Raw genomic sequence first — 57,671 nt, 5'->3', positions numbered from 1 at the left:
ATTATTATTTAGTAACGGTATCAAGTTTCTTCTCCTTTTTGATGTCTTTATTGATCATACCTATCAACATGTTATTCTTAACTCGATTATTTTATCAGTTTATGGAAAATGAAGGAGAAAATGAAGATACATTATCTAAAGTAAGGTTCACTCGAACAGCCATTTATGAGCGTTTACTATTTCGCTTTTTTCGAAATCATAGGTGGTTTGTTATTTTTATTATCTTTATCTATTTAACAGGAATGTTCTTCATATCCCATAATGTAAATGAGAATTTGACCTATTTAAAGTGGAACGTCGAGGTTGCAGCTCATCGAGGTGATAAGATGCATACTCCGGAAAATTCGATGAGCAGTATAAGAAGTGCTGTTGAGAAAAATGCTGACGTGGTCGAGATTGATGCACAAATAACCCAAGATGATATCGTGGTTTTGAATCATGATTTGAATTTACAGAGAGTGGCCGGAGTCCCTTATCATGTTAAAGACTTAACGTATGAAGAACTTCAACAATATGAAATAGGAAGTTCTTTTTCGGAGGAATTTAAAGGAGAAAAGATTCCGACATTAGAGGAAGTCTTAATTGAAATTGAAGAGGCTGGAATTAAGGCGATGATTGAATTGAAGCCTGATGGTACAGAAGAAGAACTGGCAGAACAAGTTGTTTCTTTAGTCGAAGAATATGAAATGGTTGATCAAGTATATGTGACTTCTTTTAATTATAAAGCAATACAAGAGATCCGAAAGCATAATGAAGACATAAAAATAGGCCAAATATTATTCAGATCTGCAGGAAACCTATCTCGATTAGATGTTGATTTTTATGTTGTTCACCAAACCTTATTGACGGAAAGATTTATTAAGGAAGCTCGGGGACATCAGAGAAATGTCTGGGTTTGGTCTGTCAATTTAGAACGAACGATCGATGAAGTATTGAAATATGATATTGATGGCATCATAGCAGCGGACCCAGCCTTAGTATTAAATAGATTTGGTTTTAGTGAAGAAGCATTGGATGAAGAAGAAACAGATTAATTATGAACGAGGTCAATGAAAGGGTAATACCTTAGAGGGCGATCAATTAATTGGTCGTCTTTTTTATTAAACAAATATTATGTTAAAGAATAATTATTTATTGATAAACAATAAATAATACTGTACAATAAAGCTAATATTCGAACTTTTAAGATAGCGGAGGGGCAGTATGTTATTAAAAAATGTTTCAAGTTTATATAATTTATGTTTGTCACTAAGTGCTTTTTATTTAGGTAGTTTGATGATACTAGGAGAGGGCGTTTTTGCGACATTTCCACCAGAGTGGATAGGTAAGATGCCATTTGATAGTTGGTTGAACTTATCTTTATTTGGAATGATAATTTTTGGAATTGGAAATGCCATAGCTGCGATCTATGGTTTTATAAAGAGGGATAAGAGAATCTTTATAATAATGTTAGCATTGGGAATTTTGCTTTTCTTATCTAGTCTTTCACCAGTTTTTTTATTAGGAGAAATGTACTTACCTGCAGCCATGATTTGGTTATCAAGCTTAATTCAATTGTTGCTAGCAATATCGGGTTTAATTGATGAGAAGTCAAAGAGCGCATAAGTGAGCTAAAAAGGTAGCATAAATCTGTCGAAAGTTTCTATTCGACATAATTCGAGGCGCATAAACTGAAAAACCTAGCGCATAAATTCGAAAATGCAGCGCATAAATCCCCGTACTCTAATGAAATTGAAAGAATGTCCTTTTTAAATAGACATCATACATACAAATAACACAATTTATGGTAGACTTAATGGCAGAAATGGCTTGAGGAGGAGTTGAAATGAAGAAATCATATGGAGTAATTGGTTTAGGACGTTTCGGGGGTAGCATTTGTAAAGAGCTATCAAAAGAAGGGATGGAAGTCCTAGCTTTAGATTCTGACGAAGATAAAGTTAATGAGTATAAAGAAATTGCTTCTGATGCTGTAATCGCGAATTCAACAGATGAATTAGCGTTAAAGGAGTTAGGATTCAGAAATATAGATCATGTCATTGTCGCAATCGGTGACAATATTCATGCAAGTATTTTAACGACTCTTCTATTAAGAGAGCTTGGTGTAAAACGTATTACGGTTAAAGCACAGAATGACTATCATCAAAAGATTTTAGAAAAAATTGGTGCGGACGAAATTGTTCACCCAGAACGTGATATGGGTAGAAGAATAGCTCACAGCATTATTTCCAGTAATGTCTTAGACTACTTAGAGTTATCCGATGAATACAGTGTCGTCGAGATAAAAGCTGGAGAGAAAATGAAAGGGAAGACGTTAGCGGATTTGGATATTCGTGCTCGGTTTGGATGTAACGTTGTTGCCATTAAACATGGTAAAGATATTAATGTATCACCAATGGCTGATGAAACGATTTCTTATGAGGATGTATTGATTATTATTGGTGCTGATAAAGATATTTCTAGATTTGAAAAAGAATTAGTTGTAGATGATGATTAAAAAAACCTCGCTGAGCTCAGCGAGGTTTTTGCTATTTTGGATAGGTAGTATTGATTAAACTTCCATTATAATTGGTAAAATCATCGGACGACGTTTTGTCTTTTCATATAAGAATGGCTGAATCGTGTCAGTGATTTCATTTTTGATCTCAGACCATTGAGAAGTTCTGCGTTCCATGACTTTGTCTAAATGCTTGGAAACGAGAACTTGTGCTTCTTTAATTAAATCCTCAGATTCTCTCATGTAAACGAATCCTCTAGAAATAATATCAGGTCCTGATTCGATCTTGAATTCTTTCATGTTAATACTAACAACGACAACCACTAGACCTTCTTCAGACAATATACGACGGTCGCGTAAAACGATGTTACCAATATCGCCAATACCACTACCATCGACATATACAGAGCCTGAAGGTATTTTACCAGCTACTCCGACATGTTTGTTACCGATGGCTAGAACGTCTCCGTTATCCATTACGAAAGAGTTCTTAGTTGGCACGCCACAATCCTCAGCTAATTTAACATGCACTGCTAACATACGGTATTCACCGTGAATTGGCATGAAATATTCTGGCTTTAATAAACGCAACATCAGTTTTTGTTCTTCTTGACCACCGTGGCCTGAAGTATGGATATCATTTAAAGATCCGTGAATGACATTAGCTCCAGCGCGGTATAATTTGTTGATACTGCGACTAACGCTAATGGTATTGCCTGGAATAGGTGATGATGAAAATACAACTGTATCATCAGGTTGTATTTGAATGTGACGGTGTGTTCCATTAGCAATCCTTGAAAGAGCTGCTAATGGTTCGCCTTGAGAACCTGTACATAAAATACAGACTTCATCACTTGGCAATTTATTAATTTCATTTGGTTCAATAAATGTATCTTTTGGAGCATGAATGTAACCCAATTCTTGTCCAATTCTAATGCTGTTTTCCATGCTACGTCCGAATACACAAATTTTTCGGCCATTATCTACTGCTGCTTTAACCATTTGTTGTAATCGGTAAATATTTGATGCAAATGTTGCAAAAATAACTCGTCCTTCAACTTTACTAACAATATCCTTAATACTTTCTCCAACAACACTCTCAGATAGAGTGAAGCCTGGAACCTCACTATTCGTACTATCTGAAAGTAAGCAAAGGACACCTTCAGAACCGATTTCAGCCATTTTGGATAAATTAGCTGGTTCACCAACAGGTGTGAAATCAAATTTGAAATCACCTGTATGAACGATGTTCCCAGGTGGTGTTTTTACAACTATTCCAAACGAATCAGGAATACTGTGTGTAGTACGGAAAAATGTAACGGAAGTTTTACGGAATTTAATGACATCATCCTCTTGGATGGTGTTTAATTTTGCATGACGTAATAAACCATGTTCATCAAGTTTATTACGAATTAATCCTATTGCTAGCTTACCTGCGTAAATAGGTATGTTTAATTCTCTTAGTAAATACGGAATCCCACCGATGTGGTCTTCATGTCCATGTGTGATAAACAATCCTTTAATTTTGTCTTGGTTTTGTATTAAATACGTATAGTCAGGAATAACATAATCGATCCCTAATAATTCATCCTCGGGGAATTTAATTCCGGCATCGATTAAAATTATCTCATCTTGGAACTGGATACCATACGTATTTTTACCAATCTCACCAAGACCTCCGAGTGCGAATATGGCTACTTGATCATTTTTTACAAATTTCATATTAGATTGTAACCCCTATATTTTCTCCACTTGGAAATCTTCGGATTGTTGTTCATATGCTAAATGAGATTCGCTTAATTCCTGGACATATTCGATATTATAATTTCGATCTGCTAGCTTTGATCTTACTTCTCTTACATTTTCCGCATCAACGTAAAGTGTTTTAGTTTCTTCTCTAACTGGTGCTTCTTCAGCGTGTTCTTGATAGAGTACTTTAAAAATCATCTTATCTCTCCTTACTGTAAATGTTTCTCCGTTCACTACCTATCCGTATAGCTATATCTAAATGCAAATGAGCATTAAAGACCCAATTAAATAAACCATTAAGTATTTGCTGTGTTTTTTGAACGTAATAATTTTTTTAGACGTTTTTTAATCTTATCACGCAAACGTTTTAACATGTGATCATACAACCTTTCTTTAAAGGACATATGAAGCAATTAAAGTTTGACGCATATCATAATTTAGTATTCCAAAAAACAAAGGTATATATTAGCAGAATGATCTTCTTTTATTATTATATACCGCAATGGCTGTAAATTAAAATGATTTATATAAAAAAAGTGCTGATTAAATGAAATCAGCACTACATTTCTTCAGCTGGTGTTGAATTTTCTGGCGGTTCAAAAGGGTTTTTATCATTGATATGATCATAAAACATAATGCCATCTATATGATCGATTTCATGTTGCACCACAATAGCTGCATATCCTTTTAAGCGCAATTTGACTTCTTCGCCATTTAGGTTCGTTGCCTTAACCGTTATTCTAGCATATCTTGGTACAATTCCAGGGACATCCCTATCAACGCTTAAACATCCTTCGCCGTTTTGTAAGTAAGTTAACTCAACGGAGTGGCTTACTATTCTAGGGTTAAATAGTCCCATGCTGTAATCTCTATCATGAAAGTCTGTAAAATGAACAGCCAGCATGCGCTTGGAAATGCCTATCTGTGGAGCGGCAAGACCGATTCCAGGTCTAAGATTGTATTTTTGAGCGATTTCGTCATCTTGACTATTTTTAATAAATTGAAGCATTTCTTCTAATGTATTTTGATCTTCATCAGAAGGTGGTAGTACGACTTCTTCTGCTTTTTGACGTAAAACAGGATCTCCTTCGCGGACGATATGATCCATCGTTATCATGTGTTTCATCCTTTCAACATTCCAGATTACCTACACTATTTTATCATAAGTATTTAAGAGATATTAATAAAATACTATTATTTTTTATGCACTCGATATGTTATACTTTTTATGAGATAAACAGACGTAGAAAGAGGGAAAGCTATGAAACGACTCATTTTTTCATTACTATTATTATTGGTAATCTTTTTAGGAGCTTGCACGGATGAACATAATGTTGCAGAAGATATGTATGATCATCTTGAGAAATCGGTAGAATTAGAAGGTGCTTATCAGTCTGCACAATCTGATTTAGTTGAATTAGAACAACAAGAAAACGAGCTATATAATGAAATGATGGAAATTAACTTAAATGAATTAGATGAAATACAAGAACTTGTAGATGAAGCGTTAGCATCTGTTGAAAACAGACGAGAGTTAATGGAACAAGAAAAAGAAAGTATTGACTCTGCAAAAGAAGAGTTCGATCAAGTCGAAGAATATGTAGAAGAATTGGATGAAGAACCCCAACAAAAAGCTAATGATATGATAGAAAAAATGAATGAGCGTTACGAAGCTTTTAATAATTTATATGAAGCTTATCAAACATCATTAGATTTAGACGCTGAACTTTACGAGATGCTTCAAAATGAAGATCTGCAAAAAGAAGACTTAGATGATCAAGTCAAACAAGTTAATGAAAGCTATCAAGAAGTACAAGAGGCACAAGAACAGTTTAATAATTTAACCCGTGAATTTAATGATTTGAAGCGTGATTTTTATGAATCATCTGGTTTAAATATTGATTTTGGAGAAGAATAAAATTGTCATAGGACAGAACACACTATCTCATAATAGGTAGTGTGTTTTTTTACGTTACAAAGGGCAACTTGTTATAACACAGAATGACTATTTCATTGAAACAGTTTTCGTTATCGGATTGAAGGGAAATGGAGGTGAAAAGCAATAATTTAAAGTGTTTGACGATTATATGTTCTATGATATAAACTACGATTAGATGATGTTTGTATTAGTCATTTCCCGTTTTTTTATTGTAACAGGTGCGATGGTTAAAATTACTTTAAAAAGGGTACATAATTGAAAGAAATGGATTAGTACTCGGCAGTTTAGGTAAACTATGATGAGGAAATTATTTGAAAGGAAGAGGTGACGAAAGTGAGCTTTAAAAGTCCACTTGAAGGAATCGATGAGAAATTTGAAATGATTCAAATTTTGAATGAGGATGGAGAAATTGTAAACGAAGATGCAATGCCTGATTTATCAGACGAAGATCTAGTCGAAATAATGCGTCGTATGGTTTATACCCGTGTATTAGACCAACGTTCGATTGCTTTAAACCGTCAAGGTCGTTTAGGATTCTATGCACCAACAGCAGGTCAGGAAGCATCTCAGATAGGAAGTCATTTTGCTTTAGAAAAGGAAGACTTCTTATTGCCGGCATACCGTGATGTTCCACAGTTAATCTGGCACGGTTTACCACTTTATCAAGCCTTCTTATTCTCAAGAGGTCATTTTCACGGTAACCAAATGCCTGAAGATGTGAATGCCGTTAGTCCGCAGATTATTATCGGTGCACAAATCACTCAAGCAGCAGGCGTAGCATTAGGGTTAAAACGTCGAGGTAAACCAAATGTAGCTATTACTTATACTGGTGATGGTGGTGCTTCTCAAGGTGATTTCTATGAGGGTATAAACTTTGCCGGTGCATATCAAGCACCTGCTATTTTTGTTGTACAGAATAACCAATTTGCCATTTCAGTCCCTGTTGAAAAGCAATCAGCAGCTAACACAATTGCTCAAAAGGCGGCTGCAGTTGGCGTGCCTGGCTTTTTAGTAGATGGTATGGATGTATTTGCTGTTTACCAGGTTGTTAAAGAAGCGCGCGAAAGAGCTGTTAATGGTGATGGCCCTACATTAATTGAAACAATGACTTATCGTTATGGTCCACATACAATGGCTGGTGACGACCCGACACGTTATCGTTCTGAAGATATGAACGATAAGTGGGAAAAGCGTGACCCATTAGTTCGTTTCCGTAAATTCTTAGAGGGTAAAGACTTATGGAGCGAAGAAAAAGAAAATGAAGTCATTGAAACGGCTAAAGAAGAGATTAAAGCAGCGATTAAGAAAGCTGATGGTCATGATAAACAAAAAGTAACAGACCTAATTTCAATTATGTATGAGGAACTTCCATCTAACTTGAAAGAGCAAATGGAAGAATATAAAGAAAAGGAGTCGAAATAAGCAATGGCACAAATGACAATGATTCAAGCAATCACTGATGCGTTAAGTACGGAACTAAAAAATGATGAAGATGTGCTCGTATTTGGCGAAGACGTAGGCCAAAACGGAGGCGTGTTCCGTGCGACTGAAGGTTTACAAGAAGAATTCGGAGAAGAACGTGTATTTGATACGCCGTTAGCTGAATCTGGCATTATTGGTATGTCCGTTGGCCTTTCGACTCAAGGATTCCGCCCAGTTCCAGAAATTCAATTCTTCGGCTTTGTTTATGAAGCAATGGATGCTGTTAGTGGCCAAGCCGCTCGTATGCGCTATCGTTCAGGTGGTAGATGGCATGCCCCAATTACGATTCGCTCGCCATTTGGTGGTGGTGTACACACACCAGAATTACATGCTGACAGTTTAGAAGGTTTAATGGCACAACAACCAGGTTTAAAAGTTGTTATACCATCTAACCCTTATGATGCAAAAGGATTATTAATTTCATCCATTCGAGAAAATGATCCGGTTATTTTCTTAGAGCATATGAAACTATACCGTTCATTCCGTGAAGAAGTGCCTGAAGAAGAGTTCACGGTTGATCTAGGTAAAGCCAACGTGAAACGTGAGGGTAAAGATATTACATTAATAGCTTATGGTGCGATGGTTCATTCGTCGTTAAAGGCTGCAGAAGAACTTGAAAAAGAAAATATTGATGCAGAAGTAATTGACTTACGCACAGTTCAACCAATTGATGTTGACACAATTATAGAATCAGTTATGAAAACAAACCGTGCTGTCGTTGTACAGGAAGCTCAACGTCAAGCTGGTATTGCAGCAAGTATCGTTTCTGAAATTCAGGAGCGTGCCATCTTACACTTAGAGGCACCTGTTCTACGTGTAACAGCTCCAGATACAGTTTATCCGTTCTCTCAAGCTGAAGAAGTTTGGTTGCCTAACTATGAGGATATTATAGAGAAAGCGAAACAATCGATTAACTTTTAATGATTAGGAGGGAAAACATTGGCCTACGAATTTAAATTACCTGATATCGGTGAAGGTATTCACGAAGGTGAAATCGCCAAATGGTTTATCAAAAAAGGCGAAGAAATTAAAGAAGACGATGTGCTATGTGAAGTACAAAACGATAAAGCAGTTGTTGAGATCCCATCACCAGTAGAAGGAACGGTTCTTGATGTTTTAGTGGATGAAGGTGAAACAGCAACTGTTGGTGATGTGATTGTCAAGATCGATGCTGAAGGTTACGAAGGTTCTGATGATGACTCTGATGAAGAGGAATCAAGTGACGAAACAGAAGACAATGAACAAGAGGATCATCAAGAAGAATCTAAAGAAAGCCCACAAACAGATGAGTCTGAATCATCATCTGATGAAGCAGATGATAAACGCGTCATTGCGATGCCGTCTGTTAGAAAATATGCTCGTGATAACGACGTTGACATTCGTAAGGTAGAAGGGTCAGGTAAAAACGGGCGTGTTCTTAAAGAAGATGTTGATCAATACTTAGATGGTGGTCAGCCAGCATCTGTAGAATCAGCTGATGCTAAAGATGATGAAAAACTAGAAGAATCAGCAAAACAAACAGTTCCAGCGGGTGAATATCCTGAAACTCGCGAGAAAGTAAGTGGCATCCGCAAGACGATTGCGAAAGCGATGGTTAAGTCCAAACAAACAGCTCCTCACGTAACGTTAATGGATGAAGTCGATGCTACTGAACTAGTTAATCATCGTAAGAAATTCAAAGAAGTGGCAGCTGAACAAGACATTAAGCTGACTTATTTACCATATGTCGTTAAGACATTAGTCTCAACACTTAAGAAGTATCCAATTTTCAATACGTCATATGACGATGATACGGAAGAAATCATTCACAAGCATTACTACAATATCGGTATTGCAGCTGATACTGATAAAGGTTTACTTGTACCAGTCGTGAAAGACGCAGATCGCAAGTCGATTTTTGACATTTCAAGCGAGGTCAACGAGTTGGCAACTAAAGCTCGTGATGGTAAACTACAATCAGAAGAAATGAAAGGTGCTTCTTGTTCAATCACAAATATTGGGTCTGCCGGCGGACAATGGTTTACACCTGTTATTAACCATCCAGAAGTCGCCATCTTAGGAATTGGTCGTATTAGTGAAAAACCAGTTGTTCGTGATGGTGAAGTGGTTGTCGCACCTGTATTAGCTATATCCTTGAGCTTTGACCATCGTATGATTGATGGCGCAACTGCACAACATGCGATGAACCATGTCAAACGCTTATTAAATGACCCACAATTAATCATGATGGAGGCGTAGATAATGGTAGTAGGAGATTTTCCAGAAGAAGTAGATACTCTTGTAGTTGGAGCTGGTCCTGGTGGTTATGTTGCGGCGATTCGTGCTGCACAAATGGGACAAAAAGTTACGATCGTAGATAAAGGTAACTTAGGTGGCGTATGCTTGAACGTTGGTTGTATTCCATCTAAAGCATTAATTTCAGCAGGTCACCGTTATGAGCACGCAAAAGGCTCTGAAGACATGGGAATTGTTGCTGAAAACGTTTCGGTTAATTTTGACAAAGTTCAAGAATGGAAAGGCCAGATTGTAAACAAATTAACTGGCGGTGTTGAGAGCCTACTAAAAGCTAACAAAGTAGACATCGTAAAAGGTGAAGCATACTTTGTTGATAAAAATACAGTTAAGATCATGGATGAGAAAAACTCTCAAACGTATAAGTTTAACAACTGTATTATTGCAACAGGTTCTCGCACGATTGAATTAAAACCATTCCCATATTCAGATCGCGTTTTAGATTCAACTGGCGCGTTAAACTTAAAAGAAATTCCTGAGAAGCTTGTTGTCATCGGTGGCGGTTACATCGGTACTGAACTAGGTGGCGCGTATGCAAGCTTTGGAAGTGAAGTAACTATTCTTGAAGGTACTAAAGATATCTTAGGTGGCTTTGAGAAAGGCATGACGCAATTAGTTAAAAAACGTCTTAAGAATAAAGGCGTAGATATCGTCACAGAAGCAATGGCTCAAGGCGTTGAAGAAACTGATAATGGCGTAAAAGTTACTTATGAAGTTAAAGGTGAGGAAAAAACGATCGATGCTGATTACCTACTCGTAACAGTTGGTCGTCGTCCAAATACTGATGAAATGGGATTAGAAGACATCGGTTTAGAAATGAACGATAAAGGTATTATCCAAACGGATAAGCAATGCCGTACAAACCTAGATAATATTTATGCTATTGGGGATATCGTTGATGGACCGCAATTAGCTCACAAAGCTTCTTATGAAGGTAAAATTGCAGCTGAAGCTATCAGTGGTGAGAAATCAGAAATTGATTATTTAGGAATTCCAGCTGTTGTATTCTCTGATCCAGAGCTTGCTAGCGTTGGTTACAGTGAAGACGGAGCTAAAGAAGCAGGCTACGAAGTGGTTGCTAAGAAATTCCCATTCGCAGCAAATGGTCGCGCTCTTTCTCTAAATGATTCAGATGGTTTTGTAAAACTTGTTACACGTAAATCTGATGGCCTTGTGATTGGTGCACAAGTTGCAGGACCAAATGCAAGTGATCTAATCGCTGAATTAGGCCTAGCAGTCGAAGCAGGTATGACTGCTGAAGACCTTGCACTTACCATTCATGCTCACCCAACATTAGGTGAAGCCGTAATGGAAGCAGCTGAAGTTGTACTTGGCATGCCAATCCACACAGCATAACATTATATTAAAAACGCTCAGATTAAGTTCTGAGCGTTTTTTAATAATTAATTACTATAAAAGTCTTATTAGTGCTTAATAGGATTGAAAAAGTGCTTAATAGTCTGAATTAGTGTTTAAAAGGTCTAAATTAGTGCTTAATAACTCTTATTTAGTGCTTAATATCATCACAAATAGAAGCCATCAGTGGCTTCTATCTTCTGGACGTTTTCGTTTTAAAGGATAATTTCTGGCTTCTTCTTTAAATTCTTTTACGACTGCAAATATAACCATAATTAATATGAACGCGAATGGGAAAGCAGCTATTATGGATGCCGTCTGTAAAGCACCTAAACCTCCTTGCCATAACAGAACAGCGGCTGTTGCTGATTGAACAATCCCCCAAGCAATTTTGACTCTTAGGGCGGGATCTAAGTCTCCACCAGTGGTTTGCATTCCTAATACAAAAGTTGCTGAGTCTGCAGACGTAATAAAGAATGTACTAATTAATAAAATGGTTAAAATCGATGATAATGTGGCGATTGGGTAATTATCTAACACTGTAAACAGTGCTGCTTCTTGTCCTGTATCGCTTATGATTGTGAATAAATCCATACCATCGTTGTACTCAAGTGCAATGGCTGAACCTCCAAAAACTGCGAACCATAATGCACCAAATATTGTAGGAACTAATAATACACCGACTACGAATTCTCGAACAGTTCGGCCACGAGAAACACGAGCTATGAACATAGCAACAAACGGCGCCCACGCAATCCACCAAGCCCAATAGAATATGGTCCAACTTTGCAACCATCCGGTATTTTCTTCATTAAAAGGTGCCATCCTGAAACTCATCGCTGGGAGTTTTTGAATATAAGAACCTAAAGTTGTTGTAAAAAAGTTCATAATAAAGTTTGTAGGTCCAGCAAACAGCATGAAAAACATTAGTATGAAAGCTAAGATAATATTCGTCGTACTTAAATACTTAATGCCTCGGTCGAGACCGGTGATAGCTGATAACATAAATAATATGGTAACCGCGATAATGATGATAAATTGAAGGGTAAAATTATTCGTTAATCCTTCAAACAGAAAACCTAGTCCACTACTGATTTGTTGAGCTCCTAACCCTAGTGATGTTGCAACACCAAAAATCGTTGCAAAAACAGCGATGACATCTACTAAAGTACCCCATCCACCATTCATTTTATCTCCGAACAGAGGTTTCAAAGTACTACTGACCAAACCAGGAGCATCTTTTCTAAACTGGAAGTATGCTAATGCTAACGCTAGGATTGAATAAATAGCCCAAGGGTGTAAACCCCAATGGAAAAAACTATAACGCATGGCCACTTTTGCAGCTTCACTTTCACTATCAACTTCAAACGGAGGGGTATTGAAATGGTAAATAGGTTCAGTTGCTCCCCAGAATACTAAACCAATTCCCATACCTGCACTAAAAAGCATTCCAAACCAAGTAATATAATTATACTCGGGTTTGTCCCCGTCTTTGCCTAAGACTATATTTCCATATTTAGAAGCAATTAAGAAAATCGCAAACACTAAAAATGAAGTTGCAGACAGTAAATAAAACCAACCAAATTTTTCTACTAAAAATCCTTGTATGTTCCCGGTCACATTTCCTAAATTCCAAGTTGGTAAAGTATCTTCAGAAATGACACCCCAGACAATGAATAATACTGCTATAATTAATGAAATATAAAAAACTTTCGTTACTTTATGTCCCACAAACATCCAGTCCTTTCTTGTGCTTCTATTAATGGTGCAGACCTTAGAAAATCTATATCTTTCTTTTGCCCTAAATTATAATTTCCCATTCAAAAACTATAGGTAAAGAGGTGGTAATCGTTTATAATTTATTTATACATAAATTAAGGGGGAACAGCGATGAGAAACATACTAATCATAATAGGGGTTGCTGTATTTATGCTTTTAATGGTAGCTTGTAATGATTCACAAGCAGAAGGGGACTCACTTCCTGAAGAGGACAATGTAGAGGAACCAACTGATGAAGAAAATAATGACAACGAAGAACCTGATAAAACAGAAGAAAATAATGATGATAAATCTGAATCAAATGAAGAAAACAAAGAAGATGAGGAACAAAAAGAGTCTCAGGAATCACAAGAAGAAGAGAATCAGAAACCTCAATATTATATGAACGAAAATGGTTTTTTTAAGCCCATTGACGATGCGGACTCAAAAGTTGTTCTGCTAACGATTGATGACGCTCCAGATGGTCATACTTTAGAAATGGCGGAAACGTTAAAGGAATATGACGCCCCGGCAATATTTTTTGTGAATGGTCATTTTATGGATACAGAAGAAGAAAAGGAAATCGTCAGAAAAATCCATGATATGGGTTTTTATATAGGAAATCACACTTATAGTCATGTGAACTTACGAGAGGTTTCTAAAGAGGAACAAAAAGAAGAAATTCTAAAACTTAATGGAATAATTGAAGAAGTAATAGGTGCAAAACCTACATATTTTAGACCGCCATTTGGAGCAAATACAGATTACGCTAGAGATTTTGTGAAAGATCAAGGCATGTACTGGATGAATTGGTCATTTGGCTATGATTACTTTAACGATTATATGGAAGCCGATGCGTTAGAAGAGATCATGTTAACCACTAATTTATTAGTTGACGGCGCGAATATTTTAATGCATGACCGTGAGTGGACCAATGAGGCACTTCCCAACATTTTAGAAGGATACCAAGAACAAGGGTTTGACTTTTTAGATCCTGCTTTAATTATAACTGATGAGTAATGAATATTAAGCATTAGATGGTGATAAACGCTATCTAATGCTTTTTTAACTTCAAGTAAAGCATGATAATCCACTAATTCTCCGTCAACTTATCATAATAATTGAAGAATTTTCATAAAATTATAAAACAATATATAATAACCTATTGCAACAATTAGTATGACATAATATACTGTTAGTAACATAATTAATACATCCTAATTAAAGGAGTTGTTGATTTTGGGTACCATTATTTGTGCGAAGTGTTTTAAGGTCATTGACTATTTTGATCATATTAAAGTGACGAAAATCTACAGTAATCAGTGCGACTGTTGCCGTAAAAACTCAAACGCTTAAGGCGTTTGAGTTTTTTTATACAATTAGTGAAAAAACATGATACCATTTAAGTAGATGCTAGAAAGGGAGTGGTTAAATGAAGACTAGGGTTACTGATTTGTTGAATATTGAGCTTCCCATTATTCAAGGAGGACTAGCTCATTTGGCTTACGCTGAGCTAGCGGCAGCCGTCTCAAACGCTGGTGGGCTTGGTCAGATTACAGCTATGAGTTTGAAGGACCCAGAATCTTTACGAAAAGAAATACATATAGTAAGAGAAATGACGGATCAACCTTTTGGTGTCAATTTTGCGATTGGGCAGCATGGCAGACCGTTTGAAGATATGGTGAAAGTAGCGGTGGATGAAGAAGTTCCAGCGATTTCTGTAACAGGAGGAAATCCTAAGCCTGTCTTAGATATGTTTCAGAATACAAATACTAAGAAGTTAGTTTTGGTGGCAGCTAAACGACAAGCGGTTAAAGCAGAAGAACTAGGTGCAGATGCCGTAATGGTCGTTGGTTACGAAGGGGGAGGCCATTTAGGACGTGATGATATTGGTACGTTTGTGTTAACCCCTGAAGTCGTTGATTCTGTAAATATTCCGGTTATCGCATCTGGCGGAATTAGCGACGGGCGTGGATTGATGGCAGCCTTAGCATTAGGAGCTGAGGGAATTGAGATGGGGACAAGATTTATTGCAACGAAAGAATGCATTCATGCTCATGAATCTTATAAGCAGTCTTTAATAGAGGCTAATGAACACGCAACAGTACTTATTAAAAAATCCATTGGCGCACCTGCAAGAGCCTTAAAAAATAACTGGACTGATGAAATTTTAGAATTAGAAGCAAAAGAAGCAGGTTATGAAGGGTTAAAAGATTATATTAGCGGTGAAGCTAATAAACGTTATATCCATGAAGGTAAGCAAGAAGAAGGTTTTGCTTGGGCGGGGCAAGTTGCCCTTAGAATCAACGAAGTTCCAACCGTTCAAGAATTGTTTGAATCTATAAAAAACGATATCCGCCAAATTCAATCAAAATGGACAAATCTATAAAAAGGTGTGAACATAATGGAATATCATTATCCCATTGATCCAGACTGGTCAACTGAGGAAGTCATTAATGTGGTGGAGTTTTTTCAGCTTGTCGAGCAAGCCTATGAAAAGGATGTTAGAGCTGATCAAGTGTTAGATCAATATAAACTGTTGAAACAAGTCGTTCCTTCAAAAGCAGAAGAAAAGACGCTTTTTAAAGACTTTGAGAAACAATCAGGTTACGTACCTTATAAAGTCGTTCAAGCTGCCAAGCAGGCAGACGGTTCAGAAAAAATTTATTTGAGATAAGCAATTCATTTGTGAGCACTTCCTCCTTTTTTGTTTGATTATGGTAAACTTAACGATAAAGGGAGAGCCTGCTTTTTTATGTTTGTTGTACATTGGGGGGAGTTATGAATAGAAAAAAAGCCATTTTTGGAACATTAGTCGTTTTAATCGTCGTTTTGGTTATGATTATAATCTGGGGATTTAACAAGATGAATTATGTGACGGAACAAGTTGTCACAGATATCAGACAAGACTTTATACAATTGGAAGATCGAATCTCTAGCCAACGTGAAGATCAATGGTCAGAACCGGGCTTAGTAACAACTAAAGTAGAAGAGTTAATGAATGGAATCGGTCTTGCTTGGAATATTGGTTCTTCATTAAATACTTTCTCGCAGAGTGAAGAGGAATTCTTTTATCACTTAAATGGTAGTTTACAACAATTTGATTATAGAACAGAATCAGAACCATTAGGTGTTTATAGCGATTTATCATCAGAAGATCAAAAGAATTATGAAGAATTAGGTGAAATTCTGCGTGAAGTTGGGTTTGAGAAATCTAATTTAGGCGAAAATGCAACCAAGGATACCGTTATGAGACAATTAGAAGAATTAGTGGAGCAATTAAATAATCGCACAGAATGAATTAAAAATAGGCTTCCTATAAAAGAAAGCCTATTTTTTAATTAATTATGTTGAACATTTTTTGTTAGATTATATAGTTCTGATAAGGTTTGAATTGCTTCCTCACAAAGCTTAATGAACGCTTGTCCATCTTTTAATCGCTTATCGTCACGATCAAAAGTGATGCCGCATAGTAATTCTGCTTTTTTTACATTTTCAAGGCGGTCTACTAATTGATCAAATTGGCCGTCTTTCATGTCTTGATGGCTGATTGTATCAGGTTGTGTGTGATCTTTAGACCAAACGAAATGATCAGGAATGTGTGTTAAGATGTCTTCTTTTTTTTCTTTTAATTGTCTTGCAAAGTCACCTTTGATTGGACTTTCATAAATGACTGCAAACCAGACAAATACATGTGATTCCCAAAGACCTACTTGGAAGTGAGGGAGTTTTTTATAGCCTCGTTTGCCACTCGCTAATGCTGCCCATGTATCGTTAGGTGGATTCTTCGTACGTCTTGCATGTTTGGCAACGTGAACGAACATCTCATCGCCTGTTGCGCTTGTGGCAGTTGGTTCTAAGTCATGTGCAATTGTTTCAAGCTTTGGTGATAAGCGGCCGCGTAGTTCTTCCATACGCTCGTCTAGACCATCAATTTTAAATACATCAAAATCTTGTTCCGTAAATCCTGTAAAATTCGCCACAATTCATCGCTCCTTTCTTGCTTACTGTAAATTATTTTAGCATAAGTTCAAAGTAGTTTATAATAATATACAAGGCAATTGGCGTGAGATTATGAATTAAAGAGGATGATCAAATCACATGAATAACAGAGACTACATATTAAATGAGGCAAAACAATGGGTAATAGAAGCAGGGAAGCTCATAAAAAGTGAAATGCAGAAACCTTATAAAATTGATACGAAACGCGATCGAAAAGATTTAGTTACGGAAATTGACAAGAACACAGAACAATTCTTTGTGGATCATATTACGAAGAGATACCCAGATCATAAAATCCTTGGTGAGGAAGGAATGGGGGAAGAGGTCCATTCTTTAGATGGGACAGTATGGATTATTGACCCAATTGATGGCACCATGAATTTTGTTCATCAACAGCGCTTTTTTGCGATATCGGTTGGCATTTATCATGACGGTGTGGGAGAGATTGGTTTAATTTATGATGTGATGAATGACACGATGTATGAGGGAATTAAGGGTGAAGGTGCGTATAAAGATGGAGAAAAACTAGCTCCAATTGATCCAAATAAGACTTTATCAGACGCCCTAGTCGGATTAAATAACTTTTGGGCAATTCCAAATCGCCGACTAGATGAGAGAAAAATCCACGATTTAGTTCGAAAAGTAAAAGGCACACGTTCCTATGGGTCTGCTGCGCTGGAATTTGCTTATATTGCTGAAGGGATTATTGATGCTTATATCACCATGCGTTTACAGCCTTGGGATATTGCTGCAGGTAAAATTATTGTTGATGAAGTTGGCGGAGTTACAACTAGAGTAGATGGAAGCTCAATTGATATGTTGACTGGAAATACGGTTATTTGTTCAAATAAAGCCATTCACGAATCGCTTATGTCTTTTATTCAACAAAAATAAATATGCTCCTGACTGGAGCATATTTATTGTCTGTTTTGTTCGTCTCGCTTTAATTTAAATCCTAATCCCATTAGGCTAAAGCCTAATAGAAGTGATAAGCCCATTAACCAGTAATTACGGTAACTAATGATAATTGCTGCTGCTACGAAACAAAGTACGACGAGCACGGCTAGTATAAACATTTTTTGGTTGTGACTCATTTTTATTCACCTCATCTTTTTAAAGTATAAATGATGTGACAAAATTTGAAAACATTAGAATGTGATATAGATTTCACCGTTCATGTCCTGTATGATGAGATAGGATGAATAGAGGAGGTTTAATTATGGATGAACAGTCAAATGAACAGGTGTTACCTGGTGACCATTTTCGCTTTAGTCCAATTGAAGAATATTTTTTAATTGATATAGGTAGCTTTTGGCTATTGTTCCTTTCAATTGTTGTATTTGCAATTATTACATATAAATTAGGATTTGCTAAAAGTTTGCCGTTGTTGAAATCGTTAGTTGTATATTTACTGTTAATTCTAGGTTGTTTTATCTTAATTCCATTTGCCTATTTTGGACTACCAATTATAGAAGTTCTCATCGTTACATCCATTGTGTTGGCGATTTATCGATATCGTCTTCATAAGGAACGTCAGTCAGAGACCTAAATACGTTGTCTTTTACACCTTAAATAATTCAGCTTTAAAGTCAAAAAGCAGTCAATAGAGACTGCTTTTTTATTATGTATTCGTAATAAACGAGTGAATCAGTTTAATATAAGCAGGAGAATAACACTTAATTATTGAATTAATTGAAGAGCTTTGTTGATTAAACGTAACTAATAATGAGGTGGCTATGATGAAGAAATTATTAATGATTTTAGCATTTTTAATTATTATTACTGGATGTGATGAAAAAGCAAATTCTCCTGATTCAAACGAAGTTAAACAGTTAGAAACAGAAGTACAAGATCTTAAAGATAAAGTCCAAGAAGCAGAAAAAGAGTTAGAAAAATTGCGTGATATTGAGAGGCTTTATGAGTATCAAGTACAAGATACATCTTATATTAACATGTATAGTTCACAATTTCTTTATAATTTACAAAGTGAGGGGATCGACAATTTGAATGAACGGTCCCATGAAGAACTTCATTTCAAAGAAAAAAATGATGAAATATATGCTATAACGCCAAGTTATGAAAAGAAAATTACTTACAACAATGATAATCAGACTTTAGAAAGATGGTTTATCGAAAGCGTTTCATTCGAACAAAGTGGTAATGCAGCTGAAGCAACTATACGTCCTCTTTACTTTGATGAAAATAATGTATCTGTTAAAGAAGATCGATACTTTACATTCTATTTTGTAAAGATAAAGGATGATTGGCTCCTACAAGATATATCCTTTTAATAATCTTATTGTCATTTATCAACAATAATAAAAGGCATACGTATTCATATGCCTTTTGCTTTGCCGTATAAATTTGTGTTTAAAAACTGGTTATTTTTAGGGAGCTTATTAAATATAAGGGTCGCGTTTTGGCTCTTCATATAACTTGAAATTGCCAGTATTTTTTCGTTCTATTGTTTTTTTAGTTATTCGTTCAGAACAGCTTGGACATAGGTAATTTTGAACACGTCGTTTACGAATTTTTTTTGCTAATAAGGAAAATGAATCTATTTTTTCAACTTCATCACATAAGACACATCTTACTCGCATATAATCACCTCTTAATCGTTCATTATAACACGTAAATATGATTTATGTTTCAAATAATAATTTTAGGGTAGACATAAAGTAAGATATCGTAAAAGGAGGCGATTGTATGAAGAAAAGAGTATTATCAACAGTAGTTGCTGGTGGAGCCGCATTAGGTGCATACATGATGAGAGATCAAGATAAGAGACAAAAATTAAAGGATCAATATTATAAAATTAAAGAACGCATGACAAATCAAGAGACAAATACAGTAGAAAAAGCAGGAAAACCAGAAGAAGTCGACCATCACGAAAATTCAAAAATGGTCTCTGAAGGATCTCAATTCGGTGTACAATATTATAATGAAGTGAAAGAAAAATAATAACCGGAACACGACCGGTTATTATTTTTTGTTGTTATTTAGTTTTTTGGAGTGCCGTGTATATAACCTGGAGCTGGGTTTAGAGTTGGGTTTTGACCCTGAGCTTTTGGGTTTGGATCATAATTGAATTGACCTTGTCCATCCATCGCCGTTCCGCTTGCCCATCGACCGGCCTCGCTTTCTTGACCTTCAGAACAATTCATAAATGTGTATGACACATCTGTTCGTTCATACTGTCGGTTGAATGTACTAGGTACCACTTTTCCTTCTTTTTCCTCTAATTCTGCTATTGCTGCTAACCATTGATTTTGGTGCATAGAATCCCTAGCAATAAGGAACGAGAGCATGTCTCGAACACCAATATCATCTGTTTGTTCATACAGTCTAACGACCTGCAGCCTTCCTTGAGACTCAGCATTTAAATTCGCTCTGAAATCCGCAAGTAAATTTCCGCTTGAGATTGTATATCTCGCATTCCAAGGATAACCCGCACTATCATTTGGCGAGGCACCCAATCCATTTACAATAGCATGTTGTGGATTCATGCCACCCATAACAGCTTCAATAGCAGGGTCTTTTGCAGCATTTTCTTGTTCTTCTACAGGTGCTTTATCCAATAATTGGGCAATCATCGTGGCCAACATTTCTACATGGGCAATTTCTTCTGTACCAATATCAAGTAACATATCTCGATATTTACCTTCAGCTCGACAATTCCAACCCTGAAATAAATATTGCATCATTACGGAAATTTCACCATATTGTCCACCTAACACTTCCTGAAGTTTTTTGGCGTAGACCGGATCAGGGCGATCTGGTTTTGCTCGATATTGTAATTCTTTAACATGATAGAACATAATGTTTAACTCCTTTAATTTTGATTACCTTGTTCTTTTTGAATATTGGTTATATCTTCGTCTGCATCACCGCGTGTATTTGATGGTTCATCTTGTTTTGGTGTTTTTTCTTTTGTCGGTGTTTCAGGTAAATAACGGCCGACGACATTAGATATTTCATCAATAATTGCATCAGCCGGTTCGCCATTTCTAATCATCTGATTCATATTACGAATGCGCTCCATAATATCACCATCTGCCATGACAAAAGCGTAATGCCCGAAAGGATCATCTTTGACAGCTTCTGTAACGGAATACTTCACTGAACCTACTCTCGATCGATCTAAGTCTTCGTCAATATCTATGCCTATTAACGTGTATGAACCAAAAACCAGCACTCTGGCATCATTAACATTTGGAACTTGTGTGGCCAGTTTAGCTAAACGCTGTGAAGCTTCTCGGTTAGAATGGTTATTAGATTGTTCGGTTTCAGAGTCACTTAATTGTTCAATATCTGGATTGGAATTCATATTGTTACCTTGTTGCTGAGACATACATCCAGCTGAAAAGAGGATAATTAGCATCATAATGTTTAACCCTTTATATTTCATTAACCATACTCCTTTTTTCTTTAGTTTGTAACTAATTGGCGTATTTATGTTAGGAAAATGTTTAAAATAAAAAGGAATTTAACCATTAAAAAAGCTTGTGCGATGGAAGCACAAGCTTTTTGCTATTCAATATGAATTTTTTTAATACTTTTTATTGGTGCGTCATAATTACGACCGTCATTAAAATAAAGGTGGACAGGTCCATCATCTTTTAATGGTTTTCCGTCTAATGCGAATAATAATAAAGAATCATTTAATTCATCAATTGTTATCTCTTGTTGACCGTCATCCGTATGTAAGATGGCTTTTGTCGCATTTTTATCTGGCTCGGCGTTAGGTAAGAAATGGTTGATCGGCATTAGGTAACTGTTTTCTAGAACTTTTTTACGATCAAATTTTTTAACACTTTCGTTTATTGGAGGGTTCATTTTTTGCTGATACTGATTACGATTAAAAGGTGTATCTTCATTAGCAGCATGATTTTGAGCATCTGAACTTTGATTATTAAACGCTTCATCTAATAAAATTTTTCGATCATCAAAAATCCAAACAGTTGGATCTAATGTAATGGGATGTCTTACATTACCTTGAATTTGTACAATATACATTTTGTCACCTCATCTTCAATACTTATCTAATCCATATACGAGTATAACGGAGATTAATTGACAATGCACGAGAGGAGTATTATTTTTTATGATTAACATAACACAAACAGATTTAACTGATTGGTTAGAGCACGTGCGCATATATGCCAATAATGGGAATATCATCGATTATATACCTGCTTTGGCTAATCAACAACCCGAGACGATTGGGGTAGCTTATTATCCGGTAGGAGGTCAGGTAATCTCGACAGGCCAGGATGAATATATGTTTACGATTCAAAGTGTTTCAAAAATCTTGACGTTAGCCTTGGCCTTAATTCAGCACGGGGAAGAAGCGGTTTTTTCTAGAGTAGATAAAGAACCTACAAGTGAACCATTCCATTCGGTGGCAAAACTAGAAGTCAAAGATCCTGCTAAGCCATTTAATCCAATGATCAATGCTGGTGCCTTAGCTGTTACCAATATGATAAAAGGGCGTAACGCTGATGAGATGGTTGATGAATTATTAAAATTGATCCGTAAATTATCAGCGGATGATTCTATATCATTTGATCCCGAAGTTGCTCAATCAGAATATGATACAGCATACTTAAACAGAGCGCTATGCTATTTTATGAAACAACACGGCATCGTAACAGGTGATGTAGAAGAACTGTTGGATGTCTATACGAAACAATGTGCCATTCAAATGAATGTGAAGCAATTAGCTAGAATTGCGGCTGTTTTTGCACATGATGGGCTCGACCCTGATACAAATGAAATTCTAATACCTGGATATGTAGCCCGCATATGCAAAACATTCATGGTCACTTGCGGCATGTATAATGAATCAGGGACCTTCGCAATCAATGTTGGCATTCCTGCAAAAAGTGGCGTTTCAGGTGCTATTATGGGAGTCATAAAGCGTTGTGGAGGAATAGCGGTTTTTGGCCCTGCACTAAATGAGAAAGGGAACAGTGTAGTAGGTATTAAATTCCTAGAAAAATTGGCTGAGGAGAAGAATTGGTCAATTTTCTAAACTCAGGACAAGTTTTCTTGCATTTTAGGCGGATAACCTATAATATAATTAAGTAGGAAGCTTAATTCGTGAGGGGGAATAACCGTGTCATCCAATGTAGCGCTTGAAGAGAATCAGCAAGCACTCGCCCTCTTAAAGGCAGATGCGGATCAAATTTTACAATTAATTAAAGTGCAAATGGATAACTTAACAATGCCTCAATGTCCTCTTTATGAAGAGGTTTTAGATACACAAATGTATGGTCTCTCACGTGAGATTCATTTCGCTGTAAGACTAAAGCTCATTAATGAATCAACAGGGAAAGAAATACTAGAAAACCTAGAACAGGAACTAGGGGCCTTACATGAGGCTTATCAAAAACATAAATCATCTTAATAAAATAGCTCAAATAAACAGCAAGTTTTATTTGGGCTATTTTATTAAGATGGAATGAATGGTTATTCATTTTTCTAAATTTTGAAGGAATTTTGCTGATTCTTGTCGTATTTACTAAATTGGAGGCATCATTTCCCTAAATAGAAATGGAGGATTCCAACATGACAGAGAAAAAGACATTTAACAAAGTACTCGTAGCGAATAGGGGAGAAATCGCAATAAGAGTGTTTCGAGCTTGTACAGAGCTTAACATTCGAACAGTTGCTATTTATTCAGAAGAAGATACAGGGTCTTATCATCGTTACAAAGCGGATGAGGCTTACTTGGTTGGTGTTGGTAAAAAACCAATCGATGTTTACTTAGATATTGAGGGTATTATATCAATTGCCAAACGTGTTGGCGTTGATGCAATTCACCCAGGGTACGGATTTTTATCCGAAAACGTCCATTTTGCGAAGCGTTGTGAAGAAGAGGGCATAACATTTATTGGGCCTTCTAGTGGTTTATTAGATGTATTTGGTGATAAAGTTAAAGCCAGAGAACAAGCCATTAAAGCAGATATTCCAGTCATACCAGGTACAGATGGCCCAGTATCATCTTTAGAAGAAGTTGAGAACTTTGTATCTAATCATGGATTTCCAATTATGATTAAGGCAGCCATGGGCGGTGGCGGACGTGGTATGCGTATTGTCAGAACGTCTGAGGCCTTAAAGGAAGCATACGAAAGAGCTAAGTCAGAGGCTAAAGCAGCCTTTGGTAGCGATGAAGTTTATGTAGAAAAATTAGTCGAAAAGCCAAAGCATATTGAAGTGCAAATTCTTGGTGATTATGACGGGAACATTGTTCATTTGTATGAACGAGATTGTTCGGTTCAACGTCGACATCAAAAAGTTGTTGAAATTGCACCAAGTGTTTCACTAAGTGATGACCAACGTGAAGAAATATGTGAAGCAGCTGTTAAGCTGATGGATAGCGTTGATTATGTTAATGCGGGGACAGTTGAGTTTTTAGTTACAGAAGACGAATTTTACTTTATTGAGGTAAACCCGCGTGTGCAGGTTGAACATACGATTACCGAGATGATTACAGGTGTCGATATTGTTCAAACCCAAATTCATATTGCAATGGGTCATACATTACACGATTATCCGATTGAAATTCCTAAACAAGAAGATGTTATAACTCACGGATATGCGATTCAATCACGTGTGACAACGGAAGATCCATTAAATAATTTCATGCCAGATACCGGTAAGATTATGGCTTACCGTACAGGTGGTGGCTTTGGTGTTCGTTTAGATGCAGGTAATGGATTCCAAGGAGCCGTTATTTCACCACATTATGATTCATTATTAGTTAAAGTATCGACATGGGCACTTACTTTTGATCAAGCTGCCAACAAGATGGTACGAAACTTAAAAGAGTTCCGTATTCGCGGTATTAAAACGAATATTCCATTCTTAGAGAATGTTATTTTGCATGAAAAATTCTTAAACGGTACGTATGATACGACGTTTATCGATAGTTCACCTGAATTATTCGTATTTCCGAAGCGTCGAGATCGTGGTACGAAACTACTGACATATTTAGGTTATACAACGATTAATGGTCCGACAGGTCAAGGACAAGAGAAGAAACCATTGTTTTCTAATCCACGTAAACCTGTAGTGGATCAAAATGAAGATTATCCGAGAGGGACCAAACAGATTTTAGATGAGGAAGGACCTGAAGCGGTTGCTAAGTGGCTTAAAGAGCAGAAGGAGGTTCAATTAACAGATACGACATTCCGTGATGCTCACCAATCTTTATTAGCGACTCGTGTAAGAACTAAAGATCTTTTAGACATTGCGGAACCAACTTCTAAATTGTTGCCTAATTTATTTTCAGTTGAAATGTGGGGCGGAGCTACCTTTGATGTGTCTTACCGTTTCCTACGTGAGAACCCTTGGGAACGCCTCAGTCAATTGAGAGAAAAAATGCCAAACGTACTATTCCAAATGTTATTAAGAGCAAGTAATGCGGTTGGATATAAAAACTACCCAGATAACGTCATTGATGAATTTGTTGAACGAAGTGCTCAAATGGGAATCGACGTTTTCAGAGTCTTTGATAGCTTAAACTGGGTTGAAGGTATGAAGCCTGCTATACAAGCTGTTCGAAAGCAAGGAAAAATTGCTGAAGCGGCTATGTGTTATACAGGAGATATATTAGACCCGAGTCGCCCAAAATATGACTTAGATTATTATTTAAATTTAGCAAAAGAACTTGAAGAAGCAGGAGCCCATATTTTAGGTATTAAAGATATGGCAGGTTTATTAAAACCTGAAGCGGCTTATCAATTAATTACAGCTTTGAAAAAAGAAATAAACATTCCTATTCATTTACACACACATGATACTAGCGGCAATGGTGTTTACATGTATTCCAAAGCTATTGAAGCAGGTATCGATGCAGTTGACGTAGCTGTTAGTACAATGGCTGGGAGCACATCACAACCAAGTGCTAATAGCCTATATTACGCTTTAGAGCATAACGAACGACAGCCACAATTGAATATTAATGCATATGATCAACTTGGTCGTTATTGGGAAGATGTCAGAGAGTTTTATGCCCCTTATGAAAATGGCCTAAAAGCTCCACATTCTGAAATATACTTCCATGAAATGCCAGGAGGTCAATATAGTAACTTACAACAACAAGCTAAAGCAGTAGGACTTGGTGAGCGCTGGGATGAAGTTAAAGCCATGTATCGAAAAGTCAATGATATGTTCGGGGACATTATTAAAGTAACCCCATCATCTAAAATTGTTGGAGATATGGCCCTATTTATGGTTCAAAATGATCTAACGGTAGATGATGTATATGAAAATGGCGAATCTTTAGATTTCCCTGATTCCGTCGTTGAATTTTTCCAAGGTTATATTGGTCAGCCTTATCAGGGCTTTCCGAAAGAATTACAACGAATCATCCTCAAAGGAAGAGAAGTGATTAGCACACGTCCTGGAGAGTTTTTAAAACCAGTTAACTTTGAAGCGTTGAGAGAACAACTTTATGAAAAGCTAGATCGCCAAGTAACAGACTTAGAGATCATCTCATATGCGCTTTATCCTAAAGTATTTGATGAATATCAAAAGTTTGTTGACCAATTTGGTGATGTTTCTGTATTAGATACACCTTCATTCCTATATGGATTAAGATTAGGAGAAGAAATCGCTGTCGAAATTGAACAAGGAAAAACGTTAATCGTTAAACTTGTCTCTATTGGGGAAGCTCAAAAAGATGGTCAGCGAGTTGTTTATTTTGAATTAAATGGTCAGCCAAGAGAGGTGTTAGTTCGAGATGAAAGCGTTGAAAATGTTCTTCATCAACGAGTTAAGGCTGATAAGGATAACCCTAACCATATTGGCGCATCAATGCCAGGAACAGTCATTAATGTACTCGTTAAAGAAGGAGAAAAGGTTGGGAAGAACGATCACCTCATGATTACGGAATCCATGAAAATGGAAACAACAATACAAGCACCTTTTGAAGGAACCGTAAAGAAAATCCACGTGAAAGATCAAGAATCAATCGAAAGTGGCGATTTACTAATCGAAGTTGAATAATAAAAAATGGGCTGCCTCAAAATTGGTTGAGAGCAGCCCATTTTAATTTTGAACTAATTTATTGTTCGTTGTTATTTTTATTATTTGAACGATATGCTAATAACACAAAATAACATAGTAATGCGAAAAATAACGAAATAAATAACGCATGCATTAAGGCAATATTAACGTTCCTTAACGTAAAGATAACTAGTGCTCCAAGCACTACTTGTATCGTGATTAGAACTGTTGCTAAAAACCAGCCTTGTTTTAAGAAATTAGATTTGTAGTTTTTAAACAAATAAATTAATAGTCCAACTACCCAAATAAATAGTAAGCCAGCCATCAAACGGTGGCCCATTTGAATCCATTGTTCAACTGAGAAGGTGGATATTGCCTGACCTTCATTACAATGTGGCCATTCAAGGCAAACGAGACTTGCGGACTTATGACGAACCAGTGCTCCAGAATATACAACGATTAAAGTATACACAAACAAACCGTAAAAATTTGTTCTGAGTGTTTTTGTGATATTAATCTGATCTGTATTGAAATGTTTGTCGATGTTAAAAATAATTAAGGTTAATAGGAACACAGTTGCAAATGATATTAATGAAACACCAAAATGTAATGCCTTAATAAGGCTTGTCTGCTCAATTAAGACAGCGCCAGCACCTAATAAGGATTGTATAATAAAGAATAGGATCGTCATGATCACTAGAAATTTTGTTTCTTTGACGTGTTGATAATGACGCCAAGCTACAATTGCTAAAATACCGACGATAATTATAGCAACACCAGTGACTAATCGGTGACTAAGTTCAATAATTAGCTCAGGGGTAATGTTCGATGGAATTAATTGTCCATCACACAGTGGCCAACTTCTACCACAACCTAATCCTGAACCCGTTTTTGTCACTAAAGCTCCACCAATTAGCACAAATAGCATGGTGAATAAGGAGACTATTGCTATAATTTTGTGTAGAATTTGATTTTTCATGTTATTCACCTTCTTTCGTGAAGCGCACCAAAACTTAATTTATAAGAAAAATAGTTTTTTATACAATCTTTACAAATGTCCAATACCTATCGTAATATAAATTTCTGTTAGTTGGAAATAAAATTCTTTACAAATTTATAACACTTTTTCACTTAAAACAGAGGTTTATTGAGAAATTTTATATATTCTGTGAAAAATAACAAATAATGAAGTTAAGGACTAACATTTTTCGATTAAATATGCTATTTTTACAAAGGCCATAATAATTTCACAGTTTTTTCACATCTAAAAATAATTTTATGTGGTTAAATAGAAGTGAAGGATTTTACATGATACAATAATGGTGGTTACATAAGTTTACCATTAAACTTAAGAAGATGATGAAAATATGAGGGGACGGCGAAAAGTATGAGTGAACCTCGGTCAATTCACACGACGTTATCTCAGTTAGAACAACAATCTAGTTCATTTAAAGCTTTATGGCAAGATTTTATGGCTTTAATTAAAATAGGAATTATAAATTCTAACTTGATTACTGCTTTTGCAGGCTACTGGCTAGCACTTTACTTTAATAATCAAAGTTTTAGTTGGTCAATATTCTTCCTTGTTATGTTAGGAACTGCTTTCTTAATAGCAGGGGGATGTGTTTTAAATAATTGGTATGACCGCGATATTGATCATGCCATGTCGAGAACCAAGAAAAGACCTACGATTACCGGAAGTATACCGTTAAATGTTATTCTATCATTGGGTGTTCTATTTACTGTTATAGGACTTGGATTGCTCTATTTAACAACGCCACTAGCCGCTGTTTTTGGTTTTATTGGTTGGTTTGTCTACGTTGTGCTGTACACTGTGTGGTCAAAAAGAAGATATACCATCAATACGGTAATTGGAAGTTTTTCAGGTGCAGCACCGCCACTAATAGGTTGGGCTGCAGTTGACCAAGCTTTGCATCCAGCAGCGTTTGTATTATTTTTAGTCATGTTTATTTGGCAAACGCCACATTTCTTGTCATTAGCTATTAGAAAGAAGGAAGAATATAAACAAGCAGGTGTACCAATGTTACCTGTTGTTTATGGTAATAAGATTACAAAACGACAAATTTTAATTTATACGGTTTGTTTATTACCTTTACCATTCTACTTCTTTTCTTTAGGAACAGTCTTTTTAATCTTTGCGACTTTATTAAATTTAGGTTGGCTAGCAGTTGCTGTATACGGTTTTAAAATGAAAGATGATGACCGTTGGGCAAAATGGATGTTCATATATTCATTAAATTATTTAACATTCTTCTTTGTTGCTTTAGTAGTTGCAACGCTACCATTAACTTAGTTAAGTTAATTAAGAAATGATTTTCATTTTCTTAATTATATTTATATAATGTATTCAACAACTTAAGACTTAATAAGAGAAAGAGAGGTATTGATGATGAAAGGGTGGATGAGTAAATTCAAAGCATCTTTTGCTTTGGTCGTACTTGCACTTGTTTTATCAGGTTGTGGTGATCCATTCCTAAGCGCTCTTCAACCAAAAGGTGAAGGTGCAGGAATGATTTATGACTTGATGATTCTAAGTATTGTCATCATGTTATTTGTATTCGCAGTCGTTATGGTGATTTACGCGTTTGTCATTTACAAGTATCGTCAAAAGAAAGACGATCCTGATTATATTCCTAAACAAACGGAAGGAAATCACGCATTAGAAACTCTATGGACTGTTATTCCAATTATTTTATTACTTATTCTGGCAGTTCCGACTGTTCAGTACACGTTTGCTTTAGCAGACACTTCTCCTGATGTAAATGAAGAAGGAGAAGAAATGGATTCTATATGGATTAACGTTACGGGTGCACAGTATTGGTGGCACTTTGAATATGAAGATCTAGAAGTTTCGACAAGTCAGGAATTATATATTCCAACAGATCGAAGAGTATACTTATCCATGGTCTCACAAGATGTTATTCACTCATTCTGGGTGCCATCTATAGATGGTAAGATGGACGTTAACCCAACTGGTAACACGAATGAGATGACGCTACTTGCACAAGAAGAAGGTGTTTACTTCGGTAAGTGTGCTGAATTGTGCGGGCCATCACACTCACTCATGGACTTTAAAGTTGTAGCTGTTAGTCCAGGAGAATTTGAGCAGTGGGTTCAAGATATGCAAAGCGTGACAGGTGAAGAAACGCCTGAATCTCAAACGGCTCAAGAAGGTCAAGAGTTATTTAATAATAACTGTATTGGCTGCCATGCTATTGGATCTAGCCCTAACAAAACTGGACCTAACTTAACGAACTTCGGTGATCGTGAAGAATTAGCTGGAGTCTTTGATTACAACAAAGAAAACATAATCAAGTGGATTCAGACTAAGGGTGTTGGTGAAGAAGGAGATCGTATGAAGCCTGGTAACAGAATGACTGATGCACAATACGATCTTACAGATGAAGAAGCTGGAAAAATTGCTGAGTACTTAATGCAATTAAAACCTAGTGATATTAATCCAGAAAATGCAAGAGATACTTCTTATCAAGATTCTGATTTAAGCTCATTATTCCCTGAGGAAGAAGAGTCAGAAGAAGATTCAGAAGGTGATGAAGAATCATCCGAGGAATCAGAAGATGAAGGAAATGAAGAAGAAGATCAACAAGAAGATGAAGAAAACAATGAAGAATAAGGTATTGACATCACTTTAAAGGGAGGTAAAAAGCGTGAGCACAACAGCTAGAAAAGCTGGTTTCGGGGCTACTTTATGGGACTACTTAACAACAGTAGACCATAAGAAGATCGGAATCCTGTATTTAATTGGCGGATTCTTCTTCTTCTTACTCGGTGGTCTTGAAGCAATGCTTATTCGTATTCAGTTAATTGCACCGGATAATGAATTTATCTCGGCTCAATTCTACAATGAAGTATTAACCATGCACGGAACAACCATGATCTTTTTAGCAGCGATGCCGTTAATCTTTGCATTAATGAACGCTGTTCTGCCGTTACAAATAGGTGCACGAGATGTTGCATTCCCATTTGTTAACGCATTAGGTTTCTGGTTATTTTTCTTCGGTGGTGTAATGTTAAATGTCTCTTGGTTTGTAACAGGAGCACCTGATGCAGGTTGGACAGCATACGCACCTTTATCGATATTCTCTGAAGGTCATGGTGTTGACTTTTACGCCATAGGTCTACAGATTGCAGGTTTTGGTACCCTTATGGGTGGTATTAACTTTATAGTTACAGTTGTAAACATGAGAGCACCAGGCATGACATACATGAGAATGCCATTGTTCACATGGACAGCATTTATTGCAAGTGTTCTAATTCTATTCGCATTCCCAGCGTTAACCGTTGGTCTATTCTTATTAACATTTGATCGTTTATTCGGTGCGAATTTCTTTGACCCTTCAATGGGTGGTAACGTCATTATTTGGGAGCACTTATTCTGGATATTTGGACACCCAGAAGTTTATATCTTAATTCTCCCAGCATTTGGTGTGTTTAGTGAAGTGATTTCGACGTTTGCTAAGAAACGCTTATTTGGTTACTCTTCAATGGTATTCGCAACTGTTTTAATCGCGTTCTTAGGTTTCATGGTTTGGGCACACCACATGTTTACAGTAGGTTTAGGACCAATTGCGAACTCAATTTTCGCAGTAGCAACAATGGCAATTGCCGTGCCAACGGGTATTAAAATCTTTAACTGGTTATTTACTCTATGGGGCGGTAGTATTAGGCTAACTTCTCCAATGGTATTTGCCTTAGGTTTCATACCAACCTTTACAATTGGTGGTATGACCGGTGTTATGTTAGCTTCTGCTGCGGCAGACTTTCAGTATCACGACTCATACTTCGTTGTAGCGCACTTCCACTATGTTATTGTAGGTGGTACTGTGCTTGGTATTTTTGCCGGTATCATTTACTGGTGGCCAAAAATGTTCGGTACAATGTTAAACGAAAAACTAAATCATTGGTTCTTCTGGCTATTCTTTATTGGCTTCCATTTAACTTTCTTTGTTCAACACTTCTTAGGTTTAATGGGTATGCCAAGACGTTATTGGAAGTTCCAAGGCGAACAAGGTTTAGATTTATTTAACTTAATAAGTACTATTGGTGCACTCTTTATGGCAGTCGGTACAATTATATTCATATATAATGTCATTGTGACACAAACTAAAGGACAGAAAGTGTCTGGTGACCCATGGGATGGCCGTACGTTAGAATGGGCTATACCATCTCCACCTCCTTTCTATAACTTCAAACAGGAGCCTTTAGTACGCGGACTAGACCCACTTTGGGTTGAGAAGATGGAAGGCGACGGCAAGATAAAACCTGCAGAACCACTTGGTGATATTCACATGCCGAACCGTTCATTTGTACCGTTTGTTATGTCACTTGGATTATTTATTGCTGGTTTCGGTGTCATGTATCAAGGCGGATACTGGATCTTAGCAGTCATTGGTTTTGCAATTACAGCAGGAAGTATGCTTTACCGTTCATTCAAAGACGACTTAGGTTATCATGTTCATAAAGAAGACTTAGAAGATGAAGAGGGGGATGGTTCTAATGGCTGATGATATGCTTAAATCAACTAACTTACCGCAAAACCCAGAAAGAGCCACCCTTGAAGGTCGCAACAAATTTATGGGTTTTTGGTTTTTCCTTGGTGGAGAAACAGTATTATTCGCAAGTTTATTCGGTACGTTTCTTGCTCTAAGAAATTCAACAGCTGAAGGTCCAGCTGCCAATGAAGTTTTCGGGTTAGAACTTGTATTTATTATGACTATGGTACTTTTAACTAGTTCATTAACTAGTGTTTATGCGATGTACCATATGAAGAATAATGATCCTAAGAAAATGCAACTTTGGCTAGGTATTACAGTAGCATTAGGTTTTGTGTTCCTAGGCTTTGAAATTTATGAGTTCTATCATTACGTAAATCATTATGAGTTTGGTTATTCAACATCGGCTTTCTCATCAGCCTTCTATACACTCGTTGGATTCCACGGAGCTCACGTTGCATTTGGTTTAGTTTGGATCATTGGTCTAATGATCCGTAATGCTAAACGTGGAGTTAACCTTTACAACGCACCGAAGTTTTATATTGCTAGTTTATACTGGCACTTCATTGACGTTGTGTGGGTATTCATTTTCACAGTAGTATATCTAATGGGAAAGGTGGGCTAAGAAATGACAGACAACACCAATTCCACAAACGAAAAACAGCAGTTCTACAGAAAAAAGCATAAAGAAGAAATGAAACATCACGTCCTAACTTTTGCCATGATGATTGCATTTACATTAATTGCATTTGGTTTGGTTCTGGCTGAAGTTAGCCCAATGTTCACAATTCCTATTATTATCGTCTTAGCTGCCGTACAAGTACTATTTCAGTTATACTACTTCATGCACATGAACCAAGAAGGTCATGAGATGCCAGCTTTAATGATCTACTCAGGTATTTTTGCAGCTGTATTAACAGTTCTAGCTTTAACGACAATTGTATGGTGGTAAGTTGCAAAAGCAAGCACACTTTAGTGTGCTTGCTTTTTTTTAATCCACTGAATAACTTCCCTTTGTATTATTTCACTTCAACAGTGTTTTAGAATTATTTTTGAATTAACCACTTAAACTCTTCCATTTTATTAGGACATAATACCTATAATATCTAACTTAATAGTTATAATAGTTCTAAAGTTTTTATATATACTTGATTATTAAAGCAATTTTCAGTATAGTATTTTACACATAGTTCTGAAAATTACTAATATTATGTTTTTGGAATGGGGTTACTTAAATGGATAACATTGTACTAGAATTAAAAGATTTACATACCCACTTTTTTACAGATAACGGTGAGATTCCAGCTGTTGATGGTGTTAGCTTTGATCTAAAAAAAGGTGAAGTCGTTGGAGTAGTTGGGGAATCTGGTTCAGGAAAAAGTGTTACGTCACTATCAGTTATGCAATTGATTCCAAATCCACCAGGCAAAATTGTTGGAGGAGAAATACTGTTTAAAGGTGAAAATTTAGCTAATGCTAGTGAAAAACGAATGAGGAAAATTCGAGGTAATGAGATTTCTATGATTTTCCAAGAGCCAATGACTTCATTGGACCCTGTATTTACAATCGGTAATCAGCTTATTGAAGCTATTCGATTTCACCAAAAAATTTCAAAGAAACAAGCACGTCAAAGAGCTATACATATGCTTGAGTTAGTTGGTATTCCGAGGGCAGATGAAATTGTAGATGAATATCCACATCAATTGTCTGGTGGCATGAGACAGAGAGTTATGATTGCGATGTCCATGTCGTTAAATCCTGAAGTCTTAATAGCAGATGAGCCGACAACTGCGCTAGATGTTACGATTCAAGCTCAAATATTAGATTTAATGAGAAATTTAAATCAAGAGCAAGGGACATCGATTCTGTTAATTACACACGATTTAGGTGTTGTTTCTGAAATGTGTGATCGCGTCGTCGTTATGTACTCGGGTCAAGTCGTTGAAGAGGGAACAGTTAGGGAAATTATTAAAGACCCTCAGCACCCTTACACTAAAGGTCTCATTCGATCACTTCCGAATCTTTATAAAAAGGAACAAAAGTTGTATTCCATACCAGGAACTGTTATGAAACCTTCAACAGAGTATGTTGGTTGTCGGTTTGCTTCTAGATGTGAATTCGCATTTGACAGGTGTTTTAACGAAAATCCTGATCTATATGAACTAAACCACCAACGCAAAAGTAGATGTTTCTTACACGATGAAGAGAAGGAGGTAGGCGAATTTGTCGACACCAATACTAGAAGTTAAAGGCTTAAAAAAATATTTTGATATACGAGGCGGAGTGTTCGGGAAAAAAGTAGGTGACGTAAAAGCTGTTGATGATGTGTCATTTACCGTAAACAGAGGGGAAATATTAGGCTTAGTAGGTGAATCTGGTTGTGGTAAGTCAACTACTGGAAAAGCCTTACTTAGGTTAGTAGAACCGACAGATGGTGAGGTCATCTTTGAGGACGAAAACATTCTTGATTTATCTAAAGAGCAGATGAGACGTTTACGTAAAGATATGCAAATTGTATTTCAAGATCCATATGCTTCATTAAACCCAAGGCATACAGTTGAGAAGATAATAAGTGAACCGTTAATAACACATGGCGTTGAATCCAGCAAAGAACAAAAAGAGAGAGTAAAAGAATTATTGGAAGTTGTTGGGTTAGAAGCTGATCACGCCTCAAGATATCCGCACCAATTTAGTGGCGGACAAAGACAACGTATTGGAATTGCTCGAGCGTTAGCTAATAATCCGAAATTAATCGTTTGTGACGAACCTGTATCAGCACTAGATGTATCGGTTCAATCTCAAATTCTTAATTTGATGGAAGAGCTAAGAGATAAATATCACTTAACCTATATTTTTATCGCTCATGACTTAAGCGTTGTTAAACATATTAGCGATCGTGTTGGCGTAATGTATTTAGGGGGATTAGTAGAATTAACGACAAAGGATCAACTCTATGAATCTCCTAAGCATCCATATACTCAAGCCTTATTATCGGCTGTGCCTGTGGCGGACCCGGACTATGAAGTAGACAGGGTAATTTTAGAGGGTGATGTTCCGAGCCCTTCAAACCCACCTTCTGGTTGTCCATTCCACACGAGGTGTCCGATGGCGATGGATGTTTGTAAAGAAGTTAAACCAGAGTTTCGAGAAATAGAAGATCAACATTTTGTTGCTTGTCATTTGTATGAATGATGAGCCAACAATTTGTTATCTATAAATTAAAAAATTTTAGGGGGTAAAGGAATGAAAAAGTTTTCGTTTCTGTTAATGCTATTACTAGCTTTTACGTTAGTATTAGCCGCTTGTAATTCTGATGACTCATCAGATTCTGATGACAATTCAGATGACGATCAAGAACAACAATCAGATGATAACAACGATTCAGAGGATGATGCAGATACTGAAGAAGAAGGTGAACAAGTCCTAGTATATGCTCGAGGTGGAGACTCAGAAAGTCTTGACTTTGGTAGTACAACGGATGGGGAATCTTCTCGTGTAACGAAGCAAATTTATGAGAGTTTATTAGATTTCGAGAAAGAAAGTTTCGAGCTTAAACCTGGTCTAGCACATGATTGGGATGTTAGTGATGATGGTTTATCTTATACTTTCTATCTAGAAGAAGGTGTGACATTCCATGATGGCACTGACTTCAACGCTGAAGCTGTAAAAACAAACTTTGAGCGTTGGTCAGACCCTGAACATGAATATGCATTTACAGACGAAGGTTATAGTTACTCCATGTATGGAACAATGTTTGGTGGTTTCAAAGGTGACGAAGGGCACGTTATTGAAGAGATTAATGTGAATGGTGATTATGAAATCGAATTTGTTTTAAAACAACCATTAGGTTTCTTCCTTCAGAACATGGCGATGAGTTATTTTGCAATCACGTCTCCAGCTGCTCTTGAAGAACATGGTCCTGCCATTAATGAGAAACCTGTAGGAACTGGACCATTTGAATTTGAAAGCTGGACTAGAGATGAAAGTATTGTATTAGAAAAGAATGAAAATTACTGGAAAGAAGGTCTTCCAAAACTAGATCGAGTTATTTTTGAAGTTATACCAGATAACTCGTCTCGTCTAATTGCTCTTAATTCTGGCGAAGTTGACATCATGGACGGCTTAAACCCTGACGATGCAGATATTGTGGAATCAGAAGACGGTGTTGAACTTTTAACACGTGCAGAAAACAACTTTGGCTATCTAGGTTTTAATAATGAAGTTGAACCGTTAGATGACAAATTAGTCCGTCAAGCTATTAATCATGCTGTGGACCGTCAAGCAATCGCAGACGCACTTTATAACGGGTATGCTGTTCCAGCTAAAACCCAGTACCACCTAGTTACTTAGGTTACAACGATGAAATTGAAGGTTATGAGTATGATTTAGAACAAGCTCAAGAGTTATTAGCTGAAGCTGGATATGAAGACGGATTCCAAATTGATTTATGGACTATGCCTGTAGCCCGTCCATATATGCCAGATCCAGAGACAGTGGCTTCCATTATTCAAGAGGATTTATCTCAAATCGGAATTGAAGTAAATATTGTTCGAGAAGAATGGGCGCCTTATTTAGAGAAGACCGCAAATGGTGAACAAGAAATGTTCATGCTTGGTTGGTCAGGTACAAATGGTGATCCGGATTATTTCTTAAGCAGTTTATTACATGGTGATAATGCCGGAAGTAGTAACCGTACGTTCTATAAAAATTCTGAGGTCGATGAATTACTAGATGCTGCTAAAGTATCTGTTGATCAAGAAGAACGTGCTAGCCTTTATAAGGAAGCTCAAGCGTTGATTCTTGAGGATTCACCAATGGTAACTTTAGTTCATTCACGTCCAGTGTTAGCTGCTGCTGACTATGTTAAAAACTATGTTCCGCATCCATCAACAAGTGAATCCTTAGCTGAAGTAGAACTAGAACAATAAACCATAAAGAGGGTAGTAGATTAACCTCTACTACCTTCTTAAAATTTATTATCATTTGATTGTACATAAAATTGGGGTGAAACCATGCTTTCATACACAGTCCGGCGATTATTAATCTTAATACCAGTACTTTTAGGGATGACCATCATAACATTCTCCATTGTCCATTTAATACCGGGGAACCCAGCGCAAGTAATACTGGGTGAATCAGCAACTGATCAACAAATTCAGAATCTTGAAGAAACAATGGGGATCAATGAGCCATATGTCAAACAGTATTGGATTTATTTGACGGATTTATTACAAGGTGATCTTGGAACATCATTAAAAACAAAATCAGAGGTTGTTTCCGAAATTGGGCCTAAGCTTGCAGCTACTGCTGAATTAACTTTTTTCGCGATGTTATTTGCAATTATCGTGGGGGTTAATGCAGGGATTGTTAGTGCGTGGAAGCAAAACTCTTGGTTCGATATTTTAGCGATGGTTGTTGCTTTAATTGGTGTCTCGATGCCTGTGTTTTGGTTAGCACTTATGGAAAAATGGTTCTTTGCTCAAGAGTTAGGATGGCTTCCGTCTGGTGGACGGGAGAGTAGTCGTGATCCAATTGAACCTATTACGCATTTCTTTGTCATAGACTCAATCTTACACGGTGATATGGAGCGACTTGTGACGACACTTAAACACTTAGTCCTTCCAAGTGTTGCATTAGGAACCATTCCAATGGCGATTATTGCGAGAATGACAAGGTCAAGTATGTTAGAAGTAATGAAATCAGATTACATTAGAACTATTCGTGCTAAAGGTTCAGGTCAGATAATTGTTATTTATAAACACGCTTTAAGAAATGCAACGATACCTGTTCTGACTGTAATCGGTTTACAAACAGGCGTACTATTAGGCGGTGCTATACTAACTGAAACAATTTTTAGCTGGCCTGGTATTGGACGCTATGTCTATGACGCCATAACATTTAGAGATTATCCAGTTATCCAATCCGGTATTTTAGTTATAGCATTTATATTCGTCATGATTAACTTAATAGTGGATCTACTTTATGCTTATATCGATCCAAGGATTAAATATTAGGGGGGAATAATGGTGAAGACAGAACATAAACCTGAATTATCAAATGAACAAGAACCATTAAATCAAAATGACAAGCAAACTAAAGCCATTTCCCCTTGGAAGGATGCCTTTAAACAGTTAAGGCGAAATCGCTTGGCTATAACAGGTTTTATTATCATCTTTATATTTTTGATGATGGGGATTTTAGCTCCTTTCTTGACTGATTTTACTTATAAGGAGCAAATGTTAACAGATCGTCTAACACCACCCAATAGTCAATATTGGCTAGGTACAGATGATCTAGGGCGAGATATTTTCACTAGAATTGCCTATGGGGCTAGAATATCACTAGCTGTTGGATTTTTTGCCATCGTCGGAGCTTTAGTATTTGGTAGTTTGCTAGGTATAATAGCAGGTTATTTTGGTAAATGGGTAGATATGTTGATTTCTCGTATCTTTGATATTTTATTAGCGTTCCCAAGTATTCTATTGGCCATCGCTGTTGTTGCAATATTAGGGTCGTCATTACAAAATGCGTTAATCGCAATATCAATTATTAATATTCCAATATTTGGCCGACTAGTCCGCTCGAAAGTAATTAGTCTTAGGGAAGAGGAATACATTTTAGCCGCGAAAGCTCAAGGGTTAAAACATGGAAGAATAATCTTCCATCATATATTGCCAAATAGTCTTGCGCCAATTATAGTTCAAGCTACATTAGGGTTTGGTACAGCTATTCTTGAAGCAGCTGCGTTAGGATTTTTAGGATTAGGCGCAAGTGAGCCAGATCCTGAATGGGGTAAAATGTTGTCGGATTCACAGGCTTATATTCAGTTGGCCCCATGGACACTTATATTCCCTGGGGTGAGCATCATGCTAGTCGTACTAGGATTTAACTTGATAGGTGATGGTTTAAGAGATGCATTAGACCCAAGGATGAAGAATTAGTACAAAAAACAGCAATCAGGGAATGACCTGATTGCTGTTTTAGTTTGCTTGACTGAGAACACTTTGCTGTTCAGATAAAAACTCTAAGGAAATCTCATTAAATTGTTTTGCTTTTTCTATATTGCAAACATGACCGCAGCTATTGATTACAACTAACTTTGCGTTAAGGTCTTTTTTTATATCCTTAGTTAACGGGTTTAAGAACAAATGGTCTTCGTTTCCTGATACATAGAGCTTAGGTGTGTCTGGTGCGAAATGATGAACATGCTCTATACTTTTTTCTATTTTATGACAAAGGTCATACCAACCTAGAAAATTTGTCCTTTTCATTTTCATAGCTTCTTTGACAAAGGTCAATCTTGATTCTTTATGGTTTGATCTTGGCATCATAATTCGAGCGAACAATCGATAAATCCACATATAAGGTGTAAAGTCTTTAACCATAGTTCCTAGAGCTAGTAAAAACTTAGAAAAGGGAGTAAACCTTGTTACCGTCCCTGCTAATATAGCACTTTGAACTTTCTCGGGTGCGGACTTTAAAATATCGTGGATGATAATAGTACCTAATGATACACCAACAAAATGAGCTTTATGAATACCGATGGAGTCTAAGGTTTTAATTACTTCCTGAGCTGCTAGTTGTGAAGAGAAATCTTCTGTGTAACTATTTATATCAGGTGAATTACCATGCCCGGGTAACTCAACAGTAATGACGTTATAATGTCGTTTAAACGATTTTAACTGTTTGTAAAAAATATTTGAATTACCACCTAGTCCATGAATTAATACTAGTTCATCTTGTCCATCTATATAATTATGAATTTTATAGTCTAACATATACTTCCCGCCTCGTTATCTTTCTCTTAAATTGCTGTAAAATCGATTACAACAAATGACACCTACGCCATTATACCATTTTTGCCTATGTATTGTGTGACAAAACCACGACATTGTTAAAATTGGTAAAATTATTATAGGTTGTATTTAAGAAGATATAAAAGTTAAAATTTGATATGAATAGTGTGATAAATGTGTGTCTTTAATTTCAACAATTTTATTAACGAAGGGCAGAATTAGTCGAGTTCATTGGTCGATTGGTGTATACTGAATGGTGTGAAGTAGAGGACCTATGAGGTGATATAACATGTGGGATAAAATTCAAATATTTGGACTCGAAGCGTTGTGGAATCCAGATATTATAGTTATAACGATTATTTTAGGATTATTATATTATTTATTTACTGGACCATTAAAGCATAAAGCAGGGTTAGAAGAAACGACAACACGCAAACAAAAAGTCAGCGTTTATACAGCGCTAATACTGTTTTATGCTGTTAAAGGATCGCCATTATACTTATTATCTCATATTGTATTAATGGCTCATATGGTGCAAATGGCTGTCTTCTATCTAATGGTACCAATTTTGATTATTCGTGGTTTACCAGAAGTTTGGTGGAGGAAAATTTTCGATATAAGTGGAATAAAACATGTGTTAAATATATTGACAAAACCACTAATTGCTATATTGTTCTTTAATACTGTTTTTTCACTTTATCATTTACCTGTTATTTTGGATTTTTCAAAAACGAATAACTTGATACACTGGTCGATTACATTGTTCATTTTATTTGCCGCATTTTGTATGTGGTGGCCACTTCTTACGCCAATAAAAGAGCAAGATACGTTGAAGCCGTTATACAAAATCATGTACGTTTTTGCAAACGGCATGCTGATTACACCAGCTTGTGCCTTAATTATTTTTGCTAATGACCCATTATATGCGACTTATTCAGAACCGGATGCGTTCATGCAAGCAATGGCACTATGTGTACCCATAGATGTATTGCAAGGAATCGATTTAGGTGGTCCTCAATTGTTCTTAAACATGCCTTTAGTTTATGACCAGCAGGCAGCAGGGATTATTATGAAAGTATTGCAAGAAGTTATTTATGGTGGTGTATTAGCTAGAGTGTTCTTTAACTGGTACGATAGTGAGAATACTGGAGTCGATCCGATGCCGACGCAGCAAAATTTAACGCCTAATTATGAAAGAGGATGATGGACAAATGGATGTACCTTTCTTACCGACGATCAGTACAATGTTTATAGTGCTCAGTGCGATTATGATTGCTATTGGTTGGGTTTTAATTGTTAAGAACAAGCGAGAACAACATAGAGTCGTTATGATTACTGGAGCAGCATTTGCTTTAACATTTTTCATTCTTTATGTGTCAAGGACTGTATTTGTTGGAAGTACAAGCTTTGGCGGTCCCGAGGATATGACAATCTACTATACGCTTTTCTTAATTTTTCACATTATTTTAGCTACAACTGGTGCTGTATTTGGCATAGTTACGCTTACGTTAGCGTTTAAAAGAAACATTAAAAAGCATAGAAAAATTGGGCCAATCACTAGTATCATTTGGTTTTTTACGGCATTAACAGGCATTGCCGTTTATCTATTGTTATATGTTTTATACGAAGGAGAACAAGGTCAGAACTTGTTTCAAGCGATTTTCAGTGCATAAAAAAGGCATTCTCAAAACATAGATTTTGAGAATGCCTTTATTTTTGTATTAAATTTTAAGATTCCACTTAATGATGCCAGCTTCTTTAGCTGAGTTGAATAGAATGACAACTAATGGACCTAAGAAAAACCCTAAGAAACCAATTAATTGTAATCCTAAGAACATACTAATTAACGTCGGAAGTGGGGATAACCCAATATGGTGGCCCATCACTTTTGGTTCGATTGTTCTTCTGATTGTTAACAATATAACAGCCAATACGGCTAATTGCGTGCCTAGTAATAGATCGCCAGTGAAGAACATATATAGTGCCCAAGGTCCAAGAACAATAATTGAACCTATAATCGGTATTAAGTCAACTAGCCAGATAATTAATGACATGATGAATGCAACTTCAGGCACGAACAGTAGTAACCCTAGTAACGAAACAGTAAAAATAATGACACTTACGAGAAATTGAGCTTTTAAGAACCCTAATAGAACGTAAGACATTCTAGCATTCATAAATTTAAACTTTTCTTGCGTTTCTTCTGTCATCATATTATAAAACTTATTTCTTAAGTTCGGCAACTCTAACATAAATAAGAATAATGCAATGAGATAAACGAGTAGGCCAATTAGAAAGTTCGGGACTTTCATAAATACTTGAGTAATGCTTTCTACGTAATTATAGTCTTGTAATCTTGTGCCATAATCACTTAATGTAGAAGTCACTTGGCTTTCAATTGAAGTTACAACTTCTCTTGGCCATTCTTCCGTAAATGCATCAATTTGCGTTTGAAGGTCCGACAATTCGGTTTCAACATCTTGTATGTATTCAGGGATGTTTTCAGTAATCTTGATGACCTGACCAACTACCTTAGTTGTAGTAAATGTACCGATGGTTGCCAAAATTAATATAAATAAAAGAAAAATAATCGTAACCGCAATTTTACGTGAGACTCTAAAGCGTCGAGTACACAACCTAACTAGTGGGTTAACAAATAGTGCTGTAATAAAAGCTAATAATAATGGGACTGAAATTGGTAAGATAAAGTAGAAAAATAGTATGAGTAGTAATATGTATAGCGCGATTGTCCACTGTCGTTTAGTAATATTTTTGAACAATTGACCCCTAGTCCCCTTTCATACCGCATCAAAATAATGTGGTATGGGTTCCGTTAAGAACCCATACCTTGAGGATTAATTTGCTTCTTCGGCAATAAATTGCTTCAACTGATCGTTCACATTATTTAAGATACGTTCAGTCTTTTCGGTTATGTTTTGAGGGATTTCTTCACCCTCACCATACTCAACACCATGTGGGTAGTGATGCTTACCTAATAATGGTGTTAATAACTTAATAACAGCCTTTCCTGTATCAACGTCACCTTCTACAGCATAACCACTTACACGGATATAGTAAGTAATATTCTTCTCTGGTGAGTTAATTTTGTGATCAAATGTGACACGTTCATAATCCCACTGACCAGCAAGAACAAAGCCATTTCTCTCCATGATATATGTTAGTGGTTGTAGGTCTAAAACTGTGTCTTGAATTTCTGTGCTTTCTATTTTCATTTTCTTCACCTCTACAATAAGTTTCGCTAAATTTATCATATTATGAAACCGTTAATTTATCAATTATTTCTAAACATTATCGTGAATGTGTAACAATTTATTCATAATATAAGCAATTTCTTGTGGATGATGAACACTTTTGAACCATTCAAATTATAATATTATAGCAAGTCATGTCAGAAAGGTGTGATTGAAATGAGCCATTTAGAATTACCAGATGAAGTTAGACGTTTTAAAGCGTTTGTAGAAAGCCGTAATGGTCTAAAAGATGATGTGCGTAATGGTAAATATACATGGCAAGAATTATTTGATAAATGGTATCTATCTGGTGAGCAAGATCCGTTTTGGGACCGATACGAACAATTGGAGCCAACAATAGACGATACATCATCTGATTACAAAGGTAAGTTTACAAATATACTAGATATGGTATCCAAAATTGATATTGATCAATTTGAAAAACAAGTTAATAATTTATCGCAAACCATTGACCAAGTACAAAGCTTTTTACAAAAGCAAAATAAATCTAAGCCCCACTATCATTATAACCAAAGAAAGCGATTCTTTTAACATGAAAATTGTCGGTTGGTAAACTCGCCTTCATTTGATAAGATAAGAGTACGGAGGTGAGTAAATGCTCGCTAATATGGAAGTAATTGAAACATTAGAGCATGCCGAAAAATTAGGCAAAATGATCAAGCAATCGGAAGACTTTGATATATACAACAAGAGGAAAACAGCCCTTTACAATGACTCAGACGCTCAAAAGCTCATGGATGATTTCTCAGATATGAAGGAACATTATGAAGATGTTCAGCGTTTTGGAAGGTATCATCCTGATTATAGTAAAATCATGAAAGAGATTCGTGAACAAAAACGTGATCTCGATATGCATGATACTGTTGCCATTTACAAGCAGTCAGAGACGCAGTTACAAGGATTATTAGATGACGTATCTGAAATTTTGGCAAATGCAATAAGCCCTAATATTAAAGCACCTAGAGATGGCATTGCATTAAAAGATACAGGATCTGGTTGCGGTTGTGGCAGTGGTGGCGAATGTGGCTGCCAGGCTTCATAAACATAGTAGGGGATGAGTAACAATGATGCTAACAAAACGCCAAGGAATTATTGTATGGATTAAACATCATAAATATGCTAAACGATTACGAAAATATGGTCATCTAATTTATGTTTCAAGAAAACAGAAGTACTTATTGCTTTATGTTGATCAGGATCATGCAGATGACATCGTAGACCAAATTAAGCAATTAAATTTTGTGAGGGATGTTGAGATTTCTTATAAGCCATTTGTTGATACAACGTTCCAAACGAAGCATCATTTTAAGGAAAAAGACGTTGAGTCTAAAAATATTTATTAAATCTTAAAAACAAAGGATGCCCAGAAGTCGTACTTTTGGGCATCCTTTTTTATGAGATTATATTTATCTTGAAGGGATTAAGTGATTTAACCTTAGGACTGCGATGAGTTGCTGGTAGTATAGTTGTTCTTCATGATATGTATTTGAAGGAGGGACGACTAACTCAATAATCGGTTGATTGAGTTTTCCACTAATTTCTTTAAAAGCATCATATCTAACATTAGATGAGCCATCGGGTTTTGGTATGCCTTCTAGACAAATATAAATAGGTTGAAATTGTCCTTTCGTAGTCGGTTTAAAAACAGCGGCAATTGATGTTCTTTCTTCATCGTTTTTAATTGTATGTAAGGCTAATAAACGCTCTACACGATCAGGCATTGACTCAATTAATTTTAATAGTTCGTAAATGTCTCCATAACCTTCACCTAATTTGATAAAGTGTTGTGTCATGTAAAAAACCTCCTCATAATTCCTATATAAATGTAGCACGATTTGCCCTTTTTGTGAAACGAGATAGTAAGGCGTTGTCACATTTGGTAAAATATAATCGAATGATACATTAAGGTGGTTACTTCTATGAGAGGTTTATTATCACTCACATTAATGATGTTGCTTTTATCAGTGATACTAGGATTTTATCATTGGCTAGAATTTCAGAGTGAGGTTTCTGCCGATGAAGACCAAGCTATTCAATTGAATATCGATTTAAACTATCAAGCGGATGTTGTAAATGCGGATGTTCATTTCTCCGTCACAAAGAAACGTGAAGTAGATATAAATATCCCAGAACAAGCTGAACTTTTAGATTGCCAGTTAAATGGGGAAGAATGCCTCGTTGAGGATATATCAGGTTTAGACGAAACGGATAACCTTTTAATTCGTTATCAAATCCCGTTTAACGTAAAAGATCAAGTTTTGACACATTGGATTCCAGATATTTCAAGCAACCAAGCATCACCACGTTATGAATTAATTGTCACGTCTAATCTTGATTCAGAATATGAGTGGTATACGTTCTCAAAGCCTGTTCATGAAGAGGCAATGGAGCACATTAATTATAAAAAGTATCACATAACCAATACGAATAACATTCCACTAATCGTATTAAAAGGTAATTATGAAGAAATGTATTTACCAAATCAAATAGGAGTACTGGCTTCCGTTCCATTTAAACTAGAGTCCTTAAAAGAGTTAATACAGGACTTTTCAAACATTGAGAATCAGTTATTTATTATTAATCCGAACTTTGATCAACTGCATTCAGAACATATTTCTTTTTTAGAACATGGGGAAAAGAGTCAAGTGGCATCTGCATTATTAAGCAACCAAATAATGGAGCAAATCAAGGTCTTACAAGAAGAGGATTATGTTCTTCTAAATGCTATTAACCACTATTTTTATTCCTCTGGTGCTAAATCTGAGCACGGACAAGCCATAGTTAAAGAGTTGCAGCAACATTTGACGGATTCAGATCGAAAAGCATGGCTTGAGATTTTAAAAAACACAAACCAAACCCATGAAACATTAGGTGGACTGTTAGATGAGTCTTTAAACGAATTAAATCTAAACACGAATTTCTTTAAAGAGAATTCGAATGATGAATTACACTCATTTACTTTAATAGACCAGCGAGAAGTTTTTTACCAAAATGAAAAAGTTAGTCTAACTAACCCGTTACTTAATTTGGATGGAAGAAGTTATTTAGCGTTGGATGATTTTAATGATGTAACTCAGTTTCGAATAATTAATACAAGTCCCGAAGATATTTTAATTCAAAAAGAATCAGACCAAATTCGACTATTCCCAGAAAGGGATCTAGTCATTATTAATGAGATGTCTTATCGAACAGAACCTAACTTTATTAAAAAAGTGAATGGAAAGTTATACTTAAGAATGGATGGGCTAGATGATGTACTTCCGATATCGGTTCGAATGTCGAATGACCAAATCCATATAAGAGAATAAAAAAAGTGGTTCTTTCTTAATCTTATGATTAAAAAAGAACCACAACTCTCCGTTTACTAACAGAGAGAGTACAAAAAGGGAGAGGAGAAACCGGAAGAAGGTCTTATGGGGAATGATAAGACTTTCTCCGTATTGAACGGATTCCTCTTAGTTCCGTTCTAGAAGCTATTTTTAACCAATAGAACATTTCTTATACATGAAAAGATAAAAAAGTTAAAGTTGGTGAAAAAGGATGAGAGTCATAGCAGGTCGATTTAAAGGACATCCAATCCAAGCAGTACCTAATCAAAAAACAAGACCGACAACAGATAAAGTAAAAGAGGCATTATTTCAAATTATCGGGCCTTATTTTGAAGAAGGACGTGCGCTTGATTTATTTGCAGGTAGCGGGAATCTCGCTATTGAGTCGCTAAGTAGAGGAATCGAGCACGTCGTTATGGTCGATGCTCAGTATCACGCCGTACAAACAATTAAAGAAAACGTTAAAAAGTTAAAAATAGAAGATGAATGTGAAATCTATCGTAATGATGCTTTTAGGGCTTTAAAAGCTGCTGGGAAGCGGGGGAAGACGTTTCATTATGTGTTTCTAGACCCGCCTTATGGAAAAGTGTCATTTGAGAAACTTCTTAACGCATTAGAAGAGAACGAAGTTTTAGAGTCTGGGGCTTATGTCATTTGTGAACATTCAAGTGAAGAACAATTGCCAGATTCTATAGATAGTTATACAATGTTAAGACGAGACGATTACGGGTCGTTAACACAAATAACGATTTATCGATTTCAGAATTAGGAGGACCACAATTATGCCAACTACTGCCATTTGCCCGGGGAGTTTCGATCCCATTACATATGGACATTTAGACATCATACGGAGAGGTGCCAAAATTTTTGACCACGTTATTGTGGCGGTTTTTAATAATCAGTCAAAATCACCTCTATTCACTGTAGAAGAGCGCTTACAATTAATTGAGGAAGCTACTAAAGATTTGCCAAACGTTTCATGTGATGTGAGCCAAGGTTTATTAGTGGATTATGCTAAAAGTAAACATGTTGATGTCATTCTAAGAGGTTTGCGAGCGGTAAGTGACTTTGAATATGAAATGCAGATTACGTCCATGAACCGTAAGTTAGAAGAAGATATTGAAACATTTTTCGTTATGACCAACAATCAATATTCTTTCTTAAGTTCAAGTATTGTTAAAGAAGTGGCAAAATACGATTCTAATGTATCAGATCTAGTGCCTGATGCTGTAGAAGTAGCTTTGAAAGAAAAATTTAAGTCATAAGCATGAAGCTTGGAAATTCGATTATAAATCATTTAAACTCCGTACAATGATAAAGCGTTTTGAATCTTAGTACGGAGTTTCTTATTCGCTCCGTCAAAATACTCCGCTTTCCGCAGGCACGGCTTCAACTTCCCAAAACTCACTGCCGTTCGTTTTGCGTGATTTTCAGCTCGTGCTGTTCCTTCAGGAGTCTCCGTATTTTGACTACGCTGAATTTAAACTTTTACCCTAATTTCTTATTTAGCACTAGTCATCAACCATTTGTTTTAGGCTCTTTTTATATTGCGATATAAATAAATGCAACCTATGGCTAATGCACTAAATGATATCCATTGTCCATAGGATTCTAGCCATTGCCATAAGTCCATCCAAAAGTAGGATGGGTATTCACTATGTTCTGAGTCAACTGTAATATCATAAGGTGAAAAAGCATTTCGATTAACGTATAGAGGTTTAAATAAAATTATCGTAAGCCATACTGAAAAGAAAATATGCAATAATCTTGCAAAGAAATAAGGTGCAAAACGAATATCTGTCGACGATAATATACTTGCTACTTGAGCTTGTATCGAAAAACCATTGAATGCAAGGATGGCGCTGACAAAGACAAGTTGAATGAGCAAAGAGGTATGTTCAGTTTGCGATACCATTTGTGCTCCCAATGTTATTTCAAAAAGGCCAGCTATGAAAGGAAGAGATAAACTATCTGGTATACCCATCATACTGAAAATATTACCTAATAGGGCACCGACTTGATTTGTAATGCCAGTTAAGAACAATAGCTTATTGATCACAGAGAATAAAACAATAAAGCCACCTACAACAACAAGTGTTTTAATCGAAGAATAAACAGCCTGTCCTAAAATCTGACCTAAAGGCTCGTCTGTTCGTTCTTTATGTAATGTGTCCCATGCTCGTTTAATAATAGACGATTCGTGTTGACGTTTTGGGCGACGTTCTCGTTGATTGTATTTATAATAACGCATGCAAAGACCAACTAAAACAGCTCCCACATAGTGGCTGCTAGCTAATAGAAGCCCTGTTTTTGGATCGTGAAAAAAACCGACAGATATTGCGCCAAAAATAAATAATGGGTTAGAGGCATTAGTGAACGACACTAATCGCTCAGCTTCTGTTTGCGTTAGAACACCCTCTTGTCTTAATCGGGCAGAAATTTTTGCACCAGATGGATAACCGCTTGCTAGTCCCATTCCCAGAACTACACCACCAGAGCCTGGTATATTAAATAGTGGTCGCATTAATGGCTCTAATAACATGCCGATTAACCGAACCACTCCGAAGGCTAATAACAACTCAGCGACAATAAAAAAAGGTAATAATGACGGAAAGACAATCTCAAACCATAAATTTAAACCTCTAATCGAGGCCTCAAGTGAGTCATCTGGATATATAATAATGGCTAGTGCTAAAAAGATGGTGCTTGTCGCATAGAAAATGGTCCTTATTTTTTCTGCCACCGGTATTCCTCCTAAATGCATTCATGGCTGTACGAATGAGTTGTCAAATAGTAAAATATAATGAGTAATGTACAAAAGATTTCTTATACACTATACGCGAGAAGGTCTTACATATATGCATAGATGAATTAAATCGACAGGAGGAAGCATATGAGCCGGCCGAAGATTGGTTTAGCATTAGGCTCTGGGGGAGCAAGAGGTTTTTCTCATTTAGGGGTTATTAAGATTTTAGAAAAAGAAGGCATTCCGATTGATTATATTGCTGGAAGCAGTATGGGTGCTTTAGTCGGTGCATTTTATGGAGCGGGTCAGTCTGTTGAACATTTATACCAGCTAGCTTTAACGTTTAAACGCAAGTATTTCATGGACTTCATTGTACCTAAAATGGGATTAGTTCAAGGTGAACGAATAAAATCTTACATACGAATGTTTACTTATAATAAGAATTTAGAGGACTTTGACATTCCAGTATCAATTGTAACCACAGATATTTATAGTGGTGAAAAAGTGATTTTCAAAGAAGGGGACGCTGCAACAGCTGTTCGGGCGAGTATATCTATACCGGGAGTTTTTGTTCCAGAAAAAGTGGATCAACGATTATTAGTTGATGGTGGAGTGATCGATCGGATTCCTGTTTCAGTTGTGAAAGATATGGGAGCCGATATCGTCATTGCAGTTGATTGTTCTAAATTTGAGAAAAACACAGAAATCTATTCGATTTATGATATTATTATGCAAAGTATTGATATCATGCAAAATGAAATCACAAATTATAGAATGGTGGATGCAGATGTCGTCATGCGTCCCGAAGTATATACATATAGTTCTAGAAACTATACTCAAGTAAGTGAAATTATACAAAAGGGTGAAGAAGAAGCGATTCAACATGTAGAGTCAATAAAAAAAGTAATATCGGATTGGAAGGGTCGTCATGATGATTAACCGTAAACAGTTAGCTTTATTTTCTATAATAATCATTGCCGTTTTTTTATTATCTAGCTATAAATTAGACTACTATATTTATCAACCTGGAGATATCTATTCATTAGATGAAGTGGTTGATGTAGAAGACCATTTTGATAGTGAAGGTGAACTTCATTTAGTTACTGTAAGAGGTGGTCAGGCAACACCATTTTATTATTTATGGGCTAAAATCAGGCCACATTATGAGATTTATGACTTAGAAGACATTAGACCTGAAGGCATTAGCCAAGAGGAGTATATCGATACTCAGCTTCATTTTATGGAAACATCTAAGGAAGCTGCACAGGTTGTGGCATATCGAGCTGCCGACCGCGATATAGAAATTGAATATAATGGCGTTTATGTGATGACCGTCGTTGATGGAATGCCAGCTGAAGGCCAATTGCAGTCTGGTGACCGAATTATTGAGATGGATGGTCAAACGGTCTCTTCATCTCAGGAAATAGTAGATATGACTCAATCTTATGAAGCGGGAGAAGAAATTGAGCTGACGGTCATTCGTGATGAAGAAGAAATCAGTGTAAGTTTTGCATTAGGGACATTTCCTGATGAACCTGATCGGGTTGGAATGGGAATTTCTTTAGTGACCGATCGAGAAGTGTCCGTTAGTCCTAATGCAAACTTTGATAGCGGAAGCATTGGTGGGCCTAGCGCTGGACTTATGATGGCTTTAGAGTTATATGACCAATTAACATCTGAAGACCTTACAAAAGGTTTAAAGATTACTGGAACGGGCGAAATCGATTATGAAGGAAATGTGTTCCGAATCGGTGGAATCGATAAGAAGGTAGTTGCAGCAGATCGTAAAGATGTTGATATTTTCTTCGCTCCAAATGAAGGTGGAAGAGAAGGATCCAATTACGAAGTTGCTAAAGAAACAGCAGAAGAGATTGGAACGGATATGGAGATCGTTCCCGTTGACACGTTTGATGATGCACTTAATTATTTAAAGGATTTGAAAAATTAAAGACAAAAGCTCCGGAGTAAAGGTTAAACTCCGGAGCTTAATTTTTTGTTCCAAGAAAGTAACTTTATGAGCTACTATTTTTGGTTTATGCGCTACTTTATTTAATTTATGCGGCGTGAAATTTGTCGAACGGTACCTTTTTTCAAATTTATGCGCCCTTTTAGAGTCATTTATGCGCTCTTTTAATATTAAAATAACTTTATCGGACCAGTGAGTTCTTGTTTTTTGAGCTGTTTTCGTTTTGGCGTAGGGATTGGTGCGTAATAGGCATTCGTTGCTCGTTCTTCTATATTTAGCATGTCGTGTTGATGTTCCTGCAAGTTTGAAAAAATAGGGATCTCTAAATCCTTTTTAATGGACTTAATATAGTTCCGGCCATTGTCCGTCATCCCTAGAATTCTTAAGTAAGGCGCCTGTTCTAGTTGATCAAATTCATTAACTTCGTTTTTAGTCGTGTTCGTTAAGATATGGGCAAACATTCGTTGAAGTCGTGTCCACGTATAGCGTTTGGTCTTAAGTAAATGCATCCATTGTTCAAAATTTTCGGCTTCTTGTACCGTTTGTTTAAGTCGATACTCTAATCCTTCAATCACACCGTGAATTTGGCTTAATTCTTCAACTGAGCGTGTATGAACGATTAACTGTAGGTAGGGAAAATACGATTCCCAACTATGCCAAGAGCCGCTCTTTTGTTGATAAGCTAATAATTGGTCAGTTGTCGACTGAGGTAGTGCGTTGATTGCATTCCGGGTCATCTCTTGTGATGTCAGTATCTCATTCCGAATGCTTGTTGCACTTGCAATCTCGTGCTCAATCTTAGGGTCGTGATAGCCACTTTTAGTTCTTCTAATCGTTCTTGGATTTATGCTACTTTTTAGTTCTTTTACGGCTTTCACATAGCTGAAGCCTAAAATATTGTTTGGTTGACTTAAGTCAATTTCGCCTTGTGTGAGATTAATCGATTCATATGCTTTCTTGCTGGCTTGTGGAAAGGATAACCCATCATCTAGATATTTATGTAAAGTTGATTGATATAAAGACTTTTCTTGTAAATAATGGTCATAGCCTTCTAAGAAAGGTTCGATATTTCCTTCTTCACTTCCGAAACAGACATCATCAACATTTAGGCCATCTAATTGCAACATGGCCCCTTTTGCAAATAAATCGGCATATTGGACAGCATATACATAAGGTAGTTCTAATAGAATATCTACACCACTTGTTAATGCAGCCTTGGCTCGATGGAATTTATCGATGATCGCTGGTTCTCCACGTTGCAAAAAAGAACCGCTCATGACAGCAACCATGACATCGGCTTGCGTTTCCTGTTTGGATTGTTCTAGGTGATAAACATGTCCATTATGAAAAGGGTTATACTCAACAATTAAACCGCATGCTTTCATTTTTTCACCGCCTATATTAAAATCACTCTAAGTCTAATTTAGAAGGAACGACTATTAAAATCAAGTTATCTTTGTTTAAAACCATTGCTGTTAAGAAAAAATATTGACAAAAGATTTATTTCCTTTTACAATAACTCTTGTTGCCTTGAGGTGATATTATGAAATTTTCATTACAAAAAATCAAACGTGAATCTCCATACGAGTTTGAAGAAACAGTGAATGTTGACGAATTAGAACGTATGGATAATGATATTCGAAAGATTCCTGATGTTAAGGTAAAAGGTAACGTCAGTGTCAAACAAGATATCTACACATTTCAGTACTCTATTAAAGGTACGATGACTTTACCTTGTGCTCGAACATTAGTGGATGTTCCTTATGAATTTGATATTCAAGCATTCGATCAATTTACTGATGTTGATTATAAAGTAAAAGAAGATGAAGAGATTCATTTTATTGATCAAGAAGTGCTTGACTTACTGCCTTATATCAAGGAAAATATTTTATTGGAAGTTCCTATAAGAGTTTACAGTGATGAGGCAACGATGGATAACATCATTTCAGAAGGAAATGGCTGGGATCTTCTCCAAGAAGAAGACCATGAAGAGCTTAAGGCTAACCATGAAGAAGAAGAGCAGGAGAAGGTAGACCCTCGTTTATCTTCATTGAAAAACTTTTTTGAAGACAAAAATGATTAGTGTATGTAATCCAATATTATTGGGTTTGAACTTAAGGGAGGTGTAACACATGGCAGTACCAAAGAGAAGAACTTCAAAAACTAGAAAAAATCTACGTCGTACGCATAAGAAGTTGCATATACCAAACATGGTAGAATGTGAAAATTGCGGTGAATATACAAAATCTCACCATGTATGCAAATCATGTGGGCATTACAATGGTAAAGAGGTTGTTGAGAAGTAAGTAAAAGGTGTCTCATACGTGAGACATCTTTTTTTATATTTTGTAAGGGAGAGAATGAGATGGAAGAAGTTAAGTTAGAAAGGTCGAGTAAAGGCTTTGCAATTTTAACGTTAAACCGCCCCAATAAGTTAAATGCTATTTCAACCAATATGGTTAAAGAATTAAAAGGAAAGCTTGATCAATTAAAAGACGAACCATTAAAGTTTTTAGTTATAACAGGAAGCGGTAATAAGGCGTTTTGTGCTGGTGGGGATCTAAATGAATTTCATGGTGAGCTCACACAAAAAGAAGCCTATCAACTTTTATCTCCTATGAAAGAAACTCTTTATCAATTGGCTACACTACCTTTCCCAACAATTGCTTGGTTAAATGGAATAGCTAGAGGGGGAGGATTAGAACTAGCGTCGGCTTGTGATTTTAGGTTTGTAAGCCGTGAAGGGACCTATGGCTTTGTCCAAGGGAAACTCGGAATTTCTACAGGATGGGGTGGCGGAACCTTATTAAATGAACGAATCACACCTGAGAAGGCCTTTTTATGGTTGATTGAAGCTGACCTGAAATCACCTACAGAATTAAAAGACATTGGTTTTGTGGAAAAAATTTTATTCGATGTTGAGCTGACTGAAAATCATGAGGCGATTAGTTCCTTTACTGAACGAAGTGTTGAGCAAATGCATCTTTGGAAAAAGCAAAGATTAAATAAGATAGACGTTCAACATTTAAAAGAACAAATGGAAGATGAAGTATTAGCTTGTAGCTACTTATGGGTGAGTGAAGAACATCAAGTTGCGGTGCACCAATTTTTAAATAAAAATAGTAAGTAACTCTTCTATCCCTTAATTCTGTTGCATAGAGTATTATTAAAGTTAATAGAGTTAAGGGGTGTTAAGACATGTCAACGAGGCAAGACGCATGGACTAAAGATGAGGATTTGCTTTTAGCTGAAACTGTATTACGTTACATAAGAGAAGGAAAAACACAAATGAAGGCATTTGAAGAGGTAGGGAATCGATTGTCTCGAACTCCTCAAGCTTGTGGATTTAGGTGGAATGCAAATTTAAGAAAACAGTATCGGCAAGCCATTGGTTTGGCTAAACAAAGCCGTAAAAAAATCAGTGAGCAAACAATCTCAGCTCCACCAGCAGGCTCAAAGCGTTTAACGGTGTTTGACGAAGTCATCACCCAGTTGGAACAGCTAAAGGGAGATTATTATAAAGGTGGTCATCGTGTGAATCAGGATGAACCTGATGAATATGCTCATCTAAGACAACAACTCGATCAGTATGAACAGCTCATTGATGAAATCTATGAAAAGATCAGTGAAGTGAAAAAGAGAGAACAAGTGAAATAAGAAAACTCTTCCATCTTAATTAAGGATGGAAGAGTTTTTTTGGTATTTATTGATTTTCTTTTTCATCAACACCTTGTGGCATCCAAATGAATGGATTTTCACCAAAGTCACGTTCCATTTCATAAGTAGCCGGTTGAAAGCCTTGCTTTTCCCAAAAGCCTTGGGAATTAATTCTTGCATTTGTTTTGATTGGCAAGTTAAAGCTTTTAGCAAAGTCCACTAACTTTTTACCAAATCCTTTATGACGATAATTTTCAAGGACTTCGAGTTTCCATAATTCTAGATAATCTTGCTTCGGATCAAAATAATAATCATATTTTTTATCCACTTGATATAAGCTCATGCGAGCGACTAATGAATTGCCATAATAAACTCCGTAAAATGGGGATTCGCTATTATTTTCGATCATGTTATGTTGTAGATCTTCTAGCATGGATAATTCTTGGATACCATATTCTTTAAACTTTTTAAATTCTTCTAGCGTTTTAAAATTAATTAATAGTCGTTCTACCTCACCTGACATTATATAGAGCCCCCTTCAATGTGCTACTCATTATTATAGTATAAATATGCACTATTGAAAATGGAAGCGTTATGATATTTTATTCGACATATATGTCCGTAAGTTGATAATTTTTGATAAAATGTAATAAAAACAGGTGCGTGGTATGATGAATATTGGAGTTATTGGACTTGGAGCCGTTGGATTGTTTATTGCTTCTAGTTTAGCTAAGCGACACGAAGTTACAGGGTATGTTAGAAGAGAGGAGCAGGCAAATGAAATAAAGGATCAAGGAATTATAGTAGACAATTCTGAAACCTTTGTTAGTGTCACAACTAGCCAAAAGTTTAAAGAGCATGATTTAATTATTATTTGTACGAAACAAATGGCTATTGATACTTTAATCCCGACATTGGAATTAGTTGGTCGACATACACCTATTTTATTTCTTCAAAACGGCCAAGGACATATTGAGAAGATTCATCATCTACCACATCCAATATTACTAGGTGTTTGTGAGCATGGTATTGTAAAAATCAAAGACAATGAGGTAAGTTTAAAAGGGCTCGGTAAAATTCGGCTGGGAGCATTACATAAACATCATGCTGAATTAGCTGTAGACATAAGCCTTGCACTGTACCAATTAGATTTTCCGGTCAAAGAGCATGGCTCTATAACAGATGTTCTAAATAGAAAATTAATCGTTAATAGTGTTATTAATCCACTTACAGCCATATTCAATTGTCGTAATGGTTCTATCATGACCAATGATCACCTTAAGTATTTAGCGAAAAAGTTAACAAAAGAAGCGGCCATGACGTTAAATGTGGATGAAGATGAAGCTTGGGAACGTGTGAGACAAGTCGCTGAACAAACTAAAGAAAACTATTCATCTATGTTGAGTGACATCCAAGCTAAACGCCAAACTGAAATTGATTTTATAAATGGATACATACTAAAGAAATCAAGTGATTTTTTACCTTATCAAACAAATGTTTATCATATGGTTAAAGCAAAAGAAGGGCTGAGGGAGTAACGTGTTATGGATTTTGTAACGACAATAATAGCTATATTAGCTACCATTCCGTATATTTCATTTTTTATAATTTTTATTATTCTTAAGAAAACAACAAAACAAGCAACTCGGTCCACCAAAATAGCAGCGGACTTATCGAATGTATTTTTTATCCTAGCTGTTAATGCCATTTTATTTATTATTTTTGACTACTCCTTTTTAACCTGGACCATTATAACGTATATGATTGCTATTTTGTTTGTAATCACAATTCAATGGCGTAAAGATCTGGAAGTTAATATCTGGATGGCTGCGAGGCTAGTCTGGCGAGCAGGATTCGTCTTATTAGCTATAAGTTATTTGTTACTTCTACCTATTGGAATTTGGGTTAATTTTTAATGACAAACAAATAAAGTGAAAAACGTGATTCAATCCGTTAAAATAACAGACAGAATAAACGCGATCGTTAAAAGGAAGGTATAGCAATGAAAGTACATTCAGTACATTTACCAAAACAATCAGCACTTATACAAGATTATAGAAATCGTGAAGAGTCCATCATGACACAGTTTCATTATGATCCTTATCAAATTCGAAACTATAAGAAGCGCCATGATTATTTATCAAGTCAGGATTTTAAACGAGAAGCTTTAACGGACGCTTTAAAAAAACAATATCAAAAATGGGGAACATCTGAAGCTGTTTTGAATCATATTGAGGCGTTAAACGATCCAAACGCTGTTGTCGTAATTGGCGGTCAACAGGCTG

At 36.3% G+C, this 57,671-nt stretch carries 64 protein-coding genes and 1 pseudogene (2 of these 65 only partly in view); 47 read left to right on the top strand and 18 right to left on the bottom strand.

The features are described 5' to 3' along the window. The 3 genes from EDC24_RS05130 to EDC24_RS05120 form a co-directional block, all read left to right on the top strand. Positions 1-1,034 carry the 3' portion of a glycerophosphodiester phosphodiesterase family protein gene (locus EDC24_RS05130; protein WP_124220300.1) on the top strand. The gene continues 760 nt to the left of window position 1, outside the view, so 1,034 of the gene's 1,794 nt are visible here — the last part of the coding sequence; the start codon falls outside the window, past its left edge; the stop codon is at positions 1,032-1,034. Positions 1,035-1,203: 169 nt separating this feature from the next. Then, on the top strand, positions 1,204-1,605 hold the full coding sequence (locus EDC24_RS05125; RefSeq protein ID WP_124220298.1) for a hypothetical protein: 402 nt from the start codon (positions 1,204-1,206) through the stop codon (positions 1,603-1,605). Positions 1,606-1,825: 220 nt separating this feature from the next. Then, positions 1,826-2,494, top strand: coding sequence for a potassium channel family protein (locus EDC24_RS05120; RefSeq protein WP_124220296.1), 669 nt, complete (start codon positions 1,826-1,828; stop codon positions 2,492-2,494). A 54-nt stretch (positions 2,495-2,548) separates the two neighbouring features. Here EDC24_RS05120 and rnjA read toward each other — a convergent pair whose 3' ends face one another. The 3 genes from rnjA to def form a co-directional block, all read right to left on the bottom strand. Next, positions 2,549-4,216 carry a ribonuclease J1 gene (rnjA, locus tag EDC24_RS05115; RefSeq protein ID WP_124220294.1) on the bottom strand — a complete coding sequence of 556 codons (1,668 nt, stop codon included), beginning with the start codon at positions 4,214-4,216 and terminating at the stop codon, positions 2,549-2,551. A 15-nt stretch (positions 4,217-4,231) separates the two neighbouring features. Continuing rightward, positions 4,232-4,441, bottom strand: a complete 210-nt coding sequence (locus tag EDC24_RS05110; RefSeq protein ID WP_124220292.1) for a DNA-dependent RNA polymerase subunit epsilon — start codon at positions 4,439-4,441, stop codon at positions 4,232-4,234. Positions 4,442-4,802: 361 nt separating this feature from the next. Next, positions 4,803-5,360 carry a peptide deformylase gene (gene def, locus EDC24_RS05105; protein WP_124220290.1) on the bottom strand — a complete coding sequence of 186 codons (558 nt, stop codon included), beginning with the start codon at positions 5,358-5,360 and terminating at the stop codon, positions 4,803-4,805. Between the two features lie 144 nt (positions 5,361-5,504). Between def and EDC24_RS05100 the strand changes: the two genes are divergently transcribed. The 5 genes from EDC24_RS05100 to lpdA all read left to right on the top strand — a co-directional run bounded on the left by EDC24_RS05100 (position 5,505) and on the right by lpdA (position 11,312). Continuing rightward, positions 5,505-6,161 (top strand): YkyA family protein, encoded by a 657-nt coding sequence (locus tag EDC24_RS05100; RefSeq protein ID WP_124220288.1) that lies wholly within the window; start codon positions 5,505-5,507, stop codon positions 6,159-6,161. 399 nt (positions 6,162-6,560) lie between these two features. Continuing rightward, positions 6,561-7,604, top strand: coding sequence for a pyruvate dehydrogenase (acetyl-transferring) E1 component subunit alpha (gene pdhA, locus EDC24_RS05095; protein WP_124220399.1), 1,044 nt, complete (start codon positions 6,561-6,563; stop codon positions 7,602-7,604). A gap of 3 nt (positions 7,605-7,607) precedes the next feature. After that, a complete protein-coding gene (locus tag EDC24_RS05090) occupies positions 7,608-8,585 on the top strand; it encodes an alpha-ketoacid dehydrogenase subunit beta (protein WP_124220286.1) in 978 nt (325 codons plus the stop codon). An 18-nt stretch (positions 8,586-8,603) separates the two neighbouring features. Further along, the gene (locus EDC24_RS05085) at positions 8,604-9,902 is read left to right on the top strand and encodes a dihydrolipoamide acetyltransferase family protein (protein ID WP_124220284.1); all 1,299 of its coding nucleotides are present in this window, start codon (positions 8,604-8,606) and stop codon (positions 9,900-9,902) included. Between the two features lie 3 nt (positions 9,903-9,905). After that, positions 9,906-11,312, top strand: a complete 1,407-nt coding sequence (gene lpdA, locus EDC24_RS05080) for a dihydrolipoyl dehydrogenase (RefSeq protein ID WP_124220282.1) — start codon at positions 9,906-9,908, stop codon at positions 11,310-11,312. A 183-nt stretch (positions 11,313-11,495) separates the two neighbouring features. On the opposite strand, the gene EDC24_RS05075 is transcribed toward lpdA, so the two are convergent. Then, positions 11,496-13,043, bottom strand: a complete 1,548-nt coding sequence (locus tag EDC24_RS05075) for a glycine betaine uptake BCCT transporter (protein WP_245997968.1) — start codon at positions 13,041-13,043, stop codon at positions 11,496-11,498. A gap of 159 nt (positions 13,044-13,202) precedes the next feature. Here EDC24_RS05075 and EDC24_RS05070 point away from each other — a divergent pair, with 159 nt between their 5' ends. The 5 genes from EDC24_RS05070 to EDC24_RS05050 all read left to right on the top strand — a co-directional run bounded on the left by EDC24_RS05070 (position 13,203) and on the right by EDC24_RS05050 (position 16,370). Next, positions 13,203-14,090 carry a polysaccharide deacetylase family protein gene (locus EDC24_RS05070; protein ID WP_124220278.1) on the top strand — a complete coding sequence of 296 codons (888 nt, stop codon included), beginning with the start codon at positions 13,203-13,205 and terminating at the stop codon, positions 14,088-14,090. A gap of 210 nt (positions 14,091-14,300) precedes the next feature. Next, positions 14,301-14,426 (top strand): GapA-binding peptide SR1P, encoded by a 126-nt coding sequence (locus tag EDC24_RS05065; RefSeq protein WP_342769343.1) that lies wholly within the window; start codon positions 14,301-14,303, stop codon positions 14,424-14,426. 76 nt (positions 14,427-14,502) lie between these two features. Then, positions 14,503-15,459, top strand: a complete 957-nt coding sequence (locus tag EDC24_RS05060; RefSeq protein ID WP_124220274.1) for an NAD(P)H-dependent flavin oxidoreductase — start codon at positions 14,503-14,505, stop codon at positions 15,457-15,459. Positions 15,460-15,474: 15 nt separating this feature from the next. After that, complete coding sequence (locus tag EDC24_RS05055; protein ID WP_124220272.1) at positions 15,475-15,747, top strand: UPF0223 family protein; 273 nt, start codon at positions 15,475-15,477, stop codon at positions 15,745-15,747. 104 nt (positions 15,748-15,851) lie between these two features. After that, the gene (locus EDC24_RS05050; RefSeq protein WP_124220270.1) at positions 15,852-16,370 is read left to right on the top strand and encodes a hypothetical protein; all 519 of its coding nucleotides are present in this window, start codon (positions 15,852-15,854) and stop codon (positions 16,368-16,370) included. Between the two features lie 41 nt (positions 16,371-16,411). On the opposite strand, the gene EDC24_RS05045 is transcribed toward EDC24_RS05050, so the two are convergent. Next, entirely contained in the window at positions 16,412-17,053 is a 642-nt protein-coding gene (locus EDC24_RS05045; protein ID WP_124220268.1) for a YktB family protein, read from the bottom strand. Between the two features lie 118 nt (positions 17,054-17,171). Here EDC24_RS05045 and EDC24_RS05040 point away from each other — a divergent pair, with 118 nt between their 5' ends. Further along, positions 17,172-17,966 carry an inositol monophosphatase family protein gene (locus EDC24_RS05040; RefSeq protein ID WP_124220266.1) on the top strand — a complete coding sequence of 265 codons (795 nt, stop codon included), beginning with the start codon at positions 17,172-17,174 and terminating at the stop codon, positions 17,964-17,966. Positions 17,967-17,989: 23 nt separating this feature from the next. Here the strand turns inward: EDC24_RS05040 and EDC24_RS15120 are convergent, their stop codons facing one another. Further along, positions 17,990-18,166 carry a DUF5325 family protein gene (locus tag EDC24_RS15120; protein WP_170158464.1) on the bottom strand — a complete coding sequence of 59 codons (177 nt, stop codon included), beginning with the start codon at positions 18,164-18,166 and terminating at the stop codon, positions 17,990-17,992. A 125-nt stretch (positions 18,167-18,291) separates the two neighbouring features. Between EDC24_RS15120 and EDC24_RS05035 the strand changes: the two genes are divergently transcribed. Beyond that, positions 18,292-18,621 (top strand): YlaH-like family protein, encoded by a 330-nt coding sequence (locus tag EDC24_RS05035; RefSeq protein WP_170158463.1) that lies wholly within the window; start codon positions 18,292-18,294, stop codon positions 18,619-18,621. A gap of 190 nt (positions 18,622-18,811) precedes the next feature. Further along, on the top strand, positions 18,812-19,363 hold the full coding sequence (locus EDC24_RS05030) for a hypothetical protein (RefSeq protein WP_124220263.1): 552 nt from the start codon (positions 18,812-18,814) through the stop codon (positions 19,361-19,363). Positions 19,364-19,471: 108 nt separating this feature from the next. On the opposite strand, the gene EDC24_RS05025 is transcribed toward EDC24_RS05030, so the two are convergent. Next, positions 19,472-19,672: a YlaI family protein gene (locus tag EDC24_RS05025; RefSeq protein ID WP_124220261.1), complete on the bottom strand. Its 201-nt coding sequence runs from the start codon at positions 19,670-19,672 to the stop codon at positions 19,472-19,474. A 106-nt stretch (positions 19,673-19,778) separates the two neighbouring features. On the opposite strand from EDC24_RS05025, the gene EDC24_RS05020 reads away from it, so the two are divergent. Next, a complete protein-coding gene (locus tag EDC24_RS05020) occupies positions 19,779-20,033 on the top strand; it encodes a hypothetical protein (RefSeq protein ID WP_124220259.1) in 255 nt (84 codons plus the stop codon). A gap of 38 nt (positions 20,034-20,071) precedes the next feature. Here EDC24_RS05020 and EDC24_RS05015 read toward each other — a convergent pair whose 3' ends face one another. From EDC24_RS05015 to EDC24_RS05005, 3 genes are all read right to left on the bottom strand, one after another. Further along, positions 20,072-20,890: a manganese catalase gene (locus EDC24_RS05015; protein ID WP_124220257.1), complete on the bottom strand. Its 819-nt coding sequence runs from the start codon at positions 20,888-20,890 to the stop codon at positions 20,072-20,074. A 14-nt stretch (positions 20,891-20,904) separates the two neighbouring features. Further along, positions 20,905-21,480 carry a YhcN/YlaJ family sporulation lipoprotein gene (locus EDC24_RS05010; protein ID WP_124220255.1) on the bottom strand — a complete coding sequence of 192 codons (576 nt, stop codon included), beginning with the start codon at positions 21,478-21,480 and terminating at the stop codon, positions 20,905-20,907. A 122-nt stretch (positions 21,481-21,602) separates the two neighbouring features. Then, positions 21,603-22,088: a molybdopterin-binding protein gene (locus EDC24_RS05005; RefSeq protein WP_124220253.1), complete on the bottom strand. Its 486-nt coding sequence runs from the start codon at positions 22,086-22,088 to the stop codon at positions 21,603-21,605. 88 nt (positions 22,089-22,176) lie between these two features. Here EDC24_RS05005 and glsA point away from each other — a divergent pair, with 88 nt between their 5' ends. The 3 genes from glsA (at position 22,177) to pyc (ending at position 27,086) form a co-directional block, all read left to right on the top strand. Next, the gene (glsA, locus tag EDC24_RS05000) at positions 22,177-23,106 is read left to right on the top strand and encodes a glutaminase A (protein WP_124220251.1); all 930 of its coding nucleotides are present in this window, start codon (positions 22,177-22,179) and stop codon (positions 23,104-23,106) included. 84 nt (positions 23,107-23,190) lie between these two features. Next, positions 23,191-23,481: an Fpa/YlaN family protein gene (locus EDC24_RS04995; RefSeq protein ID WP_124220249.1), complete on the top strand. Its 291-nt coding sequence runs from the start codon at positions 23,191-23,193 to the stop codon at positions 23,479-23,481. 161 nt (positions 23,482-23,642) lie between these two features. Beyond that, entirely contained in the window at positions 23,643-27,086 is a 3,444-nt protein-coding gene (gene pyc / locus EDC24_RS04990) for a pyruvate carboxylase (RefSeq protein ID WP_124220247.1), read from the top strand. Positions 27,087-27,144: 58 nt separating this feature from the next. On the opposite strand, the gene EDC24_RS04985 is transcribed toward pyc, so the two are convergent. Then, positions 27,145-28,065: a COX15/CtaA family protein gene (locus EDC24_RS04985; RefSeq protein ID WP_124220245.1), complete on the bottom strand. Its 921-nt coding sequence runs from the start codon at positions 28,063-28,065 to the stop codon at positions 27,145-27,147. A 408-nt stretch (positions 28,066-28,473) separates the two neighbouring features. Between EDC24_RS04985 and cyoE the strand changes: the two genes are divergently transcribed. From cyoE to EDC24_RS04935, 10 genes and pseudogenes are all read left to right on the top strand, one after another. Beyond that, positions 28,474-29,400: a heme o synthase gene (gene cyoE / locus EDC24_RS04980; RefSeq protein WP_124220243.1), complete on the top strand. Its 927-nt coding sequence runs from the start codon at positions 28,474-28,476 to the stop codon at positions 29,398-29,400. Between the two features lie 96 nt (positions 29,401-29,496). Further along, positions 29,497-30,741 carry a cytochrome c oxidase subunit II gene (gene coxB, locus EDC24_RS04975; protein ID WP_124220397.1) on the top strand — a complete coding sequence of 415 codons (1,245 nt, stop codon included), beginning with the start codon at positions 29,497-29,499 and terminating at the stop codon, positions 30,739-30,741. Between the two features lie 34 nt (positions 30,742-30,775). After that, the gene (gene ctaD, locus EDC24_RS04970) at positions 30,776-32,632 is read left to right on the top strand and encodes a cytochrome c oxidase subunit I (protein WP_124220241.1); all 1,857 of its coding nucleotides are present in this window, start codon (positions 30,776-30,778) and stop codon (positions 32,630-32,632) included. Continuing rightward, positions 32,625-33,245, top strand: coding sequence for a cytochrome (ubi)quinol oxidase subunit III (locus EDC24_RS04965; RefSeq protein WP_124220239.1), 621 nt, complete (start codon positions 32,625-32,627; stop codon positions 33,243-33,245). The genes ctaD and EDC24_RS04965 overlap by 8 nt, the downstream gene beginning before the upstream one ends. A gap of 3 nt (positions 33,246-33,248) precedes the next feature. Further along, on the top strand, positions 33,249-33,572 hold the full coding sequence (gene ctaF / locus EDC24_RS04960; RefSeq protein ID WP_124220237.1) for a cytochrome c oxidase subunit IVB: 324 nt from the start codon (positions 33,249-33,251) through the stop codon (positions 33,570-33,572). Between the two features lie 283 nt (positions 33,573-33,855). Further along, on the top strand, positions 33,856-34,869 hold the full coding sequence (locus EDC24_RS04955) for an ABC transporter ATP-binding protein (protein WP_124220235.1): 1,014 nt from the start codon (positions 33,856-33,858) through the stop codon (positions 34,867-34,869). Then, positions 34,844-35,812, top strand: a complete 969-nt coding sequence (locus EDC24_RS04950) for an ABC transporter ATP-binding protein (protein WP_124220233.1) — start codon at positions 34,844-34,846, stop codon at positions 35,810-35,812. Before EDC24_RS04955 ends, EDC24_RS04950 begins: the two co-directional genes overlap by 26 nt. Before the next feature lie 51 nt (positions 35,813-35,863). After that, positions 35,864-37,548 (top strand): annotated as a pseudogene (locus EDC24_RS04945) (ABC transporter substrate-binding protein). Between the two features lie 84 nt (positions 37,549-37,632). Beyond that, the gene (locus tag EDC24_RS04940; protein ID WP_124220231.1) at positions 37,633-38,634 is read left to right on the top strand and encodes an ABC transporter permease; all 1,002 of its coding nucleotides are present in this window, start codon (positions 37,633-37,635) and stop codon (positions 38,632-38,634) included. 9 nt (positions 38,635-38,643) lie between these two features. Continuing rightward, on the top strand, positions 38,644-39,561 hold the full coding sequence (locus tag EDC24_RS04935) for an ABC transporter permease (protein ID WP_124220229.1): 918 nt from the start codon (positions 38,644-38,646) through the stop codon (positions 39,559-39,561). A gap of 39 nt (positions 39,562-39,600) precedes the next feature. On the opposite strand, the gene EDC24_RS04930 is transcribed toward EDC24_RS04935, so the two are convergent. Further along, positions 39,601-40,398 (bottom strand): alpha/beta fold hydrolase, encoded by a 798-nt coding sequence (locus tag EDC24_RS04930; RefSeq protein WP_124220227.1) that lies wholly within the window; start codon positions 40,396-40,398, stop codon positions 39,601-39,603. Positions 40,399-40,705: 307 nt separating this feature from the next. Between EDC24_RS04930 and ctaG the strand changes: the two genes are divergently transcribed. Both ctaG and EDC24_RS04920 read left to right on the top strand, forming a co-directional pair. After that, complete coding sequence (ctaG, locus tag EDC24_RS04925) at positions 40,706-41,620, top strand: cytochrome c oxidase assembly factor CtaG (RefSeq protein ID WP_124220225.1); 915 nt, start codon at positions 40,706-40,708, stop codon at positions 41,618-41,620. 7 nt (positions 41,621-41,627) lie between these two features. Continuing rightward, entirely contained in the window at positions 41,628-42,089 is a 462-nt protein-coding gene (locus EDC24_RS04920) for a DUF420 domain-containing protein (protein WP_124220223.1), read from the top strand. Positions 42,090-42,137: 48 nt separating this feature from the next. Here the strand turns inward: EDC24_RS04920 and ytvI are convergent, their stop codons facing one another. Together ytvI and EDC24_RS04910 are read right to left on the bottom strand one after the other, a co-directional pair. Next, positions 42,138-43,196, bottom strand: coding sequence for a sporulation integral membrane protein YtvI (gene ytvI, locus EDC24_RS04915; RefSeq protein ID WP_124220220.1), 1,059 nt, complete (start codon positions 43,194-43,196; stop codon positions 42,138-42,140). Between the two features lie 75 nt (positions 43,197-43,271). Beyond that, entirely contained in the window at positions 43,272-43,649 is a 378-nt protein-coding gene (locus EDC24_RS04910) for a YugN family protein (RefSeq protein WP_124220218.1), read from the bottom strand. A gap of 195 nt (positions 43,650-43,844) precedes the next feature. On the opposite strand from EDC24_RS04910, the gene ylbD reads away from it, so the two are divergent. From ylbD to EDC24_RS04895, 3 genes are all read left to right on the top strand, one after another. Next, positions 43,845-44,219, top strand: coding sequence for a spore coat protein YlbD (gene ylbD / locus EDC24_RS04905; RefSeq protein WP_124220216.1), 375 nt, complete (start codon positions 43,845-43,847; stop codon positions 44,217-44,219). Between the two features lie 64 nt (positions 44,220-44,283). Beyond that, on the top strand, positions 44,284-44,730 hold the full coding sequence (locus EDC24_RS04900; RefSeq protein WP_124220214.1) for a YlbF/YmcA family competence regulator: 447 nt from the start codon (positions 44,284-44,286) through the stop codon (positions 44,728-44,730). A gap of 22 nt (positions 44,731-44,752) precedes the next feature. Continuing rightward, a complete protein-coding gene (locus EDC24_RS04895) occupies positions 44,753-45,031 on the top strand; it encodes a YlbG family protein (RefSeq protein ID WP_245997966.1) in 279 nt (92 codons plus the stop codon). Positions 45,032-45,094: 63 nt separating this feature from the next. On the opposite strand, the gene EDC24_RS04890 is transcribed toward EDC24_RS04895, so the two are convergent. Next, positions 45,095-45,481: a DUF7147 family protein gene (locus EDC24_RS04890; protein WP_124220212.1), complete on the bottom strand. Its 387-nt coding sequence runs from the start codon at positions 45,479-45,481 to the stop codon at positions 45,095-45,097. 126 nt (positions 45,482-45,607) lie between these two features. On the opposite strand from EDC24_RS04890, the gene EDC24_RS04885 reads away from it, so the two are divergent. The 3 genes from EDC24_RS04885 (at position 45,608) to coaD (ending at position 48,282) form a co-directional block, all read left to right on the top strand. After that, positions 45,608-46,996: a hypothetical protein gene (locus EDC24_RS04885; RefSeq protein ID WP_124220210.1), complete on the top strand. Its 1,389-nt coding sequence runs from the start codon at positions 45,608-45,610 to the stop codon at positions 46,994-46,996. 232 nt (positions 46,997-47,228) lie between these two features. Next, entirely contained in the window at positions 47,229-47,786 is a 558-nt protein-coding gene (gene rsmD / locus EDC24_RS04880; RefSeq protein WP_124220208.1) for a 16S rRNA (guanine(966)-N(2))-methyltransferase RsmD, read from the top strand. 13 nt (positions 47,787-47,799) lie between these two features. Beyond that, entirely contained in the window at positions 47,800-48,282 is a 483-nt protein-coding gene (coaD, locus tag EDC24_RS04875; protein WP_124220206.1) for a pantetheine-phosphate adenylyltransferase, read from the top strand. Between the two features lie 266 nt (positions 48,283-48,548). On the opposite strand, the gene ylbJ is transcribed toward coaD, so the two are convergent. Next, positions 48,549-49,760: a sporulation integral membrane protein YlbJ gene (gene ylbJ / locus EDC24_RS04870; RefSeq protein WP_124220205.1), complete on the bottom strand. Its 1,212-nt coding sequence runs from the start codon at positions 49,758-49,760 to the stop codon at positions 48,549-48,551. Positions 49,761-49,910: 150 nt separating this feature from the next. On the opposite strand from ylbJ, the gene EDC24_RS04865 reads away from it, so the two are divergent. Both EDC24_RS04865 and EDC24_RS04860 read left to right on the top strand, forming a co-directional pair. Beyond that, entirely contained in the window at positions 49,911-50,702 is a 792-nt protein-coding gene (locus EDC24_RS04865) for a patatin-like phospholipase family protein (RefSeq protein WP_124220203.1), read from the top strand. Beyond that, the gene (locus tag EDC24_RS04860; protein ID WP_342769342.1) at positions 50,695-51,711 is read left to right on the top strand and encodes a SepM family pheromone-processing serine protease; all 1,017 of its coding nucleotides are present in this window, start codon (positions 50,695-50,697) and stop codon (positions 51,709-51,711) included. Before EDC24_RS04865 ends, EDC24_RS04860 begins: the two co-directional genes overlap by 8 nt. Positions 51,712-51,899: 188 nt before the next feature. Here the strand turns inward: EDC24_RS04860 and EDC24_RS04855 are convergent, their stop codons facing one another. Further along, positions 51,900-53,114 carry a nucleotidyltransferase gene (locus EDC24_RS04855; RefSeq protein ID WP_124220200.1) on the bottom strand — a complete coding sequence of 405 codons (1,215 nt, stop codon included), beginning with the start codon at positions 53,112-53,114 and terminating at the stop codon, positions 51,900-51,902. 158 nt (positions 53,115-53,272) lie between these two features. Between EDC24_RS04855 and EDC24_RS04850 the strand changes: the two genes are divergently transcribed. From EDC24_RS04850 to EDC24_RS04835, 4 genes are all read left to right on the top strand, one after another. Continuing rightward, positions 53,273-53,812, top strand: coding sequence for a YceD family protein (locus EDC24_RS04850; RefSeq protein WP_124220199.1), 540 nt, complete (start codon positions 53,273-53,275; stop codon positions 53,810-53,812). 49 nt (positions 53,813-53,861) lie between these two features. Beyond that, the gene (gene rpmF, locus EDC24_RS04845; protein ID WP_124220197.1) at positions 53,862-54,035 is read left to right on the top strand and encodes a 50S ribosomal protein L32; all 174 of its coding nucleotides are present in this window, start codon (positions 53,862-53,864) and stop codon (positions 54,033-54,035) included. Positions 54,036-54,094: 59 nt separating this feature from the next. Beyond that, the gene (locus EDC24_RS04840) at positions 54,095-54,859 is read left to right on the top strand and encodes an enoyl-CoA hydratase/isomerase family protein (protein ID WP_124220195.1); all 765 of its coding nucleotides are present in this window, start codon (positions 54,095-54,097) and stop codon (positions 54,857-54,859) included. A 68-nt stretch (positions 54,860-54,927) separates the two neighbouring features. Then, positions 54,928-55,386 (top strand): RsfA family transcriptional regulator, encoded by a 459-nt coding sequence (locus tag EDC24_RS04835; RefSeq protein WP_124220193.1) that lies wholly within the window; start codon positions 54,928-54,930, stop codon positions 55,384-55,386. A 46-nt stretch (positions 55,387-55,432) separates the two neighbouring features. Here the strand turns inward: EDC24_RS04835 and EDC24_RS04830 are convergent, their stop codons facing one another. Continuing rightward, entirely contained in the window at positions 55,433-55,909 is a 477-nt protein-coding gene (locus EDC24_RS04830) for an N-acetyltransferase (protein ID WP_124220192.1), read from the bottom strand. 148 nt (positions 55,910-56,057) lie between these two features. On the opposite strand from EDC24_RS04830, the gene EDC24_RS04825 reads away from it, so the two are divergent. From EDC24_RS04825 to bshC, 3 genes are all read left to right on the top strand, one after another. Next, a complete protein-coding gene (locus EDC24_RS04825; protein WP_170158462.1) occupies positions 56,058-56,924 on the top strand; it encodes a 2-dehydropantoate 2-reductase in 867 nt (288 codons plus the stop codon). Positions 56,925-56,930: 6 nt separating this feature from the next. Then, positions 56,931-57,302 (top strand): DUF3397 family protein, encoded by a 372-nt coding sequence (locus EDC24_RS04820; RefSeq protein WP_124220189.1) that lies wholly within the window; start codon positions 56,931-56,933, stop codon positions 57,300-57,302. Positions 57,303-57,388: 86 nt separating this feature from the next. Next, positions 57,389-57,671 carry the beginning of a bacillithiol biosynthesis cysteine-adding enzyme BshC gene (bshC, locus tag EDC24_RS04815; protein WP_124220187.1) on the top strand. Its footprint extends 1,340 nt past the window's final position, so only the first 283 of its 1,623 coding nucleotides appear in the window; its start codon is at positions 57,389-57,391; the stop codon falls past the right edge of the window.

The sequence above is a fragment of the Aquisalibacillus elongatus genome (assembly GCF_003843875.1).
GTDB lineage: Bacteria > Bacillota > Bacilli > Bacillales > Alkalibacillaceae > Aquisalibacillus > Aquisalibacillus elongatus.
Note: the sequence above shows the minus strand (reverse complement) of the source record. Positions and strands in the feature narration are given on the sequence as shown.

Coding starts and splice junctions, on each gene's coding strand:
- coxB (WP_124220397.1), top strand. CDS start 29,497: ATGAAAGGGTGGATGAGTAAATTCAAAGCATCTTTTGCTTTGGTCGTA.
- EDC24_RS05060 (WP_124220274.1), top strand. CDS start 14,503: ATGAAGACTAGGGTTACTGATTTGTTGAATATTGAGCTTCCCATTATT.
- EDC24_RS05040 (WP_124220266.1), top strand. CDS start 17,172: ATGAATAACAGAGACTACATATTAAATGAGGCAAAACAATGGGTAATA.
- EDC24_RS05125 (WP_124220298.1), top strand. CDS start 1,204: ATGTTATTAAAAAATGTTTCAAGTTTATATAATTTATGTTTGTCACTA.
- rpmF (WP_124220197.1), top strand. CDS start 53,862: ATGGCAGTACCAAAGAGAAGAACTTCAAAAACTAGAAAAAATCTACGT.
- EDC24_RS05070 (WP_124220278.1), top strand. CDS start 13,203: ATGAGAAACATACTAATCATAATAGGGGTTGCTGTATTTATGCTTTTA.
- EDC24_RS04840 (WP_124220195.1), top strand. CDS start 54,095: ATGGAAGAAGTTAAGTTAGAAAGGTCGAGTAAAGGCTTTGCAATTTTA.
- lpdA (WP_124220282.1), top strand. CDS start 9,906: ATGGTAGTAGGAGATTTTCCAGAAGAAGTAGATACTCTTGTAGTTGGA.
- EDC24_RS04835 (WP_124220193.1), top strand. CDS start 54,928: ATGTCAACGAGGCAAGACGCATGGACTAAAGATGAGGATTTGCTTTTA.
- EDC24_RS05015 (WP_124220257.1), bottom strand. CDS start 20,890: ATGTTCTATCATGTTAAAGAATTACAATATCGAGCAAAACCAGATCGC.
- EDC24_RS15120 (WP_170158464.1), bottom strand. CDS start 18,166: ATGAGTCACAACCAAAAAATGTTTATACTAGCCGTGCTCGTCGTACTT.
- EDC24_RS05110 (WP_124220292.1), bottom strand. CDS start 4,441: ATGATTTTTAAAGTACTCTATCAAGAACACGCTGAAGAAGCACCAGTT.
- EDC24_RS04830 (WP_124220192.1), bottom strand. CDS start 55,909: ATGTCAGGTGAGGTAGAACGACTATTAATTAATTTTAAAACGCTAGAA.
- EDC24_RS05010 (WP_124220255.1), bottom strand. CDS start 21,480: ATGAAATATAAAGGGTTAAACATTATGATGCTAATTATCCTCTTTTCA.
- EDC24_RS04965 (WP_124220239.1), top strand. CDS start 32,625: ATGGCTGATGATATGCTTAAATCAACTAACTTACCGCAAAACCCAGAA.
- EDC24_RS04850 (WP_124220199.1), top strand. CDS start 53,273: ATGAAATTTTCATTACAAAAAATCAAACGTGAATCTCCATACGAGTTT.
- pdhA (WP_124220399.1), top strand. CDS start 6,561: ATGATTCAAATTTTGAATGAGGATGGAGAAATTGTAAACGAAGATGCA.
- EDC24_RS05055 (WP_124220272.1), top strand. CDS start 15,475: ATGGAATATCATTATCCCATTGATCCAGACTGGTCAACTGAGGAAGTC.
- ctaG (WP_124220225.1), top strand. CDS start 40,706: ATGTGGGATAAAATTCAAATATTTGGACTCGAAGCGTTGTGGAATCCA.
- EDC24_RS04865 (WP_124220203.1), top strand. CDS start 49,911: ATGAGCCGGCCGAAGATTGGTTTAGCATTAGGCTCTGGGGGAGCAAGA.
- cyoE (WP_124220243.1), top strand. CDS start 28,474: ATGAGTGAACCTCGGTCAATTCACACGACGTTATCTCAGTTAGAACAA.
- rnjA (WP_124220294.1), bottom strand. CDS start 4,216: ATGAAATTTGTAAAAAATGATCAAGTAGCCATATTCGCACTCGGAGGT.
- EDC24_RS04935 (WP_124220229.1), top strand. CDS start 38,644: ATGGTGAAGACAGAACATAAACCTGAATTATCAAATGAACAAGAACCA.
- EDC24_RS04955 (WP_124220235.1), top strand. CDS start 33,856: ATGGATAACATTGTACTAGAATTAAAAGATTTACATACCCACTTTTTT.
- EDC24_RS04895 (WP_245997966.1), top strand. CDS start 44,753: ATGATGCTAACAAAACGCCAAGGAATTATTGTATGGATTAAACATCAT.
- EDC24_RS04940 (WP_124220231.1), top strand. CDS start 37,633: ATGCTTTCATACACAGTCCGGCGATTATTAATCTTAATACCAGTACTT.
- EDC24_RS05100 (WP_124220288.1), top strand. CDS start 5,505: ATGAAACGACTCATTTTTTCATTACTATTATTATTGGTAATCTTTTTA.
- ylbD (WP_124220216.1), top strand. CDS start 43,845: ATGAGCCATTTAGAATTACCAGATGAAGTTAGACGTTTTAAAGCGTTT.
- glsA (WP_124220251.1), top strand. CDS start 22,177: ATGATTAACATAACACAAACAGATTTAACTGATTGGTTAGAGCACGTG.
- EDC24_RS04930 (WP_124220227.1), bottom strand. CDS start 40,398: ATGTTAGACTATAAAATTCATAATTATATAGATGGACAAGATGAACTA.
- EDC24_RS05005 (WP_124220253.1), bottom strand. CDS start 22,088: ATGTATATTGTACAAATTCAAGGTAATGTAAGACATCCCATTACATTA.
- EDC24_RS04885 (WP_124220210.1), top strand. CDS start 45,608: ATGAGAGGTTTATTATCACTCACATTAATGATGTTGCTTTTATCAGTG.
- EDC24_RS05090 (WP_124220286.1), top strand. CDS start 7,608: ATGGCACAAATGACAATGATTCAAGCAATCACTGATGCGTTAAGTACG.
- def (WP_124220290.1), bottom strand. CDS start 5,360: ATGATAACGATGGATCATATCGTCCGCGAAGGAGATCCTGTTTTACGT.
- EDC24_RS05025 (WP_124220261.1), bottom strand. CDS start 19,672: ATGCGAGTAAGATGTGTCTTATGTGATGAAGTTGAAAAAATAGATTCA.
- EDC24_RS05050 (WP_124220270.1), top strand. CDS start 15,852: ATGAATAGAAAAAAAGCCATTTTTGGAACATTAGTCGTTTTAATCGTC.
- rsmD (WP_124220208.1), top strand. CDS start 47,229: ATGAGAGTCATAGCAGGTCGATTTAAAGGACATCCAATCCAAGCAGTA.
- EDC24_RS04910 (WP_124220218.1), bottom strand. CDS start 43,649: ATGAAAATAGAAAGCACAGAAATTCAAGACACAGTTTTAGACCTACAA.
- pyc (WP_124220247.1), top strand. CDS start 23,643: ATGACAGAGAAAAAGACATTTAACAAAGTACTCGTAGCGAATAGGGGA.
- EDC24_RS05035 (WP_170158463.1), top strand. CDS start 18,292: ATGGATGAACAGTCAAATGAACAGGTGTTACCTGGTGACCATTTTCGC.
- ctaF (WP_124220237.1), top strand. CDS start 33,249: ATGACAGACAACACCAATTCCACAAACGAAAAACAGCAGTTCTACAGA.
- EDC24_RS04900 (WP_124220214.1), top strand. CDS start 44,284: ATGCTCGCTAATATGGAAGTAATTGAAACATTAGAGCATGCCGAAAAA.
- EDC24_RS04890 (WP_124220212.1), bottom strand. CDS start 45,481: ATGACACAACACTTTATCAAATTAGGTGAAGGTTATGGAGACATTTAC.
- EDC24_RS05030 (WP_124220263.1), top strand. CDS start 18,812: ATGAAGAAATTATTAATGATTTTAGCATTTTTAATTATTATTACTGGA.
- coaD (WP_124220206.1), top strand. CDS start 47,800: ATGCCAACTACTGCCATTTGCCCGGGGAGTTTCGATCCCATTACATAT.
- EDC24_RS04985 (WP_124220245.1), bottom strand. CDS start 28,065: ATGAAAAATCAAATTCTACACAAAATTATAGCAATAGTCTCCTTATTC.
- EDC24_RS04860 (WP_342769342.1), top strand. CDS start 50,695: ATGATTAACCGTAAACAGTTAGCTTTATTTTCTATAATAATCATTGCC.
- EDC24_RS04920 (WP_124220223.1), top strand. CDS start 41,628: ATGGATGTACCTTTCTTACCGACGATCAGTACAATGTTTATAGTGCTC.
- EDC24_RS04825 (WP_170158462.1), top strand. CDS start 56,058: ATGAATATTGGAGTTATTGGACTTGGAGCCGTTGGATTGTTTATTGCT.
- EDC24_RS04855 (WP_124220200.1), bottom strand. CDS start 53,114: ATGAAAGCATGCGGTTTAATTGTTGAGTATAACCCTTTTCATAATGGA.
- EDC24_RS05020 (WP_124220259.1), top strand. CDS start 19,779: ATGAAGAAAAGAGTATTATCAACAGTAGTTGCTGGTGGAGCCGCATTA.
- EDC24_RS04820 (WP_124220189.1), top strand. CDS start 56,931: ATGGATTTTGTAACGACAATAATAGCTATATTAGCTACCATTCCGTAT.
- EDC24_RS05120 (WP_124220296.1), top strand. CDS start 1,826: ATGAAGAAATCATATGGAGTAATTGGTTTAGGACGTTTCGGGGGTAGC.